Source organism: Dyadobacter endophyticus (assembly GCF_014641595.1).
GTDB classification, from domain to species: domain Bacteria; phylum Bacteroidota; class Bacteroidia; order Cytophagales; family Spirosomataceae; genus Dyadobacter; species Dyadobacter endophyticus.
The window spans coordinates 172,603-226,112 of the sequence record NZ_BMIA01000007.1 but is presented as its reverse complement, the minus strand read 5'-3'; the positions used below and the strand labels follow the sequence as shown (position 1 = coordinate 226,112).

Genomic DNA, 53,510 nt, shown 5'->3' with positions numbered 1-53,510 from the left:
CAAACCTGGTAAAGTAGGTAGCCGCCACAATTATTAATACACACAAAAGCCACTCAGTAATGGGTGGCTTTTTGCGTTTATAGCTATATAAACCTTCGTTACCAAGTTAGTAAGATGCGTAAGAGTATTTCGCGGCTTACAGATCCTACCAAGACTCTCAATATTCTTCAGAGAAGCGGACCTGCACTATCCCGCAGCTTATTTTTACTTCTGAGCGACTTTCTACGCCATTCCGAAGGAAAAGGTCGTCCAAACGTAAAAGAAGTACGTAAACGAAAGAAATGTCGGTTCAATCCATGCATAAAAAAAGCCGATCTAATGACCGGCTTGAATTGGATACTTATCTTTTTAATGGATTGCTAAGACTGTTTTAGACTGTCGCGTGACGAATTCAAGGGAAGCAGAAACAATACCTGTAGTATCGATCCCGCATTCCTTGTAAAGCTCAGAAGGTTCGCCGTGTTCAACGATCGAATCCGGAATTCCGAGGCGTTTAACCTGATTGGTATATCCGTTGTCGATCATAAATTCCAACACAGCACTCCCAAATCCGCCTTGTAAGCAGCCATCTTCCAATGTCATGACTCTCTCATAGGACAAGAAGATTTCGTGCAGCATGGCCTCATCCAAAGGCTTTGCAAAGCGCATATCGAAAAGGCCGGCATCAATACCATGTTTTTCCAGCTCTTCACAAGCCTGCAAGGCGAAATTACCCAGCGGGCCAAAAGACAGGATTGCAAGACCGGTACCGTCTTTAATTTTCCTTCCCTTACCAATCTGAATTTCTTCAAAAGGTGTCTTCCAATCCGGCATGACGCCATTACCCCTCGGATAACGGATCGTGAATGCATTTTTGCCTGACTGAAAAGATTCCAGCTGCGCGGTGAACATCATATTCCGGAGTTCCTGCTCGTTCATAGGCGATGCGACAACCATATTTGGAATACAACGCATGAAGGCGATGTCATATACGCCATGGTGCGTCGGCCCATCGGCTCCCACCAACCCTGCCCTGTCGAGACAGAAAATAACCGGTAATTCCTGGATACATACGTCATGCACAACCTGATCATAGGCGCGCTGCATGAATGTGGAATAGATATTACAGAAGACGATATCGCCACGCGTTGCCATTCCCGCCGAAAAGGTAACGGCATGCTGCTCGGCAATGCCGACGTCAAATGCCCTTTCAGGAATAGTCTCCATCATGATGTTCAAAGAGGAGCCGGATGGCATCGCAGGTGTGATACCGACTATTTTTGGGTTTTCTTTGGCCAGTTCCACTATGGTATGACCGAATACATCCTGATATTTTGGCGCCTGAGGCGTGTTGTAGACTTTTTTCTTGATCTCCCCCGTGATCTTGTCGAAAACACCGGGAGCGTGCCATTTCGTCTGGTCCTTTTCAGCCGGTCCGTAACCTTTTCCTTTCACGGTGAGGCAATGAAGCAGCTTGGGGCCAGGAATGTTTTTAAGATCCTTCAGTACTTCTGTCAGATGGCTGATATCGTTTCCATCAATAGGACCGAAGTAGCGTAATCCAAGCGATTCGAACAGGTTGCTCTGACGAAGGATTGCAGTTTTCATCGCCGTTTCGACTTTGGAAACAATTTCCTGTGCACTCTTGCCGAAGTTGCTCATTTTACCGAGCAGATTCCAGACTTCGTCTTTAAACTTGTTGTAAGTCTGCGAAGTGGTAATGTCGGTCAGATATTCTTTCAGCGCACCGACGTTCGGGTCGATGGCCATGCAGTTGTCATTGAGGATAATCAGCAAATTGGAATCCGTAGCGCCTGCGTGGTTCATGCCTTCGAAGGCTAGTCCGGCTGTCATAGCCCCGTCGCCAATGATAGCGATATGCTGGCGTTCGAAGTTTTTTTCCAATGCAGATGCTACCGCCATACCTAGCGCCGACGAAATGGATGTAGACGAGTGTCCTACGCCAAATGCATCGTAAATGCTTTCTTTTCTTTTTGGAAAACCGGAAAGCCCGCCGTAAACGCGGTTGGAATGAAATTCATCGCGCCGACCAGTAAGTATCTTATGGCCGTAAGCCTGGTGTCCCACATCCCATACGAGCTGGTCGTCGGGCGTATTGAATACGTAGTGCAGTGCGACGCTTAATTCGACCACACCAAGGCTAGCGCCGAAGTGTCCGCCGTAAACCGACACGTTATCGATGATAAATTGCCTTAACTCGTTGCAAACCTGCGGAAGCTGAGAACTGTCCAGTTTTCGGAGATCTTCGGGAGAATTAATTGTTGCTAATAATTTTCCTGGCGTTATAAGCATACCGTAGGGCTATTGAAACAAATTTACTAGCTGTCCGCTTTATTAAATAGTCACAAAATTAAGCAAATACGCATTAAGTCTGACTATTATTTTTGCTGGCTCGCCTTGAACAACTTTTGCTTTTCTTCCCTCGTCAGGCTTTCATAGCCCGATTTCGAGATCTTATCCAGGATCGAATCGATTTCCATTTGATCCGGCATTTCGATGGTGCCGGATGATGATGACGAATATACACTGGTGCTGCGGTATACCTGCCGTTCCCGGTAAGTTACCTGCATCGATGGCCGTTTCCGGAAAATGCGCGACCATACAGCCAGCAGTCCGTAGATCGGTTTACCCAGATCTGTCCCGTTTTGCAGCAGTTTGATGAATATATAACCTGTGAAAGCACCGCCTAAATGTGCCAGGTTTCCCCCGGCATTAGGTCCCACAGTCTGTGCGAGCGACAGAATGATGTAGAACAACGCGATGAATTTGATACGTACAGGACCCAAAAAAATCAGGTTGAATGTATAGTTGGGCAGCAATGTGGAAGCTCCTACTGCCACTGCAAATGCCGCGGCCGATGCGCCAAGCATCCTGGAACCTTCGATATGCGCCTGAAAATAAGGGAGCAGATTATATAAAACGATGTAAATCAGGCCACCGGCGATTCCGCCAAGCATATATAACGCTATAACCCTTTTGGCACCAAGATACTCATCCACCAGCTTCCCAAACCAATAGAGAAAGAGCATATTGAAGAGAATGTGAAATATATCGTCGTGTGTGAAGAAGTACGTGATGAGCGTCCAGGGCTTGTAGATGAATTCTCCCGTAGCGGCCGGAAGCTGTAACATATTGATCACCAATGCGTATACGTTCGAAGACTGAGAGAGGGTAAGCACAATCTTCATGAGCAGCAGGATCAGGAAAACTGCTGTATTTACCAGGATAATCTTTACCAGTGCATTCTCGGATTTCGCGAATTCCCGTTTAACGTCGTCAACAATATTGCTCATCTTCAATAGAAATTTGATTTTTGCGTACCCCAGTAGCGCAACAATATATATGCAAATAGCATTCCTCCAATGTGCGCGAAGTGGGCAACATTATCAGATTGAGCATTTTGTATTCCTGAATACAATTCAAAAAGCCCATAAAAAGCAACGAAATACTTTGCTTTTATAGGGAATGGTACAAACAGGAGAAAAAGCTCCGTATTTGGAAACAATAGACCAAACGCCATCAGGATCCCGAAAATTGCTCCCGAGGCCCCAACCATCGGTATGCTGATCGACCAGGCATAAAAACCTTGTACCAGCTTAATACTCTGTTGAATATACACGGAATTGGTTGGATTTCCTTCGAAAGAATTCAAAAAGTCGAGGTTCGGTTCATAGAGGGCTTCGGCGTGCTTGCTCAGGAAGTCGGCGAGGCCATCGGGCGTTGGGCTTTGCGTAAATAACTCAACGGCATTAGCGACTTGCCAGTTCTCGTAAAGGCCTATGCCTGAAAACAATAGCCCTGCACCTATACCGGTTACAAAATAAAAGATCAGAAACCGCTTCGGCCCCCAGATCCTTTCCAGTAACGGCCCGAACATGATCAAACCGAACATGTTGCTGAACAGGTGGCCAATGCCGCCATGCAGAAACATGTAGGTGACAAACTGGAAAATGTGGAACTCCGGCGACATTACCGGCATGAGTGCAAACTCGCCTTTCAGGCTAAAAACAGAAGAATCTATAAAGTAGAATAGGATATTCAGAATTAATAAATTCCTTACCGTAGGGGTTATGGCTAACATATTTAATTCAAATTCAAAGATTTATCTTCAATAAACTTCACAAATCCGGTTTTTGTTTCTCAACCCCGGAATATGTTGGCCAGCTTATCCATCGTCAGCAGAACGATAATCGGTTCACCACCGGGCGTCCGGTTAGGGTCGGACGACGAGAACAGCTGGTTGAGCAATGTGTGTATTTCAACGTACGAAAGCTTGACCGCATAACGTACCGAAAATCGTTTTGCCAGCGATCTCGACAGACTCTCCGGCTTATTCAGTTTAAGATCGGAATAACTCTGTTTAAGTTGCTCGATCAGCTCTTCGAACAAATCCTGCTCACTTTCTTCCGGTAAGTCGGCCGGAATGCCGCGGATGATCAGCTCATTTGCCCCAAATTCATCGAACTCAAAGCCCAGGCTGCGGATTTCCTTTTTTGTTTCATGCACAAGCTGCATATCCGAGTGTGTCAGTCGGATAGTTTTCGGAAAAAGCAGCTGCTGGCATGCGCCATTGCGGTTGATAAGCATTTTACGATACCGTTCGTAGAGAATGCGTTCGTAGGCCGATTTCTGGTCGATGAGCATAATCCCGTCTTTCACCTGCGACAATATGTAGCGGTTATGGAGCTGGAATAGCAACGCATCCGCCTCCGGCGCGGCAATTACCTCCGACGCCATCCGGTTCACCTTGCTGGCCACAGTCTTAGCCTGCTCCTGGTATACGGGTCGCGAAGCGGCTGTTGTACCCATCTCGAATGCAGCCAACTCCCGGTGCCGGTCGTCGGTATTTTGCAGTCCTTCGAACAGCTTGCTCCAATTGGTCAGGTTCGATTTGGATGCACTGCTCTCGCTCTTGCGCGGCTGTGCGGCCCAATCGGGCATAACCGTACGCGGTATGAGATTGTTATTAGGTTCTGAAGGTGAGGGATTGAGGAAATTAATATTTTCCTCAAAATCGATGGATTGCGAGAGATTATAAACACCTACTGCCTTTTTCACCGCTGCCATGATGATCGCGTACACCGACCGCTCATCGTCGAATTTGATCTCCGTTTTAGTGGGGTGAATATTGATATCGATATGTGAGGGGTCGATGTCAATAAACAAAACATAAAACGGGTGACTACCTTCGGGTATGGTGCCGTCGAAAGCGCTGATCACCGCATGGTGCATGTAATTATGCTTGATGAAGCGGTCGTTCACGAAAAAGAATTGCTCACCGCGCGTTTTACGGGCAAATTCGGGCTTGCCAATGTACCCCCGGACGTTGATATAGGAAGTGTCTTCCTGGCAATAGGCGAGCTGCTCGCGGTAGCTTTTGCCGTAAATATCGATAATCCTTTTCACCAGCTTCACCGATTGAAGGTTGAAAACCTCCGTATCGTTATGATGAAGCGTGAATGCAACCTCCGGGTTGGCTAATGCTACGCGCTGAAATTCGTCGAGTACGTGACGCATTTCAACCGAATTGGATTTTAGAAAATTCCGGCGGGCAGGTACGTTGAAAAACAGGTTCCGTATCGAAAAGTTGGTGCCTTTCGGACAAGCTATTGCCTCCTGCGCTTTGATTTCCGAGCCGTCGATGCGGATCAGTGTGCCCAGTTCGTCGGACTCCTGCCGCGTACGCATTTCCACCTGCGCCACCGCTGCGATCGATGCCAGCGCCTCGCCGCGAAAGCCCATTGTCCTGATCCTGAATAAATCCTCCGACTGCCTGATCTTCGAAGTAGCATGCCTTTCGAAACTCATGCGGGCATCGGTTTCCGACATTCCGGTGCCATTGTCGATCACCTGGATCAGCGTCCGGCCGGCCTCGCGGAGTATCACTTGCACCTGGGTTGCCTTCGCATCAATCGCATTTTCCATCAGCTCCTTTACCACCGAAGCGGGTCGCTGAACGACCTCTCCCGCGGCGATCTGGTTGGCTATGGAATCGGGTAATAGTTGAATGATGTCGGATGAAGGCATGTCGGAAGTGGCAGTTAACTTTACTATAACAAATAAACAAAAATTTTTTTTACTGCCCGGCGAATATCGGTGGGTAACAAATCGGATCTAATTGCTTTTTCAAGAATCCCAATTGAAATAATTACATTAATAATTCAAATTTTACAGAAAGTGTGAGCGTTAGTGCTGTAAAAAGTTGTTGACTATTAATTAATTGTATAACTTGGGATACTAACCTATGTTGTTTAAGCACCTGATCCTGTTATGAAAACGCCAATTATCAAGAGATTTAACTTTACCATGGCATTGCAATGGCTTATCTTTTTACCGGTCATTCTGCCTCTTTGTATCATTTTTGGCGCCATACAAGGCGTAATGAATATGGTTGAAAAAATGGCACACAGGATGTGGGTTGACATGGAATTGTAACACCAGAACCGCGCATTTAATCAGCATATCAGGTAGATATAAATAAAAAGAGCCCGGATTTTTCCGGGCTCTTTTTATTTATGGTTATTACTTAGAACTTCCAGCGTACGAAAGCTTCCATTGCTTCGTATTCGGCGAGGCCGAGTGAATCGTACAATTGCGCGGTTCCGCGGTTGCGCTCTTCGGCACGTTGCCAGAACTCGCGTGAATCTTCTCCCTGGAATACCACACCGTCTTTCTGCGACTGGTGCTTGAATATTCCCTGGCGTTTTTTCAGCACCTGGTCAGGGCTCATCGGAACGGCCATTTCAATTTCATAAATATCCCATTCAGCCCATGCGCCGCGGTAGAGCCACACCCAGCAGTCTTTCATAAAATTCTTATGTTTCGAACGCTGCAATGCGGCTTCGATAGCGTCCCAGCACACTTTGTGCGTTCCGTGCGGATCGGCGAAGTCGCCGGCTGCGTAGATCTGGTGTGGCTTAACTTCCTCTATCAGGTTTTCGATGATTTTGATATCCTCTTCACCGATCGGCTTTTTCTGAACAGTACCGGTTTCGTAAAAAGGCATATCGAGGAAATGCGCCTGGCTGGTTGGGATACCTACAAAACGGCAGGTTGCCTTTGCCTCACCACGACGAACCAGACCTTTCACTTTACGAACCTCGGGCGTATCGATCTCGCTGTTTTTGGTATGTCTCAAAAAGTCTTTGGCGTCCTGGAACAATTTGCTCGCATTCGGGCTGTCGATTCCGAAGCCGTTGTTGAAATCCACTACAAAATCGATGAAGCGCAACGCTTCGTCATCGGCTACGGCGATGTTGCCGGAAGTCTGGTAAGCAACGTGTACTTCGTGTCCCTGGTCGACGAGGCGCTGGAACGTGCCGCCCATCGAGATAATGTCGTCATCCGGGTGCGGGCTGAAAATCAGTACGCGTTTTTTAGCAGGCTGAGCGCGCTCCGGACGGTGCGTATCGTCTGCATTGGGTTTCCCGCCCGGCCATCCGGTAATGGTATGCTGTAATTGGTTGAATACATTGATATTGATTTCGTAACCAGCACCGTATTGTGCCAGCAAATCGCTCATACCATTGTCGTTGTAATCCTTGTCGGTCAGTTTCAGGATCGGTTTTTTCAAGGTTTGCGACAAATGGGTCACCGCTTTCTTGATCATTTTATTGTCCCAGATCACCGAATCAACAGCCCAAGGCGTTTTGATGCGGGTCAGCTCGGAAGCCGCGCTTTCGTCCACCACAAAAGAAACGTCGGCGTGCGCTTGCAGGTAAGAAGCAGGGTTAAGCTCGGTCACAGGGCCTTCCACGGCACTTTTGATCACCGAAGCTTTTCTTTCACCCCAGGCCAGCAGAACGACGCGGCGTGCATTCAAAATTGGCGCAACACCGAGCGTGATCGCTTTGCGAGGTACATTATGCAAGCCACCGAATTCCATGCTTGCTGCGGCGCGCGTTGAGTGGTCGAGCGTGATGAGGCGTGTATGCGAGTTGATCAACGAACCCGGTTCGTTGAAACCGATGTGTCCATTGCCCCCGATACCGAGCAACTGGAAATCCAGTCCTCCTACCGCATTGATTTTATTCTCATAAGATGTGCAGTAATCACGCAGCATGGCAGCTGGTACTGTTCCATCCGGAAGGAAATAGTTTTCTTTCGGAATGTCGACGTGATTGAATAGCTGTTCCTTCATGAACCGGTGGTAGCTGTAAATGGAATCCGGTTCCATCTGATAGTACTCGTCCAGGTTAAAAGAAATCACATTCTTGAAGCTCAAACCTTCTTCACGGTGCATACGCACGAGGATCGCGTAAACCGTCTTTGGCGAAGAACCGGTAGCAAGTCCCAGAACGCAAGGCTTTCCTTCCTTTTGTTTCTGACGGATCAGGTCCGAAATCTCTTTCGCAACCGCATAGGACGCCTCTTTGGAATCGGCAAAAATCTGCGTCGGGATTTTTTCATAGGTAATGGGTTGCCCTATGGTGCCGGAAGTGCCTTTTCCATTGTTGGAAGCTTGCATCAGGATTGTTTGTGGACTTACCGTTTGTTGGCTCATAACTAAATGTTAAATTATGTAAGAGGTTCGTGAATAGACTGGAATATATACTGCAAGTTACTCATGTGTTCGATCACGCACGAACGATTTGACCACAAAAGTACAACGGAAAACAAATATTCTTAAAATAATTTAAGAAATAAGTTACACTTAAAATTACGCCTGTCGCCGTACTGCGGACTATTTCACCGGAATCAGCTTATCGGCCGGTTCGCACTTTAAATATAAAGTAAGTGTTAGTATTTTATTCCAAAATAATTGCTTGTATTTTTGCGGCTTATTCCAAGAGTATCACACCATTTTTTCTGACAAATCCCATGTCTACACTCACCAGCGTTGAACGCGACACCGCCATTTTTGATCTGATCAACAGAGAAAAACATCGCCAGGAGTCTGGTATCGAACTGATCGCATCTGAAAACTTCACGTCACGCCAGGTGATGGAGGCGTCAGGCAGTGTGTTGACCAACAAATACGCAGAAGGTCTGCCAGGCAAGCGTTACTATGGCGGCTGCGAGGTCGTTGACGAAATTGAGCAGATCGCGATCGACCGTTTGAAAGAACTTTTCGGTGCTACCTGGGCTAACGTACAGCCACATTCGGGAGCACAAGCCAATACAGCAGTTTTCCTTGCTTGTTTGAACCCCGGCGACAAGATCATGGGTTTCAACCTCGCACACGGAGGTCACCTTACACACGGTTCGCCCGTGAACATTTCGGGTAAATATTTCCAACCTGTATTTTATGGTGTTGAGGCAGAAACTGGTCTGATCGACTGGGATAAAGTAGAGGAAACTGCATTGAAAGAGCGTCCGAAGCTTTTGATCTGCGGCGCATCCGCGTATAGCCGTGACTGGGATTACGAACGCCTGCGCGCAGTGGCCGACAAAATCGGTGCATTGCTGATGGCCGATATTTCCCACCCCGCCGGTTTGATCGCAAAAGGTCTTCTGAAAGATCCGTTCGATCACTGCCACATTGTTACTACTACAACGCACAAAACACTTCGCGGCCCACGCGGCGGTGTGATCATGATGCGCAACGATTTCGAAAACCCGTACGGTATTAAAACCCCGAAAGGGCAGCTGCGTACCATGTCTTCATTGCTCGACTCAGGCGTATTCCCGGGTACACAAGGCGGACCTTTGGAGCACATTATCGCTGCCAAAGCCGTTGCATTCGGCGAAGCATTGAGCGAAGGATATTACAACTACGCTACCCAGGTTGCGAAAAATGCCCAGGCAATGGCTAAGGCATTCGTGGACAAAGGTTACCGCATTATCTCGGGCGGTACCGACAACCACCTGATGCTGATCGACCTGCGCACTAAAAATGGTGTAGAATCGGGTCTGACTGGTAAACTGGCGGAGAATACATTGATCAAAGCAGACATTACCATCAACAAAAACATGGTGCCTTTCGACGACAAATCGCCGATGGTAACCTCGGGTATGCGTGTAGGTACTGCCGCGATGACAACCCGTGGATTGGTAGAGGCTGATATGGAGCGTATCGTTGACCTGGTGGATACCGTTCTGATCAACAACGACAACGACGCGAAAATCGCAGCTGTGAAAACAGAAGTAAACGAATGGATGGCACAATATCCATTGTACTAATATATTATAGTAATGCATAATGCTGCGCGGTGACTCTGGTTGCCGCGCAGTTTTTGTTTGCGGGGATTTCGTTAATGCACTGACGCACAAATCAAACAGTTTGAAATGCATTTGTCACCGTAAGCCTTTCGTTAACTAATGGTTGGCGGGAAATATATAACACAAAGAATTGTGACCTAACTTGTTTTGACTTAATAAGTTTTTCATAACTTTGCACTCCAAAATCGAATTAATTGATATGAGCAAGAAAAATCCGGGCGAACCCGGGATTGAAATCATCGAATCTCCGGAGGCATTAGCGGGTCAGATCAATAAAGCTGAGGTTTTTTTTCTTAAAAACCGTAAGGTTGTTCTTGGAATCGGTGTGGCGGTTGTGGTTGCTATTGCTGGTTTCGCGGGTTACCGTTTTTATATAGATGGTCAGGAAGGTACTGCCCAGAATGCACTTGCCAGTGTCGTTTACGATTTTGAAGCCGATTCATTGCAAAAAGCATTGAATGGTGCCGGTGGTAACGAAGGCCTTTTGTCTATCGCCGACAATTACAAAGGAACCGATGCAAGCAACCTCGCGAGCTTCTACGCAGGTGTTGCTTTGCTGAAACAAGGCAAATACGATGAAGCGATTAGCCGTCTGCAATCATTCAGCTCTTCCGATCTGTTGATCCACGCACGTGCCCAGTCATTGATCGGTGACGCTTATTTGGAAAAAAATCAGGCTGCCGAAGCCATCTCATATTATCAGAAAGCTGCCGATTATGAGAAAAACGAATATTTTACACCCGTTTATCTGATGAAATTGGCGCTCGCGCAGGAGAAGGCTAACCAGCCGGCTGACGCGGTTGCTACGTATAAACGTGTTGTTGACGAATTCCCACTTTCCTCGGAAGTGGTGAATGCCAAGAAATATATGGGATTATTAGAGGGACAGGTCGGCAAATAATGGTTAACCATTCTGTTTCTGAAAAAGGATAAAGCCGACGACGGTTTTATCCTTTTTTTATTCATTTAATCCGGAATTTAAATAATACCTGTTTTTAAATAAACCGATTGAAAATCAATGTCAAGCGCCGATAAAAACCTAAGCGTATTCACAACGGAAGGACTTCCGGATATCAGCAGTAAAAAATTCGCGATCGTCGTAGCCGAATGGAACAGCGAAGTGACCGAAAAGCTCTTTGAAGGAGCTTATCAAACCCTGGTCACCTATGGGGCGCTTCCGGCGAATATCGTCAGAGGTAATGTACCGGGAAGCTTCGAGCTGACCGTGGGCTCGCAATGGTTCGCCCAGCGCGCCGATATTGACGCGGTAATCGCATTGGGCGTGGTAATCCAGGGCGAAACCAAGCATAACGATTACATCAACCACGCAGTAGCACAAGGCATCACGAGTGTTAGCCTGAAATACGACAAACCGGTAATTTTCGGCGTACTCACTCCCAACAACATGGAACAGGCGCTGGAACGATCAGGTGGCGTACACGGCAACAAAGGCGACGAAGCCGCGATGACGGCGATCAAGATGATCGGGCTCAAAGAAATAATTTGAATGACTGAATGAGTGAATAGGGCGGGCTCCCGTCCGGCAGCGAAAGTCGCAGTTTGATTTTCATTATCAGTTATATTCACTCATTCACTCATTCACACACTAAACCATTCGGTCATTCAATCATTCAATCATTCATAATTAACTATGCAAGTCTGGAAATTTGGCGGTACTTCGGTAGGGAAGCCTGAGCGTATGCACTCAATCCGCGAACTCCTCAACAATGATCCTAATCGTAAAATTGTGGTATTGTCGGCTTTGTCGGGTTCTACCAATGCGCTGATCGCTATCGGAGAAGCAGCCAAATCGTATGACGATGCCAAGGCTGCGGCCCTGATTGAAGAGTTGAAAAACCATTATGATCTGTTTATCAAGGAATTGTACTCAACACCCGAGGGGCTTGCGGCTGGTCAGCAGATCGTAGATTCGGAATTTGGGTTTATCAAATCCGTGGTAAGCGTGAAGCCATTCACCATTAAGCAGGAGAAAGAGCTCGTTGCGGAAGGTGAAATATTAAGTACCAAAATGTTCCAGGCGTATTTGGAAGAAAAAGGCGAGAGCTCGGTATTGCTGCCCGCATTGGATTTCATGCGCATCGATGCCGATGGCGAGCCGGAACTGGCTGCTATCGAGGAAAAACTGGTAACCATTCTGAACCAGTATACCGACAAGCAGACGATCGTAACCCAGGGCTTCATTTGCCGCAACCCGCGCGAGGAAGTGGATAACCTGAAAAGAGGTGGCTCCGACTATACTGCGTCACTGATCGGCGGTGCGATCCGTGCGGACGAAATCCAGATCTGGACAGACATCGACGGAATGCACAACAACGACCCGCGCATTGTGAAACGTACCTTCCCGATTCGCGAGCTGACGTTCGAAGAGGCGGCTGAATTGGCATATTTCGGGGCGAAAATTTTGCACCCCAGCACCATCACCCCGGCCAAATTGCGCGGTGTACCGGTTCGTTTGAAAAACACCATGCAACCGGAAGCTCCCGGAACGCTCATCGCGACCCAGAGTTCCGACCGCGACATCAAGGCCATTGCCGCGAAAGACAATATCACGGCGATCTACATTCACTCGACCCGTATGCTGAATGCTTACGGCTTCCTTCGCAGGGTGTTTGAGATTTTCGAGAAATATAAAACGCCCGTGGACATGATCACGACGTCCGAAGTATCGGTGTCGGTAACGATCGATAACTCCGAAAACCTGGAACAGATCAGCGCAGAATTGCGTGAATTCGCTGATTTGGAGGAGCATGACCGCGATCAGAACATTATCTGTATCGTTGGTAATTTCAGCGCCGACAAAGAAGGGATCGCCTTGAAAGTACTGGATGCGATGAAAAACATTCCGATACGAATGATTTCGTACGGTGCTTCCGAGCACAACCTTTCGTTGCTGATCCATTCGAAATATAAATCGGAGGCATTGAACGTACTCAACGAGCGTCTTTTCTTTTATGAGGATGCGATGAAAGACATTTTCACTGCTCCCTGATAACAAAGCATTATGTTACAAACGAATTTTATCCGCGAAAACCGTGAACTGACTATCGCGGGATTGACCAAAAAGCATTTCAAAGATGCGGAGCAAGCGGTAGACCGAATTATCGAGCTGGATGGGAAACGTCGGCAGATCCAGCAGGATCTGGACGATGTGCTGGCCGCGTCCAACAACAAAGCCAAGGAAATCGGCGCATTGATGAAGGCGGGCCAGAAAGCCGAGGCGGAAGCTGCCAAGGCCGATACTGCTGCATTGAAAGAGCGTTCCAAAGCATTGGAAGAAGAGCATAAGGCATTCGAAGAGACGTTGCTGCAAGAGCTGGTGAAGTTGCCAAATCTCCCGCACGAGAGCGTTCCCGAAGGCCGCACCGCCGACGACAATGTGACCGTCCTCGAAGCCGGCACCAAACCCCAATTGCACGAAGGCGCGTTGCCGCATTGGGACCTGATTAAAAAGCTGGGTGGTAGCCAGGCCCCGATCATCGATTTTGAACTCGGTAACAAGATCACCGGCGCGGGCTTCCCGGTCTACAAAGGCAAAGCAGCTCGTTTGCAGCGCGCTATGATCGCATTTTTCCTCAACGAGGCAGGCAATGCAGGGTATACCGAAGTGCAGCCTCCGATTGTAGTGAATGCGGATTCAGGTTTTGCGACAGGACAATTGCCCGATAAGGAAGGCCAGATGTACCACGACGCGCAGGATGATCTTTACCTCATTCCGACCGCCGAAGTGCCTGTTACCAACCTCTATCGCGACGTAATCGTTGCCGAAAGTGAATTGCCCGTGAAGAATGCCGCATTCACGCCGTGCTTTCGCAGGGAGGCGGGCAGCTGGGGCGCACACGTACGCGGGCTGAACCGTTTACACCAGTTCGACAAAGTTGAAATCGTGCAGATCAACAAGCCGGAGGATTCCTACAAGGCGCTCGATGAAATGGTAGCGCATGTAAAAAGCCTTTTGGAAAAACTGGAATTGCCTTACCGGATTCTGCGCCTGTGTGGCGGTGATATGGGTTTCACATCCGCATTGACTTACGATTTCGAAGTATGGTCGGCCGGGCAGCAGCGCTGGCTGGAATGCAGTTCTGTTTCAAACTTTGAGACTTATCAGGCCAACCGTTTGAAACTACGCTACAAAAACGCTGATAAGAAAACGCAGCTGCTCCACACGCTGAATGGCTCTGCATTGGCATTACCGCGTATCGTAGCTGCATTGCTGGAAAACAACCAACAACCCGACGGAACCGTGAAAGTACCGGCCGTATTGGTGCCATACTGCGGTTTCGATGTGATCGAATAATGCATTTGAATATTCATTAGCGAAAGGCTCTCATTACGATGAGGGCCTTTCTGCGTTTTGAAGCAACGCGGTCACACCGGTTTGGTCCATAATAAGCCTTCCTACTTTTTCGAATGCAGCGCCTGCTTCTATTTTAAATGTGTTCTGGAATTGATTGTCGGTAATGTGGGTACGGAAACAGTGGAAGCTGAGGCTTGGCCGGCCGGTGTAATGCGTGATCAGCTCGTGGAGGTGGGTGGAAACGAGGTAATACGAGCCGTCGAAATTGGCAAAACCATCGAGCACGGTTTTGGAACAATGCAAAGCATCCTCCTGATTGGTACCGCGAAATAATTCATCCACGATCACAAAGCAATTTTCTCCGTTGCTCAATGCCTCTGAAATTTGTTTGATACGCATCATTTCATTGTAAAAATGGCTGAACCCCTGGTCGAGGTCGTCTGACAGGTGGATGGAGGTGAAGAGCCGGTTGATAAATGGTAAATGCAGGGATTTTGCGGGCACTGGCCAGCCCAAATGCGCAAGGTATACCAAGATACCGCAGGTTTTGAGAAACGTCGTCTTACCGCTCGTATTGGCGCCGGTGAGAATGCAAACCGGACGATTGCCAGCCAATGCGAGATCGTTCGCGACCGGGTTTGTGATGAGCGGATGCCAGGCGCCTTCGATGCGGAAGTTTTGGGATTGTGTAGTAAAATCCGGAAATGACAATTGATAGCGTCTGGCTGTTTTGACGATCGCCAGGCAGGCATCGAGCTTGTAAAGTGTATCCAGCATTTGCCGGAATTTGTCCCTGCCGCTGATACGAAAATGGTAATCGAGGTAGAATATCGAGCTGTTTGACAATTCGCCCTCGCTCTTTTCCAAAAATACGGACAACACAGAGGAGAAGATAAACTTCCTGAGCTCAGTGAACTCTGCCGCCAATTCTTCTGGAATAGCGGTATTCGACAGGTTGTTTAATGTCGATTGAACCGCCCGGGCCAGCCGCAGCGTTGCCAGAACGCCACTTTGTACACGATAATATTCAGCTTTGTTGCGTCTCGAATACCACCAGGTATCAAACCAATGCTTGACAACGTCTTGTGACATCGAATGCGCCACACTTAATGCATAGTAGCTCTCCGCCGACGCCGCGTAGGCCTTTGCGATATTGACCTGCCATGCAGTTGGCCGGGCCGAAATGGTTTTTAGTAATTTCTGGAAGCCAATAATCCCGGCAAGCGTCCCCTTGGGCCTGGTAATGATGTGTTTGAGGTAATCGGCACCGCCCAGTGTTTCGGTATGGTTGTAGAATGCGAAAATGCTGGCTGTCCGGCTGTTTTCCGGCAGGAGTTGTAGTTCGTGTAGGGTATGCCGGTCGACGGGCAGCATTCGGGCTGTTTTGAGTATGCCCAAATGTAAATACCGATGCCGATAGCGGTCCGTTAAATAAAGTTAAACTTCGTGCTTTTTGGGAAATGCAAGCCAGATGAAATAGCCGGTTAGCAGCACAATGGCCGTCTGCATCGAGTAGTCGATCAGCAGGTCGGTCGACGCGGCGGTGTCCGAAGGCGTCATGTAGCAAGGCATCCCGAGCCGCCACCAGTACGACGGATGCACGACGCAAAGCAGATTGAATACGAAAAGTATCGTAACCTGTGTTTTGTTCTTCCAGTCAATCACATAGAATACCAGCGGGAGCAGGAAAAGGAAGATATAGTTGCTGTAAGCGCTCTGTTGTACGATCATCATCGTAGCGTAAAGTACGATCCAGACTTTCGAGAGCATTACCCGGAAATCGGCATTTCGGAGGCGCCAGGCAGCCAGGCACGACAGACCTACCGACGCCACGAGGCCTATCCAGTTCCAGAACTTTTCCCCGACACCGATCGAGTTGTAAAACCATGGATTCAGTACCGACTGGAGATTCGGAGCGCGCAATGTTTTGGCCTCATCCAAGGGCTGCATGAATTCCAGTCCGACGAGCGGGTACAATATGCCCAGCGATACGACGCCGATAATCGCAATAGGGATGACAAAGCGGATTTTCTGTTTTTCCAATAAAAACAATGGCACCATGATCAGCAGGAAAATGGCTTTCGTCATCAACAAACCGATGGCGAGAACGATCGCGTACCACTCCACGCGCAATGTGCGCTCACGCAACAGATATGCGAGGATCACGAACAACCACATCCACACATCCTCCTGCGCGCCTATGATGCATAGCACGAGCGAGCCGGGCAATAGCAGGTAAATGAGCGCCCGGAAGAGGAATGTACCCCGTGTTTGGAATGGCCTGAAAAAGTGATAGGAAGCGAGCAATGCAATGCCGTCCATGGCAGCCATTGTAAGCACAATCATTTTCGGGCTGTACCAGAGTTTTAGCCAAATGCCGAGGAAGTAGGCGTAAAGCGGCGAGTAGGGCGACCAGAAATCGCGGTACACGACTTGCCCCAGCGACGCTTTGCTGCCCTCGTCCCAGAAGCCGTTCACGTCCGAGGTCGGCTCCATATTGGCAACCAGATACACAGCAATAAATGGTACTAACCGCAAGATTACCCAGGCGACGGCCAGCACCGCATTCGCGGATTTCTTTTCGAGCCAGTCGGTTAATGATTCTCTTTTGAAGAGCAATGCGGCGGTAACCAACAATGCGGCAATGCTGATGATGGTTTTGGCAAGGACTATATTCATGCCGTTGCCAGGTTTTGAGCGGGAACAACCTTACGGTATGTTTCACGAAGAACCCACAGGAAACAGAGCACATTCAAGATTTGCAGCACGTACTCGAAAAGGTAGGAAGCATTGGCAAACATGCCCAATGATGTGTACGCGGGTTGTTTGATATACACCCACACAAACGGCTGCACCACCGTGAGCCAGTTCAATGCGAGCAGTACTACCACGTGAGCGGTCTTACGGATATCAATGATTTCGAACAAAACGGCCATCAGGTAGGCGATCACGTATGCACCCATGGCACTGGCCTGGAAGAGCATCATGCACACGAAGCAGGCGATAAAAATGCCCGGTAGTACCTCGCTGATATGCCGGTGCCTTGCTTTGAATGCCATGTAAACAGGAATGAAAACGGTAAACAGCAACCCGAACCAGTTGATCAGCGTCGATTTCTTTTCATCTACATGGAAAACCAGCTCCACAAACGGCCGCAGAACCGAGAATAGGTTCGGCGTCATCAGCTGCTCGGTATGCCGGATCGGCATCAGGAACAGGTCTCCGATCTGCCAGTAAAGGAAACCCACGGCAGGTAAGCCGATCGCCGCCATAACCAGCAACATTTTGACAGGCTTTTTGACCATTACAAGCAACGCAGGTAGCAAAAAGATGAAGGTTACCTTGATCGTGAGCAAGGTCATTGCATACAACACGCCAATGCCCACCTCGTAGTTACTCCGGTTTTTAATGGTATACCGCCAGATGAGCAGCGCCGCACCCCAAAACCACACTTCTTCCTGCCCATCCACGAGTATGTACATGAATGCGGCGGGAAGCATATAGTAAATTGTCGCCAATTGAAGCGCTTTCGGGCTTTTGCTTTTGTAAGTATCGTAAGTGAGCCAGAGAATAGCGGCTTCCATCAGCACCATAAACAGGACGATCGCACGTGCATTGTGCCAGATCCACACCGGGATGCTGATAATGTAGGCGTAAAGCGGCGCGTGGTACGACCAGAAATCGCGGTACACGAAACCGCCGGCCTTCGCCCCTTCGGCTTTGTAAAAAAAGAAAGGAATATCACCCCGGGGCTCTTCGTTGATAATGAGGAATATGCCGATCCAGGGAATGAGCCGGAAGAGCACAAAGCCTAATGTAAAAATCAGTTTATCGTTTTCCTGCTGCCATTTTGAGAAGAGATCCGAACGGCTGATGGTCCAGATAATTCCGATAGTCAATGCAAGGTTGATGAGCAGCTTAATGTAAAAAACGGTAAGAACGGGCATGTGTAATCTGTCGTGATCCGGCCGCAAACTTAAGACAAGTTTTCTTCAAAACGACCAGCAAAACCCAAAGTTTTAATCGGTTAGGAGATTGTATGCTTGCATACTTTTTTAGTAAATCCTATTTTTGAAAATCTTCATCCTCAAAAACCAATGTCTGCTATGTCAGCTTCCCAACTACTTGCCGGAATGGATTTCAATCTTAGCGAAGAGCACCTGGCCGTGCAGGCGGCCGTGCGTGATTTTGCACAAACTGAGCTGCTTCCGGGCGTAATAGAACGCGATAATGCCCAACATTTCGACCCTGCATTGCTTCGCAAAATGAGCGAATTGGGCCTTTTGGGCATCATGGTGGCGCCCGAGTACGGCGGTGGGGGTATGGACACGCTTGCGTATGCGATAGCCGTGGAGGAAATATCGAAGGTAGATGCATCGGCAGGCGTTATTGTGTCGGTGAACAATTCGCTGGTATGCTGGGGGCTGGAAGAGTATGGTACAGACCAGCAAAAGCAGCAATACCTGACGCCCCTGGCATCGGGCGAGGTGATCGGCGCATTCTGCCTGTCGGAGCCGGAAGCAGGTTCCGACGCCACTTCCCAGCATACGACCGCAATACCGAACGGCGACCATTATTTATTGAACGGTACGAAAAACTGGATCACCAACGGCAATACCTCGTCGGTATGCATCGTAATCGCTCAGACACACCCCGAACTGAAACACAAGGGCATTAATGCATTCATTGTCGATAAAGGCTGGACCGGCTTTTCAGTTGGGAAAAAGGAGGATAAAATGGGTATAAGGGCCTCTGATACACACACTTTGATGTTTTCGGATGTGAAGGTGCCTGCGGAGAACCGGATCGGGGCGGATGGCTTCGGTTTCAGGTTTGCGATGAACGTGCTTAATGGCGGTCGCATTGGCATTGCGGCGCAGGCATTGGGAATAGCCGCCGGTGCATTTGAACTTTCCTTGAAATATTCCAAGGAGCGGAAGACGTTCGGCAAACCCATTGCGGAGCATCAGGCGATCCAGTTCAAATTGTCGGAAATGGCGGTGAAAATTGAGGCCGCTCGGTTACTTGTTTATAAGGCAGCCCGAATGAAAGATGAGGGAAAGGACTATATCCAGGCCGCGGCTATGGCAAAATTGTATGCATCCGAAGTTGCAATGTGGGTGACAACAGAAGCGGTCCAGGTGCACGGGGGCTACGGTTATGTGAAAGAATACCACGTCGAGCGCCACATGCGGGATGCCAAAATCACACAGATTTATGAAGGTACCTCCGAAATCCAAAAATTGGTGATCGCCCGGGAGCTTCTTAAATAATTAGTAATTCCCCCAAAAGTCGATTTTATTCTGAATCTTGGATTAAAATAATATCAAAATATCACTTTTTTTCAAATTTTTGTGAAACTATACTTGTATTAGTTTTGTACAATTTATTAGATTTGTACAAAATTTGAATAATCGGTCAAAACGGCCCTTAAATATATCAAGTATGGAAGACTATAATAAGATTATTGAGTCGTTGGGAGTGAAATTTGTGAAGGCCCGTCATATCAGGATTTTACAGCCCATCACAATTAAAAACTTCTATGACGTACAGAACTCCCTGACCATTCTGTACGATGGTGAAGTTTCTTTCGGTTCAGAAGAGTCGCAGAGGGTTGAGGAAGGGGATATGCTCTTTATTCCGGGAGGCAAGCACGCTACCGTAACTTACGGAAACGGTGCCTCAGCCAAGACCGTGTCGAACGAGGAGTTCATGACCAACCGCGACAATTATATCGAAGCAGGCCATGATCCGGCGTTGATCGGAAAGTTGCCCAACTCGTTCGGTCTGATATCTTTCGAAGCGAAAGTGTTTGATACCGTGAACTTCTTCACATCTCTGGACGTGCCTCCGTTCCTGATCAAACGCGACGATCAGATTGCGGCGACGATCAACCAGATTCTGACGGAAGATATGCTCGATACACCAGGAAAAGGCCGTATCATCAAGATCAAAACCGAAGAGGTGGTGATCGAGATCATCCGCTACATCCTGAAAAACAAATTGTTCGTCGAGCAGCTGGTTACCAACAGTACTTATTTCAAAGATCCTCGTCTGATCGACATTTTCGCTTACATTAAAGACAACTTGGGCGGCGACTTGTCGAACAAGGTGCTGGCGAACGTAGCGAACGTTTCAGAGGATTATGTAGGTCAATATTTCAAAATGCTGACCGGTATTAACCCGCAAGACTATATCGAATACCAGCGCATGGAAAAGGCTGTGGATCTGCTCCGCACGTCGAAGAAAAGCATCCGCGCGATCGGTTCCGATGTGGGTTACAAAGACACCGCTTATTTCTGCCGCCGCTTCAAGATGATGTTCGGTATCCCGGCCGGAAAAATGCGCCGTCGCGAATCGCTGATGAATGTTTAGAATGTAATGTTAGACTATAATTGAAAAAGAGAACTGGTTCCGGTTCTCTTTTTTTATGCGCCGATGTTACTGCGCGGGTGTGAATTGGGCCGTCGTAACCTTCCATTTGCCACCCGAGCGCACGCATATAGTTGTATACGCAACGTTGCCATTGAAGCCATTGTTCTGAATCCTTGCGCTTACATTCCAGAATCCCTGCACAACCGCCACGTCCCCGTAGACGCGCGTGCGCGTGCCTGTGAGCATGCCGGAGTCGATAACAATGTAACCTTGCCCGACTGCCTGCTGCAACGCGCGTCCGTCAATATTTTGGCCATTGAAACTGGTGACTGTAAAATCATTTGAAATGAGGTTGCCTACGGTCGTCGCGTCTTCGTCGAGCAACGCCTTGAAAAACAAATTGGAGCAATCTGTGCCGTCGGTGGGCAGGGGCGTATTGTCCTGAGCAACGGCAGGCAGGACGGCGAGCACCAGGAGTATGGTCAGGAGTTGTTTCATATTCTCGTGTTGTGTGGCTAGATTCGCCTCTGTTTTTGAATGAACGAATGAGTACAATGAAAGTATCTATAAAAATCCTTCTTACCGCGCTGATCGGCATTATTGCTGCCTGTTCGAACGCTCCCGATAAATTGGGCAATCTAGACCTTAAAAAGTGGCGTGGCGACCGTGGAGGCTGCAACGATGTCCGTAAAGGCCTGGAAGGCGATTTTAAGGGCGCCGAAAAAGAATTGAAAGGGAAGTTTGCCGATACGATCGGGGAGCTATTGGGCAGGCCGGATATCCATCAGCTCGGCGAGCGCAATACCAAGTTCTACGTCTATTACCTCGAAAAAGGCCCGCAATGCGAGAACATGCAAGCCAAGTCGAATGCGCGGAAGGTGCTCCTGAAATTCAATGCAGTGGGCTTGCTCTCGGAGATTACTTACCAGGACAGGCCGCTTTGATCAGAGCCGGGTTGGTTATCACAAATAAAACTTCTTGATTTTAATAAGTTGCTCCACCGGCTCCGGCACCATATACCGGATCGATTGGCCCTTTTTAATACACGCGCGCAGGAATGTGGCGGAAATATCCAACAGTGGGGCCTCCACGAATTTTACATTCGGATGGTTACCGAATACGTGTGCTTTGGAGTTGGGCCGTGGGTAAACGTACAGCCCTGTATATTCAAGAATCTTCTCGTAGTTCTTCCAGTTCGGGAATTGCGCCAGGTTATCTTCTCCCATGATCAGCTTGAACTGATGCTGCGGAAATTTCTCCTGCAAGCGCACGAGCGTATCGATCGTGTAGCTCGGCTTGGGCATGTGGAACTCTATGTCGTTGGCCCTGAGCGACGTATTATCCGAAATAGCACGCTGCACCAGGTCGAAACGGTCGAATTCGTGCAGGAGGCTGTTGTTTTTCTTGAATGGATTTTGCGGGCTCACGATAAACCAGACCTGTTCGAGGTCGGTGGTGGTGGCCATGGTGTTGGCAATGATCAGATGACCGACGTGAATAGGATTGAACGATCCGAAAAACAGGCCGATCTTCATGGGCAATAAATTTTAGGATTGAACGAATGCCTGAACGAGTTCTTCCGCTTTGGCAAGCGCTTCGTCCAGTTCGTCGTTGACAAGTACCACGTCGAACTCGTGCTCGAAACTCTGTTCGTAACGCACCTTTGCCAGGCGGGTGGCAAGCGTTTCGGGCGTTTCGGTACCGCGGCGCGACAGGCGGCGTTTGATTTCTTCGTCGGAGGTAACCTTTACGAATACAGCGAGTGCAGCGTCGCCATATGCTTCTTTCAGTTTCAAACCTCCTTTCACGTCCACATCGAAGAGGACATGTTTGCCTTCATCCCAAAGGCGTTGTATTTCAGTTTTGAGCGTGCCGTAGTAATTACCGGCGTAAACTTCCTCCCATTCCGCAAACTGCTGATCCGCGATTTTCTGACGAAAATCCTGTAAGGTCAGGAAGTAGTAATCCTTGCCGTCCACCTCGTGCTCGCGACGTGTGCGCGTGCAGGCCGAGACTGAAAATGCCAGTTGCTGTGTGTATTTATTTAAAAGATGCCTTACAATGGTGGTCTTTCCGGATCCGGAAGGGGCAGAAAATATGATAAGCTTACCTTTCACTCGAACAGATTAACTGTTAATTTTTGAAATAATCGTATTGAGAATGCTCTCCGGGCAAGGCTTCTTGACAATCTTGTTGTTGAGGGAATCCTTGATGCACTTTTCCAGTCGGTATGATTCGATACAAGGGATGCATTTGTCCATGTTTTCGCGGAAGTGGTCCTTCTCTGCTTCGCTCGCCTCGTCATCCAGGATCGCCTGAATGATTTTCATACACTCAGCATGATGCTCGCAGGTATGCTTCATTTGTTTTTGCGCAACTTCTGTTACAGAAGGCGTCGTGGAAGATGCATTCATTAGTTAAAATGAAAAAAGAATAATGGAATATATGTACAGTTGTACCCTATAACCGAAGAGGTTGCAAAAAAAGTTTCACAACCTATGAATCATATCCCATTGAGCTCGCGTAGCTTCTGAGTTTTTCTTTCAGGAGGTTCCGCGCGCGGTGCAATCTGGATCTCACCGTTCCGATGGGAATGTCCAGGATTTTGGCCATCTCCTCGTAGGTGAAACCTTCGATATCGCAGAGAATGATGACCGTTCTGAAGTCGACAGGCAGGGCGTTGAGTGCGTTTGCAACTTCATCGCCGATCAGTTCCTGTACAGCGTCAGCACGGAGATCTACGGTATAAGTGGTATCGGATGCTTCCTCGGAATTATAGGTCGTTTCAACTTCCTGATAATCAACTTTGGAAGGTTCTTTACTTTTTTTACGGTAGTCGTTGATGAAGCTGTTTTTGAGGATCCTGAAAAGCCAGGCTTTTGCGTTGGTACCCTGCTCGAAAGAAGATATAAAACGGAACGCCTTCAGATATGTGTCTTGAACCAGGTCGTTTGCATCGTCTTCGTCCATAGTGAGGCGGAAGGCGAAGTTGTACATGGAGTCAATGTGTGGCATGAACTCGCGGTTAAATACTTCATAACGAAGATCATCCGTGTATTCATTAGTCGTGAGCGTTTCTGACATGGCAACTAACATAGGAATGCTGAATTTACAAAGATTAATAACAGCTCCAATTCGTACAAATTAAAATTTGATAAATGGCTGATTGGAGCCCCTTAACTGCCCTAATTTCACGATAAAATTAAAAAGAGATGGGTTTAACCTGTTTCCCCAGCGGTGTCGCCTCCTACCGTTAATTCAATGTCAATACATCAAATTCCGAGCCAAAAAGGCGGCTCCGCCAAAATGTCATGCTAGCGTTTGGAGAAGAGTTCCAGCAAGATGATGAGAATAGTCGTAAATAATGTGCTGGCACCGATGCGGATCAGCGTGTAAAGGATCATTCCAAAGTTGTTCATCTCCATCAGGAACAGCATCGAATGGTGGATTAAAATCAGCGGGAAAATGTACGAGACAAATGCCCCGAGCCCCTGCGCACGTATGCCCACCTCCGCGCGCTCGGCCCCGCGCGACTTCATCTGGTAATGGATCAGGAAAGGCCTGAGGTAGGCGATCAGCACCGTGGCAGCCGCATGCATGCCGAATGTATTCGAGAAAACATCCACCACAAAGCCTATTGCGAAGGCTACCAGCAACGTATACATCCGGTCCATGTCTGCGGGCAGCAGTAGAATGGCCGCAATGTAAATGAAACAGAACGCGTAGTTGAACAGCACGATATTCCGCATAAAGAAGATCTGCAAAAACAGGTAAAGCAGGATCATCAGGGAATATTGTATCGCCTCGCGTAAGCTCATTTTTTCAGTTCTATTGTTCTTGATTTAAGGTTTTCCTGTTCTACAAGTTGGTGATTTTGTACCACATACACGTATGACAGGTTCCGGAAGTCGGTTGCGAGCCGCAGGGTAATATTATAAAAAGTCTGGTTGGGGTTTACCGCTACGTGTTCCACTTTTCCGACCATGATGTTGGGCGGGAAGACCGAGTTCTGGTCGGAGGTAACCGCCGAATCGCCCTTATAGACTTTCGTATATTTCGACACGTCGATCATATCGATCAGGTTAGGATCTTTCCCGTCCCATTTGGCATACCCGATTTCCTTGCTGCGCACGAGTTTGGACGATACCATGAAGTTCGAATGCAGGATCGACGTGATTACCGAATAATGCTCCGAACAGAACCGCACCTTACCGACCACACCCGTCGCCGAAATGACGCCCATACCCGGCTTGATACCATGTGCGGTACCCTTGTCGATCGTGATGACATTGTTCGCCTTGTTGGTTTCATTGTCTACGACCTTGGCAACAGTGTAGGTAAACCTTGCCGCGAATGCCGAATCGGGCACGTAGCCTGCGGGCAACTGACCTGAATTCGTTTGGCTCAGCTTTGCTACCAGCGCGTGCAAATGCGCATTCTCGCTCGCGAGGTCGGCATTAATCTCGTCGAGCTTGGTATAATCGCGTACCGAGTTCGAAAACGCGAGCGTTTTGGCCACGTAGTAATTCGAAGTATTGAAATAGGTAGCTCCCCAGTAGGTGTTGTTGCGCACGATCAGCCATACACTGAGCACTTCCAGCAACACAAAAACCAAAAAGAAACGATTCCGGACAACGAAATCAACGAGTTGGAGCATGGGTTAAAATGTTCACGCGCAGTTCATCGGCCGGCGCACAATGCGCAAAAATAGAAATTTTTTCGGACGCTGAGCGCCGCGTGCTGCGCGGGTTGACGAACTGTGAGCGCTCCGATCCTACGAAATCAGTACAGGCTTGTATAGTTCGAGGTTTTTGAGGACTTCCCCGGTGCCTTTTACAACGGCCTTCAACGGATCGTCGGCGATGTGAACGGGCAGCTTGGTTTTCTGGGCGATACGTCTGTCGAGGCCGTGGATCAACGCCCCGCCGCCTGTGAGGTAAATACCGTTTTTGAAAATATCCGCAGAAAGCTCGGGAGGAGAGATTTCGAGGGCTTTCATCACACCCTCTTCAATTTTGGAGATCGATTTATCGAGAGAATACGCAATTTCGCTGTAAGTGACGCGGATTTCCTTTGGAATACCTGTCATAAGGTCACGGCCGCGGATCTGGTAATCGTCCAATGGTACTTCGAGCTCCGGCGATGCCGAACCGATCGCCATTTTGATCAGTTCCGCAGAACGCTCACCGATCAGCAGGTTATGTTCACGGCGCATGTAATCGACGATATCACGCGTGAAAACGTCGCCCGCAATGCGTACCGACTGCTCGCACACGATACCCGACAATGCGATTACCGCGATTTCGGTAGTACCGCCACCGATATCGACGATCATCACCCCGTTGGGCTGTGTAATATCGATACCGATACCGATTGCAGCAGCAATGGGTTCGTGCACCATATATACTTCCTTCGCGCCTGCATGCTCGCAGGAATCTTTTACTGCACGTTTTTCAACCTCGGTGATTCCCGAAGGAATACAAACTACCATGCGGTGGGAAGGAGTGAAGAAACGGCTACCGGTGTCGATCATTTTGATCATCCCCCGTATCATCATTTCAGCGGCCGTAAAGTCGGCAATCACCCCGTCTTTCAAGGGACGGATGGTTTTTATATTCTCGTTGGTTTTTTCATGCATTTGCATTGCTGTGTGCCCGATCGCCAGCACTTTGCCCGTGGTTTTATCCATGGCAATGATCGACGGCTCATCAACAACAACTGTATCTTTATGGATGATCAAAGTATTTGCAGTACCCAAATCGATCGCTATATCGCTCGTCAAAAAATCAAACAATCCCATATATATTTTTAAAAACTTTTGCCCACTTTGATTTCAGGATGGCAAAATTACAGATTATTAACCACAAACAAAGGCATTTAAAAAATTTCGGTATGCGGTATCCGAAGGGTGTAAAACTAGTTGCCAAGGCATTCCCAAACGGCCTCCCCGGGGGGTTCTAATGGCTCCCCAACGGCTTTCCGGGAAGCGCTAAATCATGGAATTTGTAAATCCTGCGTACATTTGTTTTCACTATGGGAATCAGATCAATTTTGAGCAGGCCACTGGCCCGTTACATTATCAGGCAGCAACAGGAATGGATCGCGCGAAGTGTTGAGGTTCAGGAAAAGTGGAGAGCGGAACTCGTAAAGAAAGCGGTCGGAACGCAGTTTGGCAAAGACCATTTCTTCAAAGACATTCATAGCTACGCCGACTTCAAGCAGGCCGTTCCGGTGAACGATTATGAAGACCTGAAACCTTATGTCGAGAAAATAAAATCAGGGGAAAGTGATATTTTATGGCCGGGTAAGCCGCTGTATTTTGCAAAGACTTCCGGAACGACCTCGGGCACCAAATACATCCCAATTTCGAAGGACTCGATCTCCAACCACATCGATTCGGCGCGTAATGCCATTTTGACGTATGTTAATGAGACGCAAAAGGCTGATTTTCTGGACAATAAACTGATTTTCTTATCAGGCAGCCCGATACTGACAGACACCGGCGGGGTACTGACAGGCCGCCTGTCAGGGATCTCCAACCACCACGTACCGTCGTACCTGCGCTCGAACCAGCTCCCGAGCTACGAAACCAACTGCATTGAGGATTGGGAAACCAAGCTTGACAAGATCATCGACGAAACGCTCGGCCAGCGGATGTCGCTCATTTCAGGTATTCCGCCTTGGGTGCAAATGTATTTCGACCGCATTATCGAGCGCACCGGTAAGAAGATCAAGGACGTTTTTCCCGATTTCTCCCTTTTTATATATGGTGGTGTAAATTTCGAGCCTTACCGTGCCAAATTGTTCGAATCCATTGGCAAACGCATCGACTCAATTGAACTCTATCCTGCTTCGGAAGGGTTTCTGGCCTACCAGGATAAGCAAAATGAAGAGGGATTACTTCTTTTGCTCGATACCGGTATTTTCTTCGAATTCATTCCGGTTGAAAACTACTTTGATGAAAACCCGCGCCGGTTATCGATCGGTGAGGTGGAAGTTGGCAAGAATTATGCAGTGATTGTTAATAATAATGCGGGGTTGTGGGGCTATTCACTCGGCGATACCGTCAAGTTTGTCTCGACTGATCCTTATAAAGTATTGGTAACCGGGCGAATCAAGCATTTTATCTCGGCATTCGGTGAGCACGTAATTGGTGAAGAAATTGAGAAGGCCTTGAAATACGCATTGGAAAGGCATCCCGAAACCGAAGTAGTGGAACTAACTGTCGCGCCGATGGTAAATTCCAAGGATGGTGGCCTTCCTTATCACGAATGGCTGGTAGAATTTGCCACCCGGCCGCACGATATGGAACAATTTGCGAACGACCTCGACCGCCGGTTGATAGAACTCAACATTTACTATAAGGACCTGATTACCGGCAGTATCCTCCGCCGACTGGAACTTGTACCATTGCGTAAGAACTCCTTCATCGATTACATGAGGGCCAATGGCAAGCTCGGTGGCCAGAACAAGGTTCCGCGCCTTTCCAACGACCGCAAAATCGCCGACGAACTGACGCGGCTGAACCATAATTGACCCGAACCTAAACCGCGAGCAAGCAATGAAAAAAAGAGTAGCTATTTTAGGTTCGACCGGCTCTATCGGCACCCAGGCCCTCGAAGTGATCGCGGCCAACCCGGAAATATTCTCGGTTTCAGTTCTTACAGCCGGAAGCAATGCGGACCTGCTCATCGAGCAAGCCGTAAAATTCAAGCCGGAAGAGGTCGTCATTTGTAACGAACAGCATTATGAAAGGGTAAAAGCCGCCCTTTATCCATTCAGTATCAAAGTTTACAGCAGCGCATCCGCATTGGTTTCGGTAGTCGAATCGGATCATGTGGATGTGGTGCTTACCGCGATGGTCGGGTATGCAGGCCTTCTGCCGACCATTCATGCGATCAAAGCCGGGAAAGACATCGCATTAGCTAACAAGGAAACGCTCGTAGTGGCCGGGGAGCTGATCACGGCTTTGGCAAAACGGCATAATGTCAGCATATACCCCGTCGATTCGGAGCATTCGGCAATTTTCCAATGCCTTGCGGGAGAAGCGGAGAATGCGATCGAGAAAATCATACTAACCGCATCAGGCGGCCCGTTTCGTGGCAAGGACCGGGAATTTCTTGCGCATGTAACGAAAGCACAGGCGCTCAAACACCCGAATTGGAGCATGGGGGCGAAGATCACGATCGACTCCGCGACGTTGATGAACAAAGGCCTCGAAGTGATCGAAGCCAAATGGCTATTTGATTTGAATGCTTCACAAATAGATGTGATCGTTCATCCGCAGAGCATCGTGCATTCGCTGGTGCAGTTCGAAGACGGGAGTATCAAAGCGCAAATGGGCCTGCCGGACATGAAATTGCCCATTCAGTATGCGTTGTATTACCCGCAGCGTTTGAAATCGGACTTTCCGCGTTTCAATTTCATGGATTACCCGTCACTTACTTTCGAAAAGCCCGACCTGGAAACTTTCCGTAATCTGGCCATCGCCTATGAAGCGCTGGAAAAGGGCGGAAATGCGGCTTGTATCGTCAATGCAGCCAATGAAATTGCCGTTGACGCATTCCTGCACGATAAGATTGGTTTTCTGGATATTTCGGACGTTATTGTCGAAAGCCTTGCCAAAACCGCGTTCATCGGGAATCCTTCCATCGAGGATTACGTTCAGACGAACGAGGCGACAAGGCGTTTTGCTTCTGAAATGATACAGGTAAAAGTGTAAATGAAAACCACCTTTCTAAAATACTTGTCCGTTGCGCTTGCCAGTACATTGAAATTCTTCGGAGGGCCGATTGCGGGGGTTGTGCTTAAACTTACCTGGATAGAAACCGCGCTTTGCTCGGCGGTAGGGATGATGTTCTCGGTGTTCGTGCTCACATACGTGGGCGGGGCAATCCGGAACCTGATTCAGAAATACCGGAAGTCTCCACCCAAAAAATTCACGAAAACCAACCGCATCGCCGTCAACATCTGGCGTAAATTCGGGATCGTAGGCATTGCATTTCTTACGCCGCCATTGTTCACGCCGCTGTTCGGACCTATTCTGGCAGTCGCCTTCCGCGTGCCGAAGGCTTCGATATTTATGTGGATGTCCGCGAGTGCGCTCGTGTGGGGGCTCGCGATCTCCTACATTGCCCACAAAATGACGTTTATCCAGGAATGGATCAAGTAGGCCGCCGGCCAGGTGCGACCGGCCAGGTGCATTACCTGCTGACTTCCTTCTTCGGCGCGACGGTTTTCTTCATGAAGTCGCCTTGTGAGAAGTACTTTTCGATGAGGCAGTACATCAATATAAAGAAGTACCGACTTCCCATTTCCTTGATTTTCAACTTCGATTCGCCGTATTTCCGGTTGGTCCAGCTATTGGGCACCACGGCGTAGTTGTAGCCGCGTACCATGGCTTTTAATGGAAGTTCAATAGTTAGATTGAAGTGAGGTGCGAGAAATGGCTTGATACCTTCGATCGTTTCACGCTTGTAGAGCTTGAATGCATTGGTGGTATCGTTGTATTTAATGCCCATAACCATGCGTACGATGGCGTTCGCCACGCGGTTGATGACCTTTTTCAATGCAGGGTAATCGATCACCTTCCCGCCTTTTTCCCAGCGCGAGCCGAAAACGCAGTCGTAGTCGCCTTCCAGCATTTTGTAATAAAACTTCACGAGGTCTTCGGGATCATCAGACATATCGGCCATGAAAACGGCCACGCAATCCCCCTTGAAGCGCTCCAAACCATAACGTACGGCATAACCAAAGCCGTTCGGGCCAGGATTGGTGTAATAAACCAGCGTAGGGATTTGAAGCGAAAGCTCGTCCAGCACGCGCAATGTCCCGTCCTTCGAATTGTCGTTGGTGACGCAGATTTCGTGGGGGATATTGTACTTATTTAATGTATTGTGTAAAGATACGAGCGTGTGTGTGATCGATTCTTCTTCGTTATATGCTGGTATTACAACGCTTAGCTTCATAAATGTGATAGGTGTTAAACAGTACAAATTAAAGATTATTAATTCGAACTGCCAATTTTTTCAAGGCCGGCAAGGAGCTCGTCGTAGCGATGTACGGTCCTGGTAACGGTCGCATCATAGCGTCCATCGAGCCATTTGCCCACATTACGGAACATCTCCTTTCTGTTTTGTAAAAATCTGAAATTCGTGTGAGCGTGTACATTGCTCAGCCCCGCGCTATGCTTGCGGTAAACACCCATCACATCGCTGAGATAACCGATTTTGCCTTTGGCCGCCAGCTGGAACATGATCGCCCAGTCGCCCGCGGCCGCTTTGGCGTGCCATTCGGCGAAATCTTCGGTGAGGAAATGGTTACGGTAAACCCAACTTGCGGTGGCCATAAACCATTTGTCTTCGAGCAAATCTTCTATCGTGGAAACCGCTTTCTGATCGGGTGCATTGAAGAAATGGGAGGGAGACCCATCTTCGTAAATGACTTCCATATTGTGATGGCAAACCGCGAAATCGGGGTTTTGGTCCAGAAAATCGACCTGTTTTTGCAGTTTGAATGGATCGGTCCAGTAGTCGTCGCCTTCGCACATGGCTACATACTCGCCCTTGCAGGCTTTCAGAAGTTGCAGCACATTGTTTCTCCCGGCGAATTCGCGCGGCTCTTTCGGGCCCTGGTTTTCAGAATGCAAAAAAGCCCGGATCGTTCCCCGCGTGGATACGCCAGGCTTCTTTGCGGAATATTCACGAATAATGTCCGGCGTCGCATCCGTTGACGCATCATCCCCGATTACTATTTCAAAGTTGAAGCTGGTCTGCTGCATTAACGCGCCATCCAGCATCTGACCGATGTATTGCTCGTGGTTGTACGTCGGGACGCAAACGGAAAGTTTCATTCGGAATTTCAGCTAAAAACCTCTTTCAGCTGCTCTACCGTCGGGAAATTCGGTGTGACGAGCTCTGTTTCGGGTTTGTAAATGTATGCCATCGGGTAGCCGCGCTCGATGAAGGTTGGTTCGTCGAGGTTGTTGTAACGCAGCTGCACCGACCAGCGGATGTTGTTCGTAATGTTGTTGCCCGACTGGTGGATCAGAAACGCCGAGAAGATGAGGATGTCACCGACTTTGAATTCCGTCTGAACAAAATCTTCATCCTTTAATTCAACAGTAATGCCTCCCTGATAGCCCGAAGTAGTCGAAGCCTGCAAGCCGATCTTGTGACTGCCCGGGATTACCTGCAATGCGCCGATATCCGCTCCCGCATCGACCATCGGGAACCAGATTACCGCGCTGTCGAGCGAGCCCTGGCCCGTGCGCCAGTCCTGGTGCGCGTCGAGTTTCCAGTGCTTGCTGCCGCCTTTCGACAAAAAGCGGCTGTTGAACTGCATAGCAGCGCGTGCGCCGATGATCGGGGCCGAAAGGCCTACTTCTTTTAAAAGATTTTCGATCACCGGATCCACACCGAGGCGGTGAAGCGGGAATGAATGCTGAACGGTTTTCCCGGTGCTTACAAATCCATCGAAATCCTTTTCGAAGAACTCGAACATCGCGTTTTCGAAGGTATCGCGGTCGTCGATATCGACGGTTTTGCCCGTTACGCGCTTGATCTGCGTCGCAAAAATCTTGCGGGCGTCGGTATATATAGCATTAATGATGTCCTTGTCGAGCTGGTTTCTCAAAAGGACATAACCATCGCGGTTGAACTGCTCCTGAAGTGTACTCATTGTGCGATCACGTTTGTGACATTTAATGGTGATTTCTCCAAAATTATCTCGCCATTGTTGCTGAGACTATGACCCGTCTCAGTTTAATTCAGAATATTAATCTTCCCAAACTGCATAACCAAAACCCGCCGCACCGAATCCATTACCATTATAAAGCAGGTAACGCTTTCCATTGTGCTGGTAGAAATTGGCGTAATCGATCATTTCGTAGTCGAAATCTTCCGGATTGTCGGACTTCGCGATGCCTACCAAATGGTCTTTGCGCTCCCAGTTCGTACCGTCGGCCGATTCTGCGTAGCCCAGGCGGTAGCTCTGGTTGCGGTCGGTGCGGTAGTCGCGGGAGTGGCGGTAGGAATAATACATTTTGTAAATACCATCTTCCTTAAAAACGCTCGGGCGGCCTACTGCGTGCAGGAAATCGTCGAAATCCAATGTCGGAATGTCGCTGATTTCCCATCGGATACCGTCTTTCGAAGTCGCCGATTGCGCACGGTAATACGGCTCGGGGTAATCGTGGATCATCTCGCATTTGTGGCCCGAAATGTACCACATGCGCCAGGTACCGTCATCGTCGATCAATACCGAAGGCTGCGCGGCCCAGAGCGGGTTTTCGATGCTGCGGTCCATAATGGGGCCGCGGAACATCTTTTTGAACGTCAAACCGCCGTCGTGGCTCACTGAAAGGCCCATGGAAAGCCGGTAGGAGTTCCAGGTGCGGTTCCAGCCGGTGTAATAGAGCCAGATGTCGCCGTTGGGACGGTTCACAAACCAGGCTGGCATAGCACCGGTTTCGTCGTATTCACCCGGGCCGCCCAGTTCGAGCACGGGCTTGTCGTGTATGTAGAGGATCTTTTGGGGATCGTCGTAATCTACATCGATAAATGTAGGCCGCGATTGCGTGCTGTTATCTCTCGTCGAGAAATAGATCCTCAGAAAGTCCTTGTGTTTATAGGCAAATGGCACCTGCGCATGACTCTGACTGTGCGCCAGACTGCCGTCAGGTTTGTAAATAACTCCTTTTTTAACCCACATTGGAACGTTGAATTTTGGTATTGAAAATGGCGTAATGCTTAGTCGACTGCTTTTTCAGCACGCAGGCGCCAGTTATCAACGAAATCTTTGCCCGGGATCGGCAGATCGATATCCACTTCCGGAGCCTTCGCCGTTACGCGGTATTCCATTACATAAAATGCATTTCCGAACACATAATGCAGCTTGAAGTTCTCGATATTGGCCGGAACATCTTCCAATGGCACCTCGGCACGGAACAGCGGGTTCGCTTTCAGCAAAGTAGCGTAAGTAGGGGTGTTCCGCAGCCATGGGGCCACGCTTTCATCACCTACCACCACTTTTCCACCCGGTTTCACCACCCGGGTCAGCTCGTCGAATGCGCGCTTGCGCTCCGAGAAGGTATTAATGCCGCCGAAATGGAACACGGCGTCGAAAGTATCGTCCGGGAAAGGCAGGTAAGAGCCGTTGCCGAGGAAGTAATGCACGTTCAGATCGTCGGTAACGAGTTTCTCCTGCGCAAGTTTCAGCATGTTAGGCGAAAGGTCCGACAATACGGCCGTTCCGCCGGGTCTTACTTTATCGAGAATCAATGCAGAGTCCTTACCGGTTCCGGCACCTACTTCAAGGGCTTTCATTCCGGGTTTCAGCTCCATCAGATCAATAAAAAAGCGGCGGGTAGCAGCTTCGTCGGAATGGTTCAGGGTTTCAAAAACCCAGGAAACGCCTTTGTCATAGCGAAGGAAAGCCTGGTCGTACAAGTATTGTTCGCGGGCATCTTCGGGCAGCAATTCTTTGGGATATAGCATGTTAACAATACCGGTGTCACCCACTTCATAGACAGTACCGTCTTCGCTCTTGAGTGATTTGCCGTCTTCGGCTATTGTTAAAGGGGTTCCTGTGCGTGGACAAACCAATGATTCTAAAAACTCCTGTTGATTCATTTTTGCGTGTCTGATTGATTCATATCTGGTCAAAATTACCTTTTTTCTTTGGAACACCAGCCAATGCGCGGCGGCTTCTTAGCAAATGGGCAATGTGTTTCTCTTTGCAAGGCAACGTTCTAACGCCATTTTTTTATTGTTACCTTTGAATGTTTTGTAAAGACAACCCGTAGTACTTCAATATCATGTCCCATCTTCAGGAAAAAATCAAAGCGCTTGCCAAAGATCAGTCGGAAGACATTATTGCCCATCGCCATCATCTGCATAGTAACCCCGAGTTATCATTCGAAGAGTTCAAAACGGCTAAATACGTTGCATCCGAACTTACAGCGATTGGCCTGCAACCGGAAGAAGGCATTGCTGGAACCGGCGTCGTGGCGATCATCGAAGGGCGTAACCCAGGCAAGAAAATCGTAGGCCTGCGTGCCGATATGGACGCATTGCCGATCCTCGAAGCGAACGATGTTCCTTATAAATCGACTGTTCCGGGCGTGATGCACGCATGCGGGCATGATGTGCACACGTCGTCGCTACTGGGCACGGCGCGTATCCTGCACGCATTGCGCGAGGAGTTTGAAGGGACCATCAAGCTGGTATTCCAGCCTGCCGAGGAAAAAGCGCCGGGCGGAGCTTCATTGATGATCAAGGAAGGCGTTCTGGAAAACCCGCGCCCTGCGAGCATGGTAGGCCAGCACGTGGCACCGAATATTCCGGTAGGTAAAATCGGTTTCCGCGAAGGAATGTATATGGCTAGTACCGACGAATTATATCTGACTGTCAAAGGTAAAGGAGGCCATGCGGCGGCACCCCATCAGCTGGTCGATCCGGTGTTGATGGCATCCCATATTATCGTGGCATTGCAGCAGATCATCAGCCGCAACCGCAACCCGGCGAACCCTTCTGTACTCTCATTCGGCCGGTTCATTGCGGATGGTGTTACGAATGTGATTCCAAACGAAGTGACCATTCAGGGAACCTGGCGTTGCATGGATGAGGAATGGCGTGAGGATGGCCTTCGGAGAATGAAGAAAATGGCCGAAAACATTGCCGAAGCAATGGGCGGAAGCTGTGAATTTGAGATCGTGAAAGGGTATCCATTCCTGAAAAACCACCCCGAACTCACGCGCCGCACGAGAACGGCCGCCGTGGGCTATATGGGAGCCGAAAACGTGATCGACCTCGACCTTTGGATGGCCGGCGAAGATTTCGCATTCTACTCACAAGTCGTGGATTCGTGCTTCTACCGCCTCGGAACGCGCAATGAGGCACGCGGAATTATTTCCGGCGTGCACACACCTACATTCGATATCGACGAAAGCGCCCTCGAAATTTCGACCGGCCTTATGAGTTGGCTGGCAATTTCTGAGCTGAATGCTTAGGAATATACCTTTTGAAGTAACTGTTGAGTTTCAAAGTGATCACACCAAAGATGGCTTCCTTGAAAATGCCTTTTGACATTTTTGAGGCGCCTTTGGTGCGGTCGGTGAAGATGATGGGCACCTCGGTAATGCTGAAACCGTATTTCCACGAATTGAATTTCATCTCGATCTGGAATGCGTAGCCGATGAAACGGATATTGTCGAGATTGATCGTATTCAGCACTTTGGCAGTGTAGCAAATGAAGCCGGCCGTAGGGTCCATGATCGGCATCCCGGTGATCGTCCTTACATAATAACCTGCGAAATAGGACATCAGCACGCGGTTAATAGGCCAGTTGACCACGTTTACACCCGTAATATACCGCGAACCTACCGCAACGTCGTGCCCTTCAATCGCACACGCATTATACAGGCGGACCAGGTCCTCGGGCGGATGCGAGAAGTCGGCATCCATTTCAAAAATGTAGTTGTATCCTTTTTCAAGCGCCCATTTGAAGCCGTGAATGTAAGCCGTACCCAGGCCCAGTTTCCCCATTCTTTCTACCAGGTAAAGGCTTGAAAACTCCTTCATTAACTCCTTGACAACCCCTGCGGTACCGTCCGGCGACCCGTCGTCTATGATCAACAGATCAAACGGATGGTTCAGGCTAAAAACCCTCCGGATGATGGCTTCAACATTTTCAAGTTCGTTGTAGGTTGGGATAACTACAATGCAATCGTTCACAGAAATTGTCCAGTTTAGAAGTTAAATGCGTAGTATAGAGCGCAATACAAAAAAAATCAGAGCTTAATATTATTACTTTTCTCCCGATCCTCAATTTTCTTGTTCACTTTTTCGTAAATGGTCGTCATTCGCTCGGGATGGCTCATATAATAAGAGTAGCTTTCCCGGTATGCCGTTGTATCTACCTGATGTTTTTTCCAGATATCACTTTTCAAACGGTTGAAAATCATGAGCGACGAATCGAGCGATTTCAGCTGCAAGCGGTTCACACGTGATTCGGCCAGGTGGATGTCGGTCAGGATTGTGGCCATTTTTTCCTCGGATAATGTTCCTTTGGGTGGTTTTTCTTCCTCCGAGCAGGCTGCAAACAGCAGCATAAATAACGCCAGAAGGCTTATACCGGTCGTGAATTTCATCGCAGGGCGTAGCTTACTATCAAAATACCTATCTTTGTTTTAGGTACACCAGACGACAAAGGTGGTAATTTTTTTGCAAAACTTATGTTCGAGCAGTTTCTGGGAAAGTTAAGGAAGTATGAAATCCGGATGCGGAAAGCGGTGACCAGCGAGCGTCACGGCAATTTCCATTCGGTCTTCAAAGGGTCCGGCCTGGAATTCGACGACCTGCGCTTGTACCAGTATGGCGACGACGTGCGGGCCATCGACTGGAACACTTCTGCGAAAGGTCACGGTACATTTGTCAAGATTTTCAAAGAGGATAAGGAGCAGACGGCGTTCTTCATGCTCGACGTGAGCGCGTCGCAGCAGGTAGGGGAAATCAAAAAGCTCAAAATCGATATTGCGAAGGAAATATGCGGGGTGCTGACGCTTTCCGCGATCCAGGAGGCGAGCCGGGTGGGTTTGCTCTGTTTCTCCGACCGGAATGAGCGCTACATCCGCCCGTCCGACGGCATGAAACACGGTTACGGGCTCATTTCGGAGCTTTACAAGCTCGTCCCGGAATCGACCAAAACCAATATTGCCGAGGCTATTCTGGTCGCGTTGAATGTGCTGCGCCGCCGTTGCCTGATATTCCTGATCTCCGATTTTATCGACAACAACTACCAGCATAACCTCAAAGCGCTCGCCCGCAAGCACGATCTGATCGTGATCCATTTGTACGATTCGAGGGAGGTAAACCTGCCCGGGCTGGGCATTATCCCGCTTTACGACGCGGAGAAGAAGACTACCGTGTGGGTCAACACGTCGTCGAAGCAGTACCGCAAGGAAATGGCTAACCGCTTTGGCAAACGAAGCGCCGAACTCCAACGGCTGTGCCACCAGAATCGCGCCGACTATATTTCCATCAATACCCAGGAGGATTATGTGCCGGCGCTTATCCATTTGTTTAAGGTGAGGCGTTATACCAAAAGTACGGCACCATCCAATGGCTAGGGTTTTTCAGGTAATCTTTTCGGTAATCATCTGTTTTTTGACCTGTTTTTCAGGCATTGCAAGGGATGCGCGCAAAGAGCGCGTGAAGCCCAAAGGCATTTTCCTGAATGATAGCGTGGAAGTCGGAAAGCCGGTCTACTTCTCCCTGAGCTTGCGCCACAGTGCCGACTCCGAGATTTTCTTTCCCGACAGCACATTCGACTTCTCGCCTTTTGAACTGGTATCCCAAAGAACCTTCGTTTCCAGCACCGACAACCGCGGGACGCTCGACAGCGCTGTTTACCACCTCATTTCTTTCGACGTATCCAAAGTGCAAAAGCTGAGGTTGCCTGTTTTTGTATTTCAAAAGAAAGATTGCACAGCCGTATTCACGGCCCCCGACTCGGTTTTTCTCATCAAAAGCAACAATATCGACCTCCGCAAAAAACCGATATTAAAGGAAGAAACCCAGCTGGTAGCATTGAGCCGTGAGTTCAACTTCTCCATGCTGATCGGCTCGGTCGCGTTGATTATCGGCGTAGTGGGAAGCATTTATTGGGTTTTTGGTCGTGATATTTATAAACAATGGCAATTGCTCAAATTGCAGCGCCGACACCTGGAATATGTGCGGTCGTTCAACCGGCTCATGCGCAGCGCGCGCGAGAAGAATAACATCAAGGATGCCGAAAAGGCGATTATTATTTGGAAAAATTACCTTGAAAGGTTGGAGAAAAAGCCATTCGCTACTTACACCACACGTGAAATCATCGACAATATGCCCGATGACGCATTGGCCGACGCATTGAAAAATATGGACAGTATCGTGTACGGGCAAGGCCGGTCGGCGAATATGGAGACCTACCTGGAAGTGCTCAAAACCGGTGCTACGCGATTGTACAGGGCCAAAAGAAAGTTTGTACTCGACAGTCCCGTCGTTTAACCCGATCATTAAATGGAAAACTGGTTTTCACTGGAATGGTTTGGTTACAGCACGCTGCGGTCGTACGAATGGGTATACCCGTATTTCCTCTATTTGCTTCCGTTAGTACCCTTTCTTTTCTGGCTTCGAAATGCATTGCACCGCAAACATAAGCAGCGGCTGACGATCACCTACACCTCGGTAACGGGTTTGCGCAGTTGGCTCACATTGCTGCGATTTGTGCAGCCTATTTGCGTAGGGCTCGCGATTTCCCTCATTCTGGTGGCACTGGCGCGGCCGCAAGTGGTTTCCGAGCGGAAAGACCAGTACTCGGAGGGGATCGATATTATGCTTTTGCTCGATATTTCCGATTCTATGATTGAGAAGGACCTGAGCCCCAACCGCCTCGAAGCGGCGAAACGAATGGCCCGGCAATTTATCAAAGGCAGGTTGCAGGACCGCATCGGGCTGATCGTCTTTGCCGGCGAGGCAGTGTCTCTTTGCCCGCTTACGACCGATTACGAGTTATTATACGGTTTCCTCGACGAGGTAAATCCGAGCCTCATTCCCACGCCCGGAACGGCTATCGGTAGCGCCCTGGCAGTAGCTGTGAACAGAATGCGCGACACGCCCGGCGAAAGCAAGGTCGCGATCCTGATCAGCGACGGGGATAATACCTCCGGTAACCTGGGGCCGACGACCTCCGCACAGCTCGCCAATGCGTTTGGGGTGAAGGTTTATACCATTTCAGTTGGCAGGCCTAAAAAAATGTCGAAAGCAGACACTACGACCAACGCGGGCGCATTAATGGATGAAGGAGAGCTGCAAAATATTGCTGGAATCGGGAATGGGAAGTATTTTCGTGCTACCGATAATACGGCGCTGGAAACGGTTTTCAAACAAATCGACCAGCTCGAAAAAGTGAAATCGCGCGATGTACTGTCGCGTGATGTGAAAGATTACTACCGCGTTTACCTCTATTGGGCGGTGGCATTGCTGCTTGCGGCGATCGGGACGAAGAGTACATTTATGGCTAATATTCTGGAAGATTGATGCTGAAAGCTTATTATAATATCGACGCTGTCGAGGCGGGGTTGGACGAAGTCGGGAGAGGCTGCCTGGCCGGGCCGGTAGTGGCCGCGGCGGTGATCCTGCCGCGTGACTACAAGCATTCATTCCTCAATGATTCCAAGCAGCTCACTAAAGCGCAGCGTTTGGAACTGGAAAAAGAGATCATCCGCGAATCGATTTGCTGGGCGGTAGCGGAGGTGGATAATTTTGAAATTGATAAAATCAATATCCTGAAAGCGAGTTTTCTTGCCATGCACCGGGCGGTGGACAAGCTGAGGACCCGGCCGGAACATTTGCTCGTCGATGGTAATCGCTTCACGCCTTACCCGATGATCCCGCATACGTGCATTATCAAGGGCGACGCCCATTATCTCTCCATAGCGGCCGCATCGGTTTTAGCAAAAAATTACCGGGACGAGCTGATGACCAACCTTTCCCGGCAGTTCCCGCATTATGGCTGGGAGCAGAATGTAGGTTACCCCACGGTCCATCACCGGAAGGCCATAGGCTTACACGGGCCCTGTTCCTACCACCGGATGACATTCAAGCTCTTGAAAACGGAAGAAGAGAATCAGTCGGTAGAGGAAACCGAAGATTTAGGCTTTTTATAAAGGGGAACTGTGCTGCAAGGCTCGCCGAACATCAGGCTTTGGACCACGGGTTTTAGCAATTTACTCACGGCTACATAAGCCGAAACCGGCACATTCACCTTGCTGCAACCTTTCACTACCACGCGTTTTCCTGCAAATTCAGTTGCATTCAGCTTCGCAATGGCGTCGGCAAAGAGTTTATCTTCCAAAGCATTCAAATCACCAAATACAAAGGCATTCGCGTAAGGTTCGAGCTGGACTGCGAGGAGCATGTATGCCCAGGTTGGCACAATGGCGTCTTCTGAACAGATAATGGCTACATTCTTGCCCTGGTATTGCGACCAGTCGTGGTTTTTGAGAAAGTCGCGGAAGTCCTTCTCGCGGAGGATCATTCCCTGCCAGAGGTTATCCTTAATATCGTAAACGATGCGTTCGCCCGGGTGATAAAGTTCTTCCAAATCCAGTGAGATAATGCCGCTGGTAGCAACCCGGTTTACAATTTCGTCAGTTTCCATTCTAAAAATCCTGTTACAAAAAGGCTAACAACAAAATGCCGGCGATTGTTTGGCAAACCCTGTAAAATCCACTGGTTATTGTACCAGCGTGCTGGCTTTTCGCGGTGCGGGCGACATGAAGTCTTTCAGATAATAGGGTTCAAATGACGCCACATCCTGGAATTGAGCGTTTTGAAATGCGATAGTGCCCAGCTGGCCGATCGTACGGGCCGACGGTTTGATATCTATCGCGGGGAAAATGGCATTCGAATGTTTTTCCAGAATAGGCTTGCATTTGGCGGCGCCGTCGCCAAAGAACACAACTTGACGATCCGCCAGCAGGTCTTCAAATGAATTTTCATTCATAATCACCGCCTGCGTTTCCTGGACAAATGCATTGTTATCGTCGAGAACCGCGGCATAAACCTCCATTCTCCGCGCGTCGATCATCGGGCACAACAAATGTTCCGGAAAGAATGGCGCGAGCTGCAATGCCATTGCCTGCAAGGTGTTGATGGCGATCAGTGGCTTGTCCAATGCATAGCACAAACCTTTCGCGGTCGACACACCTACGCGCAGGCCCGTATACGAGCCGGGACCTTTGGCAACGACGATCGCGTCGACGTCTGCAAGCTTGAAACCCGCATGTGCAACGCTGTCACGCATGAGCGTTGTGAGCATGGCAGACGAGGATTTGTCGGTAAAAAGATCGTAAGCCGCCAGTAAGCCTGTCTCGTTGTGCACGGCCACTGAGCATCCGCGGATCGAGGTATCGATACTAAGTAGTAGCATATAAAACAAAAAGCCCGCCGCGAGCGACGGGCCGGTTGGTACTATTTCTTTTTCAGGATCTGTGCGTAACGGACGGGTTCTTTAAAGAGCGCCAGCGCGGCTTTTACTTCGGGATCTTCGCTGAATGAAGCTTCCCGCATGCCTTTTTCCAGATAATAATGCTTGATGATTTCTTCTTCGAGGATCTTCCTGATCTCCGGTTTTAAGATCTGCAAATCGTTGTCTTTGCTGTGTGAGAGCTTGGATTTCAATGCTTTGAGTTGATCTTCGATTACTTCCAGCGATTTTTCCTTTTTAGCTGAGGCTTCCAGGTCATTCAGGTCTCGCTCCACCTGCGTGGTGTAGTCATATTCCTTGTCGCCGAGCCATTTGGTGAATGCAGCATAGTCGGCATCCGACAGATGGAATTCCTTCGCAGGCTTGATCGTCGGGTGTTCGAAATGGTATTTCACAGCGTAGTCGAAGAATAGCCGGTTACGGCCCAGGGACACAGCCAGTGGCGAGAAGGTTTCTTTTTCCGTAATAACGTCGGGCAAAATACCGCCGCCGTCGAATACTGCGCGGCCGTTTTTGGTCTTAAATTCGGTCATGAGCGAATCAGGGATCTTGCCCACGCTGCCGTCGTCATTGCGGTGGCTGTAATCGATCGCCTGGATACACCGCCCGCTTGGAATGTAGTATTTCGCGGTGGTGATTTTCATTTTGGTATTAAATGAGAGGTCACGGGTGGTTTGCACCAACCCCTTTCCGTAAGTTCTCTGACCGATCAGCACGCCACGGTCGTAATCCTGGATCACGCCGGAAACGATTTCGGCAGCGGATGCGCTACGATTATTGGTAAGTACCACCACCGGTATTTCTGTATCGAGCGCCGGATTGTAGGCCGTGTAAGTTTTGTTCCATTCACTCACTTTTCCTTTGGTCGAAACAATTTCTTCTCCCTTGGGAATGAATATGTTGGAAATTTCGATGGCCATATTCAGTAAGCCGCCCGGGTTATCCCGGAGATCGAGCACGACCGATTTCATGCCTTTGCCTTTCAGTTCCTGAAATGCATTGCGCACTTCCCTCGAAGCAGTTGCGGTGAAGTCTTTCAGATCAATGTAGCCGACTTCTTCGTTCAGCATGCCGTAGTAAGGCACGTTTGTGACTTTTACAATATCACGATTCAGGCTGATCTCCAGTGGTTTGGTAATGCCATAGCGTTTCACGGTAAGGGTGACGTTCGTCTGGGTCTGGCCTTTGAGCAATTTACCGGTGTCGAAATCCTCACGGGTCGAAAGGTCGATGCCGTTGATTTTAGTGATCTCGTCGCCGAGTTGCAGCCCTGCCTTTTGTGCAGGAGTGTCTTCATACACCATCATGACGGTATGCTTGCCATCCGCGGAATTGACCATCGCGCCTATCCCGTTGTATTTGCCGGTGGTCATCGTCATGTAATCCTCGATATCGTCCTCGGCGTAGTAAACCGTGTACGGGTCGAGTGAGCGGAGCATATTGTCGATACTCGTCTTGATCAGCTGGTTGGGATTGATTTCATCAACATAATACGCGTTCAATTCCTTGAAAAGCGTCGCATAGATGTCGAGATTCCGCGCGATTTCGAAGAGGCGGTCGTCCTGGCGGAATGATACGAATGCAAGCCCACCCACAACCGGTGCGGCCAGCAAAATGGAACGAAGATACTTTTTCATCTATGTTCAGGAATTGGATTGTTCTTTGAGAAAGGCAGGCGGTAGTCTTTCAAGCTTTTTGAGCGACTGCTTCATGGCCGTTTCAATAACGTCGTATGAGGTTATTTCTTTTGCAAGATACAAAAAAGCAATGTAGGAAGGACGCGTTTCGGCGGGTAATGAAACGAGCGTGGATTTGTGCAGCCGGTAAGTTTCACGGCAGCGTCGGCGGATCAGATTGCGGTCGACCGCTTTCTTGAAATTCCTTTTTGAAATAGAAAAAAGGACTTGCGGAAGGAGAGGGGGGGCTTCGGGAGCGTAGATGTAAAGCACCCTGAATGGGTAAAGATAAAACGTTTGAACCTCAGGACTGCCCTTCTTGAAAAGCCTTCCTATAATGTTAAGGTTGCATAACCGCTCGCTCTTACCAAATGTTTGTTTCAAGTTCTTGTAGAAAAAAATGTCTGATAAGTTTGTAAATCACAAACTTATCAGACTATGAAAGACTTTGTGTCTCCGACTAGCGTCCTCTACTCAAACCTTCAAGCGTCGCTTATTGCTTGTGACGTTTTTCGTCAGAAACAGTCAATTTCCAGCGACCTTTTTTCCGACGGCCAGCTACTACTTTACGTCCGTTTGCGGTGGACATTCTTTCACGAAATCCGTGCTTGTTTCTCCTCTTGCGATTCGATGGTTGAAAGGTACGTTTCATCTCAGTATCAAATTATTGCGATATAAATCTCTGTCTACCCGTAATTTTGGCTTGCAAAGGTAGATAAAAAAATTAATCAAGTCAAAATTTCTGTATTTTTTTCAGAAGTAGTCCGCAAAACAGGCTATTTATAGAAAAACTTCTTCTTGAAAAACCACTCCGCGCAGCCGTTATTGACCTCCACAGACGCCCACGCCGGGTCGGTTTCGTCGTTTACGATGAGGATGGTGTAGGGCACGTTTTTGAGCTTCGGAACGTAAACCTGTTGTTCTTTCGTGTTCAGTACCAATGCCGTACGTTCGTGCATTTCCTGGTTGAACCGGGCTGCACGGCCGGTAAGCAAGTCGGACCACGCCGATCGGTAATTGAAATTGCCCGCGAAAAGGAAGAGGAAATACAGGCCTGCCACCCAGGCAACGGCCGGGCCTTGTGCTGTCGGCTGCATGTAGCCTTTTTTCAGCACCCAGAACGTCAGCACAAACACATTATAGGTCCAGCCGATAAGTGTCCAGAACGTGATCACGCATTGTCCTCGCAGGTTAGGCGGCTCGGCGATGGACCAGTATGAGGGAAAATAGCTGAGGTACATACAGCCCACGAAGATCAGTATCGAAAGCGCCGGATGTACGCCGAAGAATTTGAAATCGTCCTCGCCCTTGCTTTTGAAAAGCTGGCAGCCGATCGGGATCAGTACCAATGCCAGTACACACAGGGCTGGCGCCATTTTGGAGAAATTATGGATTTCCCAGACAAGACTGTTTTTAATCGAAAATAAGAGATTGTATTTCAGAGGCGTCGGATAAAGCCCCGACTCGGCCCGTGCACCATTGCCGGGAGCCGTTACCGACAGTACGCCGAACGACAAGGCAACCAGGCTTAGGAGCATGTATTTTATCTGCAATTTGCGGGCTATCACACTGCTGAAAAAGAACCACCCGCCCGAAAGTACCACCAGCCATACGAGCGTGTATTCGTTCATGCCCACCAGCAGAATAGTGCCGAGGGCGAGCATAACGACGTTCTGTATGGAAAGCTTGGCATAGTTTCTGAATAAATAGGCCAGCAAATAGAGCGTACCAATGTCGGCGACGGTGTAATAGTAGCCGGTGTACCAGTAAAAATAGCCCGAAACGACGGGCAGCTCGGCGATCAGCACAAATACCAGCAGGAATGCGAGCAGGACGGTCTGCCATTTGGGTAGTTTACCGGCGGTAATTGCACCAGCAAATTTCAGGGATGCGTGTACATATAAGAGTATGAGTACAATGGGCGCCAGCTTGTAGCCGGTGTAGGAGTCATACGCGAGTGGCTGCGTGGCGGAAATGAGCGTTCCGATGTACCTACCCGACCATGTTTTCCAGTAATGTGCCTGGTAGCCCCAGTACCCCAGCTCTTTAACGGCCAACGTGTGGCAGTAGTCGTCGGTAGTGGGGAATGCGAAAAAAGAGACTGCTATAAATGGAAACAGGATGACAAAAAATGCCAGTATGAGCAGTTTTAACTTGTTGTCGGGATTTTTAAGCCAGGAGAAGTAATGTGTCATATGTTGTTACCCTTGTGAAAGAAGTATCCAAACATAAGACATTTATTTTAAACGGGCGTCCAGAAATGCCCATCTGTGAGGATGCGGTTAGGAAAAACGGTGGAGTCGGTAAGGAACTGCCGGAGCCTAGGCCGACATCAGATTGTAAGCGGAATAGTTTTTGGTAAAAGATTCGCGCACGTCCTCAATCTGGTGTGTCAGGAGCCACGTCCTGAAACGGATAGCGTCTTCGGCCTCATGATGAACGATGCGTCCTCCCGACAGTAAAAGAGTAAATGTTTTATGTGTTTGCAGAAAACGGCGGATTTGCGCTGCACTATATTCGAAGCCGGAGAAATAAGGGTTTGTCATAATCATATTTGCATGGCATCATTATGAAATCTACGGCAAGATACAAATTTGTAGGTGTTGTTGTAAAAAATTGTAGAATAAATTTAATGTTTACTCTTAATTTTTTCAAATATAGTCCAAAATCTGTAAAACAATATGTCACCGATAGCAAATATATGTTTCGTGCGGATTTTTATCAATTCTTGCGAATAGATTGATACTGACAGTAATACCGCGTTGGGCGAGGTGCGAAAAGTGTTACTCCCCACCAGATTCCGGCGTATCGAACACGAGGTGAAACTCGCAGCCATTGTGGTTGTCCACGTAAACCGAGAGGCCTATAAGACGGGCTACCTCTTTGACGATCACGAGGCCAAAGCCTTTCGGCGATGCATTGCCATACGATTCAGAATGTGCGGCAGCCGGATTGTTGAACCATTCACGGATTTCCGGATCGATCCCCTTGCCGGAATCGGCTATGATGAGGTGTACCGAAAGATCCGTTGTACTCGAAAAAATGCGGATCTGGCCGTTGCGGGCATATTTGCTGGCATTATCGATGAGATTATGCACCACGACCGACAGTAACTCCGGATTGGAGCGAATCGTGAGGTCTGCCGGCACTTCATTCAGCACCTCATTTCCGTAGAGCTGAAACACTTTTTCAAACAATATCAATTTCTGGGTGATCAGTTCTGAAAGGTCTACCTGCGCCATTTCCACTTTGTTATGGTACAGCGTCGTTCGCACATAACTGAGCAGGTTGTCGAGGAAATTGGTCATTTGAACCAGACTTTGTTCCAGCGCATTGCTTACCTCGTTCAGCATCTTGTGCTGGCGCATTTCGTTGAGCTTGGGGATCTGTCGGGATGCCTGGGTAACGTATTTCAGTGGTGCACGCACATCATGCGTAATGGACGCGATCAGGTGCGCCTGGATGTTGAGTTGCCGGCTGAGCTCGTTCTGGGACTCTTTCAGCGCAGAGGTGCGCTCGCTAACTGCGCGTTCGAGGTCTTCGTTTTGCCGTTTAATCGTATCGGTGCGCCATTTGGAAAAAGCATTCGTGCCCAGCAGCAGCAGGATCAGGAGCAATGTTTTGAACCACCACGTCTCATACCACTTCGGGGCAATGATCAGTATAAGGCGCTTTGTGGTGTAATTGTTGGCCCCGAAGCCATTCAGTTTCCTTAATGAAAGAACATATTGGCCCGTGCTGAGCCCATTGAAAACAATCTCTCCCGCCTGGCTTACAGGGAGCCACGAGCCTTTTTGCTGGCTGTTGGATAACTGGTAATCGATCTGGACATTATCGGTGTTTCCAAAATACGGGGTTGATGCCGAAAGTTTTAAAAACTCAAAATTTTCGTCGAGCCTCAGCGTGTCCGAATAAGCGAGCCGTTTTCCGTTATATTCTATTCTGTCGATCAGCAGGGTTTTGTTGGGGAGCTCTGGCCGGACGGCCGAAGGGGCAAAGTACACCAGTCCATTAATGGACGGCAACGAAAAAAGCTCGTTGGGAAGGATCAGTGAACAAGGAGCGCATCCGCCATTGAATTCATTGGTGAGAAACCCGTTTTTGTAGTCATAGTAATGATAGTAGAAGTTCTTTATCGAATGTGCCGCATACGCACGCAGATCGCTGCTGCTGATTTGATATAAACCCTTATTGGTAGAGACCCAGAAAAAGCCGTCTTTATCTTCGGTAATACAGTGGGCTGAGGCCAGGCGCTTGTATCTGTCAAGGGGAAAAATTGTAATGCGATTGTTTTTGATCAGAAAAAGGCCCTTGTCCCAGATTGTGCCCCAAATTTCCGTCGCGTCGCCTGTCCTTCTTACCATGATCGAGCGAATGTGGCTGCCGGAAAAGTTTTTTATTTTTTCGACACGGTAGCCTGGAACAGCTAGTCGGAACAAGCCGTCGTTTGCTCCGATCCAGAAGATCTTTTCGCGGGAACCGGATCTTTTTTCCTGATAAATGAAGGAGATGGGGGACGTGAGTCCGGCGATCCGGATAGTCGTCCATTTGAACGCGTGGATATCGAACTTCCGTAGCACTCCCCGGCGAAAACCTGCCCAGAAGTTTCCATCCAGGTCGGCGTAGGAAATAGTGGCCTCTTTGCCGAGATACCATTGCCCCAACTTCGTCCCTTCCTGATCAAACAGGTAGCGCATTCCATTGACATTGACCCACAGGTAGTCGTTTGTCATCAGAAGCGGACTTAAACCGTTCAATTTTTGAATAGACGGAAGCGTTACTGCGGCTTTTGAGAATATGTCGTACGTGCCGAAAGTAGTAAAGAGGTAGCGGTTTTTGTAGAGGCTCTGTTCGTGGATGGAAAAACCCTCACTGCCTTTGAAAGCAGCGAATTGCTTTCTCGTAAACACGAACAGCCCTTTGGTATGGCTCCCCAGGAGCAGTAATCCCGTGTTGCTGTCGTAAAAGGAACTGATAATGTTATGTTCGCCGGTGTTAAAACCCTCGATTAGCAACCGGGTGGTGAAATGGGCCTTCCCGGATAGGGCGATATCGTAGATTTTACCTCCCAGGGCAATCAGGGGAGTTTGGGCAAAGGTGTTCCACAGGATCTCCATCCCTGGATAATGCATCGTGCTACCACCGTCTTCGGCGATATCTCCCGTAATGGCAACCGGGTGTGCGCCTGCCTGGTCGATGTGCGAAATGCTACCCTGCAACCGGTTAAATAGATACAACTTCCGACCCACAGTGAAATAATCGACGACCTTTTGAGCGGAGTTTCGAACACGATATACTTGTTTTCCATGGTCGAAGTAAGCCACCCCGCTCGTATCGCAACGGAAATAGCTGTTTGCGGCCACTGTCAAAAGGGCATTCTTCCAGGGGTCGTTATAGATATGCCGGTTGGATAGTTCAAATGCCATGATCGTCCCTTTCTCCGGGGCATTGAACATGTTCATAGCACCGAATTTCTTTTGGTAAGGGACCGTTTCGTTTATTTCACCATTCGCAATCCGGTGCGCTGTGTTCGAATCGTCAAGAAAGTAGAGTTTAAAATCCTTAGGCCCGCGAAAGCTTTGGAAGAGATGGTTGGAGGCGAGTTTCGAGTTAGAATTAGTAAAAGTATGAAAATGTCGTCCATCAAACCGTACCAGCCCGTCTTCGGTAGCGAACCAGAAGAATCCCGCCTCGTCGCGCGCAATGGATTTGATGCTATTCTGAGGTAATCCGGATTCGGCGGTATAATGAGTAAGCCAGTAATTGTCCGATTTAAAATTAATTTCCTGTGCCTTTACGGGGAGGAGTAGCCAGCTTACAAAAAGGACAAGGCACAACAACCCGTGCGCAGCGAGGGCGCCGTTGGGAGATTTCAGGCGGAAAATGCGGCTCATCAATTCATTATTGTGCAGGGATAGCTGCAAAATAATCCAAATAATCCGCGCTTATGCACTTTGTTTCAAGAAAGTTGTCATTCTTGCCGAAAAGGGAATAAATGCAAAAAAGCCACCTTCTTTCGAAAGTGGCTTTGGCCTGTGTAGCGGGAGCTGGACTCGAACCAGCGACCTTTGGGTTATGAGCCCAACGAGCTACCAACTGCTCCATCCCGCGGTGTCGTTGAATTGGAGTGCAAACATACAACAATTGTTTTACAGAAAACAACTATTTTTGTGAAAACTTTTCAAAAAAGTTTGCTGCCAACATTCTGACATCAAAATTATGAGTTCATATTCAGGCGCTTCCGCTTTCGGGTGGCGCATTCACCAGGTAATGCTGATCAGGCTGCTCTGCATCATGATTTTGTTCAGCATTTGCCGGGTCCTCTTTTATTTGTTCAACCAGTCATTTTTTCCGGGCGTAAATCTGGCGCTGGCGCCGCGATTATTCCTCGGCGGTTTGCGTTTCGACCTCGTGGCGGTGCTGTATGTCAATATCCTCTACATTTTCCTAACGCTCATCCCTGTCACATTCAAGTATCGGCCGATAGTGCAGAAATTTCTGGACTATCTTTTCATCATTACCAACAGCATTGCGCTGCTGGCGAACTGTGCCGACTTCATTTATTATCGATTCACGATCAAAAGAAGTACCTGGTCGGTTTTGCAGGAATTTTCGCATGAAAACAATATGCACAAGCTATTTGGCGGCTTTTTGGTGCATTATTGGTACGTGGCGCTGGTGTGGATGTTGTTGGTGGCGCTGGTCGTGTACATCACACGCCGCTGGCGTGTCGAACCCAAACCGCTGCGGCCTGCCTGGCAGATATTCCTGATACACAGTGTATTGATGACCGTTGCGGTATTTCTGTTCATCGGCGGCGTGAAAGGCGGTTTCAGGCACAGCACCCGGCCTATCACGCTGAGCAATGCGGGCGAATATGTAGAAAGGCCCAAGGAAATGTTCATCGTGCTGAATACACCTTTCTGCATTTTCAAAACACTGAGGAGGTCTGACTACCAGCGTGCGGAGTATTTCAAATCCGAGCAGGAGATGAATGTCGTTTATTCGCCCATTCACACACCAGAGCCAAATGCGCCGGCATTTCGTCCCAAAAACGTTGTGATCCTGATCTGGGAGAGTTTTGGGAAGGAAATGGTGGGAACCTACAATCGGGATCTGGAGAACGGTACCTATAAAGGTTACACGCCCTTCATCGACTCGCTGATGCAGCATAGCAGGGTGCATTGGTACTCGTTCGCCAATGGAGCGAAATCGATCGAGGCCATACCGTCGGTACTGACGAGCATTCCCGGTATTTTGGAGCCGTTCATCCTGACGCGCTACACGGACAACAAACTGCCGAGCCTGCCCGAAATGCTGCAAGCCAAGGGTTACCACACCTCGTTTTTCCACGGTGCGCCAAATGGCTCAATGGGTTTTAAGGCATTCACCAATCTGATCGGCATCAAAGATTATTATGGTAAAACCGAATATAATAATGATGCGGATTATGACGGTATCTGGGGGATTTGGGATGAGGAATTCATGCAGTTCTGGGCCAAAAAGTTAAATTCTTTCCAGGAGCCATTTTTAAGTACATTATTTACGGTATCGTCGCACGACCCGTTCCAGATTCCGGCACGCTACAAAGGCAAATTCCCGAAAGGTCCGCTGCCGATCTACGAAACAATGGGTTATACCGACAATGCGTTGCGCAGGTTCTTCGATTCGGTTAAGGACAAACCTTGGTTCAAGAACACATTATTTGTGATCACTGCCGATCACTCGGCCACATTCGCGCATTATCCGCAATATCAGACGTCTGTCGGGAATTTTTCAGTCCCTATTCTTTTCTACGCGCCGGGCGACGGTTCGCCGCGCGACAACATTATGACCGGTACCGATAGTACGCGAATTGTGCAGCAGATCGACATTATGCCGTCCGTACTGGGTTATCTGCATTATGATAAACCCTATTTCGGTTTTGGAAAAAACATCTTCGGGAACCCGCCGATCAACTTTGCTGTCAACTATGATGGGGCTTATCAATGGTTCAACGGGCCATACGTATTGCAATTTGATGGCCGGAAAACCGTAGGTTTGTATAAATATCAGGAAGACAAGCTTTTGAAAAATAACCTTGCAGGCAGTATTCCGGAAGTCCAAGGGCCTATGGAATTGCAGGTTAAGGCATTTATCCAGCAATATTCGAACAGAATGCTGGACGACCGGCTGACGGTAACACCTTAGGTGCCATGTTTTTGGGAAGCATAAAAAAGTGAAGAAGTAGTTTTTATGGAAGAGAAAGTCGAAAATAACAATACAGAGTTACGTAACCACCGGGCTGGTTTTGTGAGTATTGTCGGGAAGCCCAATGTCGGGAAATCCACGCTCATGAATGTGCTCGTAGGGGAAAGAATGTCGATCATCACCTCGAAGGCGCAGACGACCCGTCACCGCATTATCGGGATTTTGAATGGAAAGCACGAGGATATCCCGTTCCAACTGGTATATTCCGATACGCCGGGGGTCATCAAGCCTTCGTACAAGCTGCACGACTCGATGATGACCTTCGTGAAAGGCTCGTTGGAAGATGCCGATGTGGTGCTTTTTGTCGTAGAAATAGGGGAGAAAGCGGCCGAGCATGAGGTGCTGCCGCTGCTGAAACGGACGGAAGCGCCGGTCGTTTTGGTTTTGAATAAAATCGACCTTTCGAATGAAGAAGAGGTGAAGCAGAAAATGCAGGAGTGGGACGATGAGATCCATCCCGCAGCCATTATACCGATTTCTGCATTAGAAAAAGCGAACATCGGTACTTTGTTTGATGCGGTCGTGACACGTTTGCCCTTCCACCCGCCCTATTTCGATGAAGATGAACTAACCGACAAGCCGGAGCGTTTCTTTGCTTCGGAAATCATCCGCGAAAAAATCTTCTTGAATTACCGCCAGGAAATTCCATACAGCTCCGAAGTAGTAATCACTGAATTTAAGGATAAGGACGACATCATTGTGATCCGCGCAGAAATTCTGGTCGAACGCAAAAGCCAGAAAGGGATCATTATTGGTGAAAAGGGAGAAATGTTGAAGAAAGTCGGCACGCAGGCCCGCCAGGACCTTGAAGATTTCTTTGGCAAAAAAGTATTTCTCGAACAGCACGTGAAAGTAGAGCCGGATTGGAGAAGCAAGGAAAACAAGCTTCGCCAGCTCGGTTATCAGGAATAAATTTTTAAGTAAAACGCATGAAGAGCAGGCACCAGGCCTGCTCGGATCATATTAATAGAAGAAAAATGGCAAATATAATTTCGATTGTTGGTCGTCCGAATGTGGGCAAATCCACTTTGTTCAACCGCCTCACCGAAAGCCGGAAGGCGATTATGGACAACCAGAGCGGCGTAACCCGCGACAGGCATTACGGTTACGGCGAATGGACCGACCAATATTTCACAGTGATTGATACAGGGGGTTATGTAGTAGGCTCCGAAGATATTTTTGAAGGCGCTATCCGCGACCAGGTTGAACTCGCGATCGAAGAATCCACGGTGGTCCTTTTTATGGTCGACACCATGACCGGCCTCACCGATCTCGACAAAGATTTCGCAAATGTGCTCCGTCGTTTCAACAAGCCGGTTTACCTCGTAGCAAATAAGGCCGAAACAACTGAACGCTATCAGTCGGCGGGTGAATTTTATGAATTGGGTTTGGGTGATGAGATTTTCGCGATTTCTGCACAAACCGGTTTCGGTACGGGTGAGCTGCTGGATAAGGTAATCCAGCATTTTGAAACCGCAGGCATCGAAAACCCCGAAGAAGGCATCCCCCGCATTGCGATCATGGGACGCCCGAATGTGGGTAAATCATCGTTCCTGAACGTACTCACCGGCACCGATCGCAGCATCGTTACGGACATAGCAGGTACCACCCGCGACGCGATTCACACGCATTACAATGCATTCGGGATGAATTTCATCCTGACCGATACGGCGGGAATCCGCAGGAAATCGCGTGTGAAGGAA

The 53,510-nt window shown here is 48.8% G+C and carries 50 protein-coding genes and 1 tRNA gene (1 of these 51 running past the window's edge); 19 read left to right on the top strand and 32 right to left on the bottom strand.

The window, feature by feature from the left end; genetic code table 11:
* Positions 1-348: 348 nt before the first annotated feature.
* From dxs to nagB, 5 genes are all read right to left on the bottom strand, one after another.
* On the bottom strand, positions 349-2,292 hold the full coding sequence (gene dxs, locus IEY24_RS31290) for a 1-deoxy-D-xylulose-5-phosphate synthase (RefSeq protein ID WP_188939229.1): 1,944 nt from the start codon (positions 2,290-2,292) through the stop codon (positions 349-351).
* Between the two features lie 86 nt (positions 2,293-2,378).
* On the bottom strand, positions 2,379-3,293 hold the full coding sequence (locus IEY24_RS31285) for a rhomboid family intramembrane serine protease (RefSeq protein WP_188939228.1): 915 nt from the start codon (positions 3,291-3,293) through the stop codon (positions 2,379-2,381).
* 2 nt (positions 3,294-3,295) lie between these two features.
* Positions 3,296-4,081, bottom strand: a complete 786-nt coding sequence (locus tag IEY24_RS31280; protein ID WP_188939227.1) for a rhomboid family intramembrane serine protease — start codon at positions 4,079-4,081, stop codon at positions 3,296-3,298.
* Between the two features lie 59 nt (positions 4,082-4,140).
* Positions 4,141-6,027, bottom strand: a complete 1,887-nt coding sequence (gene mutL / locus IEY24_RS31275; RefSeq protein ID WP_188939226.1) for a DNA mismatch repair endonuclease MutL — start codon at positions 6,025-6,027, stop codon at positions 4,141-4,143.
* Between the two features lie 499 nt (positions 6,028-6,526).
* On the bottom strand, positions 6,527-8,467 hold the full coding sequence (nagB, locus tag IEY24_RS31270) for a glucosamine-6-phosphate deaminase (RefSeq protein WP_188939235.1): 1,941 nt from the start codon (positions 8,465-8,467) through the stop codon (positions 6,527-6,529).
* Positions 8,468-8,820: 353 nt separating this feature from the next.
* Here nagB and glyA point away from each other — a divergent pair, with 353 nt between their 5' ends.
* The 5 genes from glyA (at position 8,821) to serS (ending at position 14,476) form a co-directional block, all read left to right on the top strand.
* Positions 8,821-10,122 (top strand): serine hydroxymethyltransferase, encoded by a 1,302-nt coding sequence (gene glyA / locus IEY24_RS31265; RefSeq protein ID WP_188939225.1) that lies wholly within the window; start codon positions 8,821-8,823, stop codon positions 10,120-10,122.
* Between the two features lie 238 nt (positions 10,123-10,360).
* Positions 10,361-11,062, top strand: coding sequence for a tetratricopeptide repeat protein (locus IEY24_RS31260; protein ID WP_188939224.1), 702 nt, complete (start codon positions 10,361-10,363; stop codon positions 11,060-11,062).
* 117 nt (positions 11,063-11,179) lie between these two features.
* Complete coding sequence (gene ribH / locus IEY24_RS31255; protein ID WP_188939223.1) at positions 11,180-11,668, top strand: 6,7-dimethyl-8-ribityllumazine synthase; 489 nt, start codon at positions 11,180-11,182, stop codon at positions 11,666-11,668.
* A gap of 144 nt (positions 11,669-11,812) precedes the next feature.
* Positions 11,813-13,171, top strand: a complete 1,359-nt coding sequence (locus IEY24_RS31250; RefSeq protein ID WP_188939222.1) for an aspartate kinase — start codon at positions 11,813-11,815, stop codon at positions 13,169-13,171.
* Between the two features lie 12 nt (positions 13,172-13,183).
* On the top strand, positions 13,184-14,476 hold the full coding sequence (gene serS, locus IEY24_RS31245; protein ID WP_188939221.1) for a serine--tRNA ligase: 1,293 nt from the start codon (positions 13,184-13,186) through the stop codon (positions 14,474-14,476).
* Positions 14,477-14,509: 33 nt separating this feature from the next.
* On the opposite strand, the gene IEY24_RS31240 is transcribed toward serS, so the two are convergent.
* The 3 genes from IEY24_RS31240 to IEY24_RS31230 form a co-directional block, all read right to left on the bottom strand.
* Positions 14,510-15,850: a MutS-related protein gene (locus IEY24_RS31240; RefSeq protein WP_188939220.1), complete on the bottom strand. Its 1,341-nt coding sequence runs from the start codon at positions 15,848-15,850 to the stop codon at positions 14,510-14,512.
* Positions 15,851-15,913: 63 nt separating this feature from the next.
* Positions 15,914-17,155: a hypothetical protein gene (locus IEY24_RS31235; RefSeq protein ID WP_188939219.1), complete on the bottom strand. Its 1,242-nt coding sequence runs from the start codon at positions 17,153-17,155 to the stop codon at positions 15,914-15,916.
* Positions 17,152-18,423 carry a hypothetical protein gene (locus IEY24_RS31230; protein WP_188939218.1) on the bottom strand — a complete coding sequence of 424 codons (1,272 nt, stop codon included), beginning with the start codon at positions 18,421-18,423 and terminating at the stop codon, positions 17,152-17,154. The genes IEY24_RS31235 and IEY24_RS31230 overlap by 4 nt, the downstream gene beginning before the upstream one ends.
* Positions 18,424-18,609: 186 nt before the next feature.
* Between IEY24_RS31230 and IEY24_RS31225 the strand changes: the two genes are divergently transcribed.
* Both IEY24_RS31225 and IEY24_RS31220 read left to right on the top strand, forming a co-directional pair.
* The gene (locus IEY24_RS31225; RefSeq protein ID WP_188939234.1) at positions 18,610-19,749 is read left to right on the top strand and encodes an acyl-CoA dehydrogenase; all 1,140 of its coding nucleotides are present in this window, start codon (positions 18,610-18,612) and stop codon (positions 19,747-19,749) included.
* Positions 19,750-19,921: 172 nt separating this feature from the next.
* Complete coding sequence (locus IEY24_RS31220; protein WP_188939217.1) at positions 19,922-20,851, top strand: helix-turn-helix domain-containing protein; 930 nt, start codon at positions 19,922-19,924, stop codon at positions 20,849-20,851.
* A 66-nt stretch (positions 20,852-20,917) separates the two neighbouring features.
* Here IEY24_RS31220 and IEY24_RS31215 read toward each other — a convergent pair whose 3' ends face one another.
* Positions 20,918-21,349, bottom strand: a complete 432-nt coding sequence (locus IEY24_RS31215) for a nuclear transport factor 2 family protein (protein WP_188939216.1) — start codon at positions 21,347-21,349, stop codon at positions 20,918-20,920.
* Between the two features lie 56 nt (positions 21,350-21,405).
* On the opposite strand from IEY24_RS31215, the gene IEY24_RS31210 reads away from it, so the two are divergent.
* Positions 21,406-21,795 (top strand): hypothetical protein, encoded by a 390-nt coding sequence (locus IEY24_RS31210; protein ID WP_188939215.1) that lies wholly within the window; start codon positions 21,406-21,408, stop codon positions 21,793-21,795.
* A gap of 18 nt (positions 21,796-21,813) precedes the next feature.
* Here IEY24_RS31210 and nadD read toward each other — a convergent pair whose 3' ends face one another.
* From nadD to IEY24_RS31175, 7 genes are all read right to left on the bottom strand, one after another.
* Positions 21,814-22,386 carry a nicotinate (nicotinamide) nucleotide adenylyltransferase gene (gene nadD / locus IEY24_RS31205; protein ID WP_188939214.1) on the bottom strand — a complete coding sequence of 191 codons (573 nt, stop codon included), beginning with the start codon at positions 22,384-22,386 and terminating at the stop codon, positions 21,814-21,816.
* A 12-nt stretch (positions 22,387-22,398) separates the two neighbouring features.
* Positions 22,399-22,968, bottom strand: a complete 570-nt coding sequence (gene gmk / locus IEY24_RS31200; protein ID WP_188939213.1) for a guanylate kinase — start codon at positions 22,966-22,968, stop codon at positions 22,399-22,401.
* Positions 22,969-22,977: 9 nt separating this feature from the next.
* Entirely contained in the window at positions 22,978-23,265 is a 288-nt protein-coding gene (locus tag IEY24_RS31195) for a phosphohydrolase (RefSeq protein ID WP_229223373.1), read from the bottom strand.
* An 82-nt stretch (positions 23,266-23,347) separates the two neighbouring features.
* Positions 23,348-23,947, bottom strand: coding sequence for a sigma-70 family RNA polymerase sigma factor (locus IEY24_RS31190; protein WP_015813277.1), 600 nt, complete (start codon positions 23,945-23,947; stop codon positions 23,348-23,350).
* Between the two features lie 218 nt (positions 23,948-24,165).
* Positions 24,166-24,669, bottom strand: coding sequence for a hypothetical protein (locus IEY24_RS31185; protein WP_188939212.1), 504 nt, complete (start codon positions 24,667-24,669; stop codon positions 24,166-24,168).
* Entirely contained in the window at positions 24,666-25,508 is an 843-nt protein-coding gene (mreC, locus tag IEY24_RS31180) for a rod shape-determining protein MreC (RefSeq protein WP_188939211.1), read from the bottom strand. The genes IEY24_RS31185 and mreC overlap by 4 nt, the downstream gene beginning before the upstream one ends.
* Before the next feature lie 117 nt (positions 25,509-25,625).
* Positions 25,626-26,651, bottom strand: coding sequence for a rod shape-determining protein (locus tag IEY24_RS31175; RefSeq protein WP_015813280.1), 1,026 nt, complete (start codon positions 26,649-26,651; stop codon positions 25,626-25,628).
* Positions 26,652-26,884: 233 nt separating this feature from the next.
* On the opposite strand from IEY24_RS31175, the gene IEY24_RS31170 reads away from it, so the two are divergent.
* The 3 genes from IEY24_RS31170 to IEY24_RS31160 are packed head-to-tail and all read left to right on the top strand — an operon-like array spanning position 26,885 to position 30,023.
* Positions 26,885-28,387 (top strand): GH3 auxin-responsive promoter family protein, encoded by a 1,503-nt coding sequence (locus tag IEY24_RS31170; protein ID WP_188939210.1) that lies wholly within the window; start codon positions 26,885-26,887, stop codon positions 28,385-28,387.
* Between the two features lie 25 nt (positions 28,388-28,412).
* Positions 28,413-29,573, top strand: a complete 1,161-nt coding sequence (locus IEY24_RS31165; protein WP_188939209.1) for a 1-deoxy-D-xylulose-5-phosphate reductoisomerase — start codon at positions 28,413-28,415, stop codon at positions 29,571-29,573.
* Positions 29,574-30,023 (top strand): hypothetical protein, encoded by a 450-nt coding sequence (locus tag IEY24_RS31160; RefSeq protein ID WP_188939208.1) that lies wholly within the window; start codon positions 29,574-29,576, stop codon positions 30,021-30,023.
* Between the two features lie 31 nt (positions 30,024-30,054).
* Here IEY24_RS31160 and IEY24_RS31155 read toward each other — a convergent pair whose 3' ends face one another.
* The 5 genes from IEY24_RS31155 to IEY24_RS31135 all read right to left on the bottom strand — a co-directional run bounded on the left by IEY24_RS31155 (position 30,055) and on the right by IEY24_RS31135 (position 34,482).
* The gene (locus IEY24_RS31155) at positions 30,055-30,819 is read right to left on the bottom strand and encodes a glycosyltransferase family 2 protein (RefSeq protein WP_188939207.1); all 765 of its coding nucleotides are present in this window, start codon (positions 30,817-30,819) and stop codon (positions 30,055-30,057) included.
* Between the two features lie 38 nt (positions 30,820-30,857).
* Positions 30,858-31,703: a glycosyltransferase family 2 protein gene (locus tag IEY24_RS31150; protein ID WP_188939206.1), complete on the bottom strand. Its 846-nt coding sequence runs from the start codon at positions 31,701-31,703 to the stop codon at positions 30,858-30,860.
* A gap of 8 nt (positions 31,704-31,711) precedes the next feature.
* Positions 31,712-32,530 (bottom strand): phytanoyl-CoA dioxygenase family protein, encoded by an 819-nt coding sequence (locus IEY24_RS31145; RefSeq protein ID WP_188939205.1) that lies wholly within the window; start codon positions 32,528-32,530, stop codon positions 31,712-31,714.
* Between the two features lie 96 nt (positions 32,531-32,626).
* Complete coding sequence (locus tag IEY24_RS31140; protein ID WP_188939204.1) at positions 32,627-33,562, bottom strand: glycoside hydrolase family protein; 936 nt, start codon at positions 33,560-33,562, stop codon at positions 32,627-32,629.
* Positions 33,563-33,600: 38 nt separating this feature from the next.
* A complete protein-coding gene (locus IEY24_RS31135; RefSeq protein ID WP_188939203.1) occupies positions 33,601-34,482 on the bottom strand; it encodes a class I SAM-dependent methyltransferase in 882 nt (293 codons plus the stop codon).
* 185 nt (positions 34,483-34,667) lie between these two features.
* Between IEY24_RS31135 and IEY24_RS31130 the strand changes: the two genes are divergently transcribed.
* The gene (locus IEY24_RS31130) at positions 34,668-35,861 is read left to right on the top strand and encodes a M20 metallopeptidase family protein (RefSeq protein ID WP_188939202.1); all 1,194 of its coding nucleotides are present in this window, start codon (positions 34,668-34,670) and stop codon (positions 35,859-35,861) included.
* Here the strand turns inward: IEY24_RS31130 and IEY24_RS31125 are convergent.
* Positions 35,824-36,585 (bottom strand): polyprenol monophosphomannose synthase, encoded by a 762-nt coding sequence (locus IEY24_RS31125; protein WP_188939201.1) that lies wholly within the window; start codon positions 36,583-36,585, stop codon positions 35,824-35,826. The two genes, IEY24_RS31130 and IEY24_RS31125, sit on opposite strands and share 38 nt — an antisense overlap.
* A gap of 56 nt (positions 36,586-36,641) precedes the next feature.
* Positions 36,642-37,001, bottom strand: coding sequence for a DUF4296 domain-containing protein (locus IEY24_RS31120; protein ID WP_188939200.1), 360 nt, complete (start codon positions 36,999-37,001; stop codon positions 36,642-36,644).
* An 84-nt stretch (positions 37,002-37,085) separates the two neighbouring features.
* Here IEY24_RS31120 and IEY24_RS31115 point away from each other — a divergent pair, with 84 nt between their 5' ends.
* From IEY24_RS31115 to rnhB, 4 genes are read left to right on the top strand one after another with little or no spacing between them, the layout of a single operon-like run.
* Entirely contained in the window at positions 37,086-37,979 is an 894-nt protein-coding gene (locus IEY24_RS31115) for a DUF58 domain-containing protein (protein ID WP_188939199.1), read from the top strand.
* A 37-nt stretch (positions 37,980-38,016) separates the two neighbouring features.
* Complete coding sequence (locus IEY24_RS31110; RefSeq protein ID WP_229223372.1) at positions 38,017-38,898, top strand: hypothetical protein; 882 nt, start codon at positions 38,017-38,019, stop codon at positions 38,896-38,898.
* Between the two features lie 12 nt (positions 38,899-38,910).
* Positions 38,911-39,930 carry a vWA domain-containing protein gene (locus IEY24_RS31105; RefSeq protein ID WP_188939197.1) on the top strand — a complete coding sequence of 340 codons (1,020 nt, stop codon included), beginning with the start codon at positions 38,911-38,913 and terminating at the stop codon, positions 39,928-39,930.
* Entirely contained in the window at positions 39,930-40,559 is a 630-nt protein-coding gene (gene rnhB, locus IEY24_RS31100; RefSeq protein ID WP_188939196.1) for a ribonuclease HII, read from the top strand. The genes IEY24_RS31105 and rnhB overlap by 1 nt, the downstream gene beginning before the upstream one ends.
* On the opposite strand, the gene IEY24_RS31095 is transcribed toward rnhB, so the two are convergent.
* From IEY24_RS31095 to IEY24_RS31055, 9 genes are all read right to left on the bottom strand, one after another.
* On the bottom strand, positions 40,520-41,053 hold the full coding sequence (locus tag IEY24_RS31095) for a DUF2480 family protein (RefSeq protein WP_188939195.1): 534 nt from the start codon (positions 41,051-41,053) through the stop codon (positions 40,520-40,522). The genes rnhB and IEY24_RS31095 overlap by 40 nt on opposite strands.
* Positions 41,054-41,128: 75 nt before the next feature.
* Positions 41,129-41,824: a tRNA (adenosine(37)-N6)-threonylcarbamoyltransferase complex dimerization subunit type 1 TsaB gene (tsaB, locus tag IEY24_RS31090; protein WP_188939194.1), complete on the bottom strand. Its 696-nt coding sequence runs from the start codon at positions 41,822-41,824 to the stop codon at positions 41,129-41,131.
* A gap of 41 nt (positions 41,825-41,865) precedes the next feature.
* The gene (locus IEY24_RS31085; protein WP_188939193.1) at positions 41,866-43,518 is read right to left on the bottom strand and encodes a S41 family peptidase; all 1,653 of its coding nucleotides are present in this window, start codon (positions 43,516-43,518) and stop codon (positions 41,866-41,868) included.
* A gap of 6 nt (positions 43,519-43,524) precedes the next feature.
* On the bottom strand, positions 43,525-43,941 hold the full coding sequence (locus IEY24_RS31080; protein WP_188939192.1) for a ribonuclease P protein component: 417 nt from the start codon (positions 43,939-43,941) through the stop codon (positions 43,525-43,527).
* 109 nt (positions 43,942-44,050) lie between these two features.
* Positions 44,051-44,209, bottom strand: a complete 159-nt coding sequence (gene rpmH / locus IEY24_RS31075) for a 50S ribosomal protein L34 (RefSeq protein WP_015813300.1) — start codon at positions 44,207-44,209, stop codon at positions 44,051-44,053.
* A 124-nt stretch (positions 44,210-44,333) separates the two neighbouring features.
* Positions 44,334-45,752, bottom strand: coding sequence for a hypothetical protein (locus tag IEY24_RS31070; RefSeq protein ID WP_188939191.1), 1,419 nt, complete (start codon positions 45,750-45,752; stop codon positions 44,334-44,336).
* A gap of 126 nt (positions 45,753-45,878) precedes the next feature.
* A complete protein-coding gene (locus IEY24_RS31065; RefSeq protein ID WP_229223371.1) occupies positions 45,879-46,103 on the bottom strand; it encodes a hypothetical protein in 225 nt (74 codons plus the stop codon).
* Positions 46,104-46,340: 237 nt separating this feature from the next.
* Positions 46,341-49,451, bottom strand: coding sequence for a sensor histidine kinase (locus tag IEY24_RS31060; protein WP_188939189.1), 3,111 nt, complete (start codon positions 49,449-49,451; stop codon positions 46,341-46,343).
* Positions 49,452-49,595: 144 nt separating this feature from the next.
* Positions 49,596-49,668: transfer RNA gene (locus IEY24_RS31055), tRNA-Met, on the bottom strand.
* 108 nt (positions 49,669-49,776) lie between these two features.
* Between IEY24_RS31055 and IEY24_RS31050 the strand changes: the two genes are divergently transcribed.
* The 3 genes from IEY24_RS31050 to der form a co-directional block, all read left to right on the top strand.
* Positions 49,777-51,747: an LTA synthase family protein gene (locus IEY24_RS31050; RefSeq protein WP_188939188.1), complete on the top strand. Its 1,971-nt coding sequence runs from the start codon at positions 49,777-49,779 to the stop codon at positions 51,745-51,747.
* A 45-nt stretch (positions 51,748-51,792) separates the two neighbouring features.
* Positions 51,793-52,719 carry a GTPase Era gene (gene era, locus IEY24_RS31045; RefSeq protein ID WP_188939187.1) on the top strand — a complete coding sequence of 309 codons (927 nt, stop codon included), beginning with the start codon at positions 51,793-51,795 and terminating at the stop codon, positions 52,717-52,719.
* 65 nt (positions 52,720-52,784) lie between these two features.
* Positions 52,785-53,510, top strand: partial view of a ribosome biogenesis GTPase Der gene (der, locus tag IEY24_RS31040; protein WP_188939186.1) — the 5' portion only. Its footprint extends 585 nt past the window's final position; only the first 726 of its 1,311 coding nucleotides appear in the window; it begins with the start codon at positions 52,785-52,787; its stop codon lies beyond the right edge, outside the window.

Bases quoted from the DNA above. Each gene is read 5' to 3' on its own strand.
- dxs (WP_188939229.1), bottom strand. From the start codon at position 2,292: ATGCTTATAACGCCAGGAAAATTATTAGCAACAATTAATTCTCCCGAA.
- IEY24_RS31285 (WP_188939228.1), bottom strand. From the start codon at position 3,293: ATGAGCAATATTGTTGACGACGTTAAACGGGAATTCGCGAAATCCGAG.
- IEY24_RS31280 (WP_188939227.1), bottom strand. From the start codon at position 4,081: ATGTTAGCCATAACCCCTACGGTAAGGAATTTATTAATTCTGAATATC.
- mutL (WP_188939226.1), bottom strand. From the start codon at position 6,027: ATGCCTTCATCCGACATCATTCAACTATTACCCGATTCCATAGCCAAC.
- nagB (WP_188939235.1), bottom strand. From the start codon at position 8,467: ATGCAAGCTTCCAACAATGGAAAAGGCACTTCCGGCACCATAGGGCAA.
- glyA (WP_188939225.1), top strand. From the start codon at position 8,821: ATGTCTACACTCACCAGCGTTGAACGCGACACCGCCATTTTTGATCTG.
- IEY24_RS31260 (WP_188939224.1), top strand. From the start codon at position 10,361: ATGAGCAAGAAAAATCCGGGCGAACCCGGGATTGAAATCATCGAATCT.
- ribH (WP_188939223.1), top strand. From the start codon at position 11,180: ATGTCAAGCGCCGATAAAAACCTAAGCGTATTCACAACGGAAGGACTT.
- IEY24_RS31250 (WP_188939222.1), top strand. From the start codon at position 11,813: ATGCAAGTCTGGAAATTTGGCGGTACTTCGGTAGGGAAGCCTGAGCGT.
- serS (WP_188939221.1), top strand. From the start codon at position 13,184: ATGTTACAAACGAATTTTATCCGCGAAAACCGTGAACTGACTATCGCG.
- IEY24_RS31240 (WP_188939220.1), bottom strand. From the start codon at position 15,850: ATGCTGCCCGTCGACCGGCATACCCTACACGAACTACAACTCCTGCCG.
- IEY24_RS31235 (WP_188939219.1), bottom strand. From the start codon at position 17,155: ATGAATATAGTCCTTGCCAAAACCATCATCAGCATTGCCGCATTGTTG.
- IEY24_RS31230 (WP_188939218.1), bottom strand. From the start codon at position 18,423: ATGCCCGTTCTTACCGTTTTTTACATTAAGCTGCTCATCAACCTTGCA.
- IEY24_RS31225 (WP_188939234.1), top strand. From the start codon at position 18,610: ATGGATTTCAATCTTAGCGAAGAGCACCTGGCCGTGCAGGCGGCCGTG.
- IEY24_RS31220 (WP_188939217.1), top strand. From the start codon at position 19,922: ATGGAAGACTATAATAAGATTATTGAGTCGTTGGGAGTGAAATTTGTG.
- IEY24_RS31215 (WP_188939216.1), bottom strand. From the start codon at position 21,349: ATGAAACAACTCCTGACCATACTCCTGGTGCTCGCCGTCCTGCCTGCC.
- IEY24_RS31210 (WP_188939215.1), top strand. From the start codon at position 21,406: ATGAAAGTATCTATAAAAATCCTTCTTACCGCGCTGATCGGCATTATT.
- nadD (WP_188939214.1), bottom strand. From the start codon at position 22,386: ATGAAGATCGGCCTGTTTTTCGGATCGTTCAATCCTATTCACGTCGGT.
- IEY24_RS31195 (WP_229223373.1), bottom strand. From the start codon at position 23,265: ATGAATGCATCTTCCACGACGCCTTCTGTAACAGAAGTTGCGCAAAAA.
- IEY24_RS31190 (WP_015813277.1), bottom strand. From the start codon at position 23,947: ATGTTAGTTGCCATGTCAGAAACGCTCACGACTAATGAATACACGGAT.
- IEY24_RS31185 (WP_188939212.1), bottom strand. From the start codon at position 24,669: ATGAGCTTACGCGAGGCGATACAATATTCCCTGATGATCCTGCTTTAC.
- mreC (WP_188939211.1), bottom strand. From the start codon at position 25,508: ATGCTCCAACTCGTTGATTTCGTTGTCCGGAATCGTTTCTTTTTGGTT.
- IEY24_RS31175 (WP_015813280.1), bottom strand. From the start codon at position 26,651: ATGGGATTGTTTGATTTTTTGACGAGCGATATAGCGATCGATTTGGGT.
- IEY24_RS31170 (WP_188939210.1), top strand. From the start codon at position 26,885: ATGGGAATCAGATCAATTTTGAGCAGGCCACTGGCCCGTTACATTATC.
- IEY24_RS31165 (WP_188939209.1), top strand. From the start codon at position 28,413: ATGAAAAAAAGAGTAGCTATTTTAGGTTCGACCGGCTCTATCGGCACC.
- IEY24_RS31160 (WP_188939208.1), top strand. From the start codon at position 29,574: ATGAAAACCACCTTTCTAAAATACTTGTCCGTTGCGCTTGCCAGTACA.
- IEY24_RS31155 (WP_188939207.1), bottom strand. From the start codon at position 30,819: ATGAAGCTAAGCGTTGTAATACCAGCATATAACGAAGAAGAATCGATC.
- IEY24_RS31150 (WP_188939206.1), bottom strand. From the start codon at position 31,703: ATGAAACTTTCCGTTTGCGTCCCGACGTACAACCACGAGCAATACATC.
- IEY24_RS31145 (WP_188939205.1), bottom strand. From the start codon at position 32,530: ATGAGTACACTTCAGGAGCAGTTCAACCGCGATGGTTATGTCCTTTTG.
- IEY24_RS31140 (WP_188939204.1), bottom strand. From the start codon at position 33,562: ATGTGGGTTAAAAAAGGAGTTATTTACAAACCTGACGGCAGTCTGGCG.
- IEY24_RS31135 (WP_188939203.1), bottom strand. From the start codon at position 34,482: ATGAATCAACAGGAGTTTTTAGAATCATTGGTTTGTCCACGCACAGGA.
- IEY24_RS31130 (WP_188939202.1), top strand. From the start codon at position 34,668: ATGTCCCATCTTCAGGAAAAAATCAAAGCGCTTGCCAAAGATCAGTCG.
- IEY24_RS31120 (WP_188939200.1), bottom strand. From the start codon at position 37,001: ATGAAATTCACGACCGGTATAAGCCTTCTGGCGTTATTTATGCTGCTG.
- IEY24_RS31115 (WP_188939199.1), top strand. From the start codon at position 37,086: ATGTTCGAGCAGTTTCTGGGAAAGTTAAGGAAGTATGAAATCCGGATG.
- IEY24_RS31105 (WP_188939197.1), top strand. From the start codon at position 38,911: ATGGAAAACTGGTTTTCACTGGAATGGTTTGGTTACAGCACGCTGCGG.
- rnhB (WP_188939196.1), top strand. From the start codon at position 39,930: ATGCTGAAAGCTTATTATAATATCGACGCTGTCGAGGCGGGGTTGGAC.
- IEY24_RS31095 (WP_188939195.1), bottom strand. From the start codon at position 41,053: ATGGAAACTGACGAAATTGTAAACCGGGTTGCTACCAGCGGCATTATC.
- tsaB (WP_188939194.1), bottom strand. From the start codon at position 41,824: ATGCTACTACTTAGTATCGATACCTCGATCCGCGGATGCTCAGTGGCC.
- IEY24_RS31085 (WP_188939193.1), bottom strand. From the start codon at position 43,518: ATGAAAAAGTATCTTCGTTCCATTTTGCTGGCCGCACCGGTTGTGGGT.
- rpmH (WP_015813300.1), bottom strand. From the start codon at position 44,209: ATGAAACGTACCTTTCAACCATCGAATCGCAAGAGGAGAAACAAGCAC.
- IEY24_RS31070 (WP_188939191.1), bottom strand. From the start codon at position 45,752: ATGACACATTACTTCTCCTGGCTTAAAAATCCCGACAACAAGTTAAAA.
- IEY24_RS31065 (WP_229223371.1), bottom strand. From the start codon at position 46,103: ATGACAAACCCTTATTTCTCCGGCTTCGAATATAGTGCAGCGCAAATC.
- IEY24_RS31060 (WP_188939189.1), bottom strand. From the start codon at position 49,451: ATGAGCCGCATTTTCCGCCTGAAATCTCCCAACGGCGCCCTCGCTGCG.
- IEY24_RS31050 (WP_188939188.1), top strand. From the start codon at position 49,777: ATGAGTTCATATTCAGGCGCTTCCGCTTTCGGGTGGCGCATTCACCAG.
- era (WP_188939187.1), top strand. From the start codon at position 51,793: ATGGAAGAGAAAGTCGAAAATAACAATACAGAGTTACGTAACCACCGG.